The organism is Clostridium phoceensis (assembly GCF_001244495.1).
Taxonomy (GTDB): domain Bacteria; phylum Bacillota; class Clostridia; order Oscillospirales; family Oscillospiraceae; genus Lawsonibacter; species Lawsonibacter asaccharolyticus.
The window spans coordinates 1,761,153-1,818,823 of sequence record NZ_LN866274.1 but is presented as its reverse complement, the minus strand read 5'-3'; the positions used below and the strand labels follow the sequence as shown (position 1 = coordinate 1,818,823).

The 57,671-nt window shown below is 57.5% G+C and carries 44 protein-coding genes, 2 tRNA genes and 2 pseudogenes (1 of these 48 only partly in view); 30 read left to right on the top strand and 18 right to left on the bottom strand.

Going from position 1 to position 57,671, the window contains the following annotated elements:
- Positions 1-265, bottom strand: partial view of an aminopeptidase gene (locus BN1969_RS09545; protein ID WP_050624094.1) — the start only. Its footprint begins 851 nt before the window's first position; 265 of the gene's 1,116 nt are visible here — the first part of the coding sequence; the start codon lies at positions 263-265; the stop codon falls past the left edge of the window.
- Between the two features lie 81 nt (positions 266-346).
- Positions 347-1,759, bottom strand: coding sequence for a sodium:solute symporter family protein (locus BN1969_RS09540; RefSeq protein WP_050624093.1), 1,413 nt, complete (start codon positions 1,757-1,759; stop codon positions 347-349).
- 879 nt (positions 1,760-2,638) lie between these two features.
- Between BN1969_RS09540 and BN1969_RS09535 the strand changes: the two genes are divergently transcribed.
- Positions 2,639-4,645, top strand: coding sequence for a methyl-accepting chemotaxis protein (locus BN1969_RS09535; protein WP_050624092.1), 2,007 nt, complete (start codon positions 2,639-2,641; stop codon positions 4,643-4,645).
- 107 nt (positions 4,646-4,752) lie between these two features.
- Here the strand turns inward: BN1969_RS09535 and BN1969_RS09530 are convergent, their stop codons facing one another.
- From BN1969_RS09530 to BN1969_RS09510, 5 genes are all read right to left on the bottom strand, one after another.
- A complete protein-coding gene (locus BN1969_RS09530) occupies positions 4,753-6,123 on the bottom strand; it encodes an MATE family efflux transporter (protein WP_050624091.1) in 1,371 nt (456 codons plus the stop codon).
- A 349-nt stretch (positions 6,124-6,472) separates the two neighbouring features.
- The gene (locus BN1969_RS18375) at positions 6,473-6,730 is read right to left on the bottom strand and encodes a LysE family translocator (protein WP_050624090.1); all 258 of its coding nucleotides are present in this window, start codon (positions 6,728-6,730) and stop codon (positions 6,473-6,475) included.
- Between the two features lie 324 nt (positions 6,731-7,054).
- On the bottom strand, positions 7,055-10,111 hold the full coding sequence (locus BN1969_RS09520; RefSeq protein ID WP_050624089.1) for an efflux RND transporter permease subunit: 3,057 nt from the start codon (positions 10,109-10,111) through the stop codon (positions 7,055-7,057).
- 6 nt (positions 10,112-10,117) lie between these two features.
- The gene (locus tag BN1969_RS09515; RefSeq protein ID WP_157954837.1) at positions 10,118-11,338 is read right to left on the bottom strand and encodes an efflux RND transporter periplasmic adaptor subunit; all 1,221 of its coding nucleotides are present in this window, start codon (positions 11,336-11,338) and stop codon (positions 10,118-10,120) included.
- A 71-nt stretch (positions 11,339-11,409) separates the two neighbouring features.
- Positions 11,410-12,693 carry a TolC family protein gene (locus tag BN1969_RS09510; protein ID WP_050624087.1) on the bottom strand — a complete coding sequence of 428 codons (1,284 nt, stop codon included), beginning with the start codon at positions 12,691-12,693 and terminating at the stop codon, positions 11,410-11,412.
- Between the two features lie 406 nt (positions 12,694-13,099).
- On the opposite strand from BN1969_RS09510, the gene BN1969_RS09505 reads away from it, so the two are divergent.
- The gene (locus BN1969_RS09505; protein WP_050624086.1) at positions 13,100-13,783 is read left to right on the top strand and encodes a response regulator transcription factor; all 684 of its coding nucleotides are present in this window, start codon (positions 13,100-13,102) and stop codon (positions 13,781-13,783) included.
- The gene (locus BN1969_RS09500; protein ID WP_050624085.1) at positions 13,780-14,820 is read left to right on the top strand and encodes a sensor histidine kinase; all 1,041 of its coding nucleotides are present in this window, start codon (positions 13,780-13,782) and stop codon (positions 14,818-14,820) included. The genes BN1969_RS09505 and BN1969_RS09500 overlap by 4 nt, the downstream gene beginning before the upstream one ends.
- Before the next feature lie 73 nt (positions 14,821-14,893).
- Here BN1969_RS09500 and BN1969_RS09495 read toward each other — a convergent pair.
- Positions 14,894-14,969: transfer RNA gene (locus tag BN1969_RS09495), tRNA-Ala, on the bottom strand.
- Positions 14,970-15,284: 315 nt separating this feature from the next.
- On the opposite strand from BN1969_RS09495, the gene guaA reads away from it, so the two are divergent.
- A complete protein-coding gene (guaA, locus tag BN1969_RS09490) occupies positions 15,285-16,574 on the top strand; it encodes a glutamine-hydrolyzing GMP synthase (RefSeq protein WP_050624084.1) in 1,290 nt (429 codons plus the stop codon).
- Between the two features lie 293 nt (positions 16,575-16,867).
- On the opposite strand, the gene BN1969_RS09485 is transcribed toward guaA, so the two are convergent.
- Positions 16,868-17,356, bottom strand: a complete 489-nt coding sequence (locus tag BN1969_RS09485) for a helix-turn-helix domain-containing protein (RefSeq protein WP_050624083.1) — start codon at positions 17,354-17,356, stop codon at positions 16,868-16,870.
- A gap of 303 nt (positions 17,357-17,659) precedes the next feature.
- Here BN1969_RS09485 and BN1969_RS09480 point away from each other — a divergent pair, with 303 nt between their 5' ends.
- The 5 genes and pseudogenes from BN1969_RS09480 to BN1969_RS09460 all read left to right on the top strand — a co-directional run bounded on the left by BN1969_RS09480 (position 17,660) and on the right by BN1969_RS09460 (position 21,122).
- On the top strand, positions 17,660-17,863 hold the full coding sequence (locus tag BN1969_RS09480) for a MerR family transcriptional regulator (RefSeq protein ID WP_050624082.1): 204 nt from the start codon (positions 17,660-17,662) through the stop codon (positions 17,861-17,863).
- A gap of 2 nt (positions 17,864-17,865) precedes the next feature.
- Positions 17,866-18,949 (top strand): annotated as a pseudogene (locus BN1969_RS09475) (site-specific integrase).
- A gap of 4 nt (positions 18,950-18,953) precedes the next feature.
- Entirely contained in the window at positions 18,954-19,289 is a 336-nt protein-coding gene (locus tag BN1969_RS09470) for a plasmid mobilization protein (RefSeq protein WP_050624081.1), read from the top strand.
- A complete protein-coding gene (locus tag BN1969_RS09465) occupies positions 19,279-20,454 on the top strand; it encodes an AAA family ATPase (RefSeq protein WP_050624080.1) in 1,176 nt (391 codons plus the stop codon). The genes BN1969_RS09470 and BN1969_RS09465 overlap by 11 nt, the downstream gene beginning before the upstream one ends.
- 422 nt (positions 20,455-20,876) lie before the next feature.
- Positions 20,877-21,122: a DUF6061 family protein gene (locus BN1969_RS09460; protein WP_050624079.1), complete on the top strand. Its 246-nt coding sequence runs from the start codon at positions 20,877-20,879 to the stop codon at positions 21,120-21,122.
- A gap of 57 nt (positions 21,123-21,179) precedes the next feature.
- Here BN1969_RS09460 and BN1969_RS09455 read toward each other — a convergent pair whose 3' ends face one another.
- Positions 21,180-21,491, bottom strand: a complete 312-nt coding sequence (locus tag BN1969_RS09455) for a helix-turn-helix domain-containing protein (protein WP_050624078.1) — start codon at positions 21,489-21,491, stop codon at positions 21,180-21,182.
- Positions 21,492-21,601: 110 nt separating this feature from the next.
- On the opposite strand from BN1969_RS09455, the gene BN1969_RS09450 reads away from it, so the two are divergent.
- From BN1969_RS09450 to BN1969_RS09430, 6 genes and pseudogenes are all read left to right on the top strand, one after another.
- The gene (locus BN1969_RS09450; protein WP_050624077.1) at positions 21,602-22,066 is read left to right on the top strand and encodes an LOG family protein; all 465 of its coding nucleotides are present in this window, start codon (positions 21,602-21,604) and stop codon (positions 22,064-22,066) included.
- Between the two features lie 62 nt (positions 22,067-22,128).
- Entirely contained in the window at positions 22,129-22,380 is a 252-nt protein-coding gene (locus BN1969_RS09445) for a helix-turn-helix domain-containing protein (RefSeq protein WP_473206039.1), read from the top strand.
- Positions 22,381-22,413: 33 nt separating this feature from the next.
- Positions 22,414-24,162, top strand: coding sequence for an AIPR family protein (locus tag BN1969_RS09440; RefSeq protein WP_050624075.1), 1,749 nt, complete (start codon positions 22,414-22,416; stop codon positions 24,160-24,162).
- Between the two features lie 125 nt (positions 24,163-24,287).
- Positions 24,288-24,626, top strand: a pseudogene (locus tag BN1969_RS19190) (BsuBI/PstI family type II restriction endonuclease); the annotation flags it as partial.
- A 59-nt stretch (positions 24,627-24,685) separates the two neighbouring features.
- Complete coding sequence (locus tag BN1969_RS09435; RefSeq protein ID WP_050624074.1) at positions 24,686-27,052, top strand: hypothetical protein; 2,367 nt, start codon at positions 24,686-24,688, stop codon at positions 27,050-27,052.
- Positions 27,030-27,749, top strand: a complete 720-nt coding sequence (locus BN1969_RS09430) for a S24 family peptidase (RefSeq protein ID WP_050624073.1) — start codon at positions 27,030-27,032, stop codon at positions 27,747-27,749. The genes BN1969_RS09435 and BN1969_RS09430 overlap by 23 nt, the downstream gene beginning before the upstream one ends.
- 615 nt (positions 27,750-28,364) lie before the next feature.
- Here the strand turns inward: BN1969_RS09430 and BN1969_RS09425 are convergent.
- The gene (locus BN1969_RS09425) at positions 28,365-29,288 is read right to left on the bottom strand and encodes a LysR family transcriptional regulator (RefSeq protein WP_050624072.1); all 924 of its coding nucleotides are present in this window, start codon (positions 29,286-29,288) and stop codon (positions 28,365-28,367) included.
- A gap of 123 nt (positions 29,289-29,411) precedes the next feature.
- On the opposite strand from BN1969_RS09425, the gene ilvD reads away from it, so the two are divergent.
- From ilvD to BN1969_RS09410, 3 genes are all read left to right on the top strand, one after another.
- Complete coding sequence (ilvD, locus tag BN1969_RS09420) at positions 29,412-31,109, top strand: dihydroxy-acid dehydratase (protein ID WP_050624071.1); 1,698 nt, start codon at positions 29,412-29,414, stop codon at positions 31,107-31,109.
- Positions 31,110-31,581: 472 nt separating this feature from the next.
- Positions 31,582-32,058: an RNA polymerase sigma factor gene (locus BN1969_RS09415; protein WP_050624070.1), complete on the top strand. Its 477-nt coding sequence runs from the start codon at positions 31,582-31,584 to the stop codon at positions 32,056-32,058.
- The gene (locus BN1969_RS09410; RefSeq protein ID WP_050624069.1) at positions 32,055-32,645 is read left to right on the top strand and encodes a hypothetical protein; all 591 of its coding nucleotides are present in this window, start codon (positions 32,055-32,057) and stop codon (positions 32,643-32,645) included. The genes BN1969_RS09415 and BN1969_RS09410 overlap by 4 nt, the downstream gene beginning before the upstream one ends.
- 78 nt (positions 32,646-32,723) lie before the next feature.
- On the opposite strand, the gene BN1969_RS09405 is transcribed toward BN1969_RS09410, so the two are convergent.
- A complete protein-coding gene (locus BN1969_RS09405) occupies positions 32,724-33,314 on the bottom strand; it encodes a DNA-3-methyladenine glycosylase I (protein WP_050624068.1) in 591 nt (196 codons plus the stop codon).
- An 11-nt stretch (positions 33,315-33,325) separates the two neighbouring features.
- Positions 33,326-33,865 (bottom strand): methylated-DNA--[protein]-cysteine S-methyltransferase, encoded by a 540-nt coding sequence (locus tag BN1969_RS09400; protein ID WP_050624067.1) that lies wholly within the window; start codon positions 33,863-33,865, stop codon positions 33,326-33,328.
- Positions 33,866-34,445: 580 nt separating this feature from the next.
- On the opposite strand from BN1969_RS09400, the gene BN1969_RS09390 reads away from it, so the two are divergent.
- The 3 genes from BN1969_RS09390 (at position 34,446) to pdaA (ending at position 37,218) form a co-directional block, all read left to right on the top strand.
- Complete coding sequence (locus tag BN1969_RS09390; RefSeq protein ID WP_050624065.1) at positions 34,446-34,880, top strand: MarR family winged helix-turn-helix transcriptional regulator; 435 nt, start codon at positions 34,446-34,448, stop codon at positions 34,878-34,880.
- Positions 34,873-36,237 carry an MATE family efflux transporter gene (locus BN1969_RS09385; protein WP_050624064.1) on the top strand — a complete coding sequence of 455 codons (1,365 nt, stop codon included), beginning with the start codon at positions 34,873-34,875 and terminating at the stop codon, positions 36,235-36,237. The genes BN1969_RS09390 and BN1969_RS09385 overlap by 8 nt, the downstream gene beginning before the upstream one ends.
- A gap of 156 nt (positions 36,238-36,393) precedes the next feature.
- Positions 36,394-37,218 (top strand): delta-lactam-biosynthetic de-N-acetylase, encoded by an 825-nt coding sequence (pdaA, locus tag BN1969_RS09380; RefSeq protein ID WP_050624063.1) that lies wholly within the window; start codon positions 36,394-36,396, stop codon positions 37,216-37,218.
- A gap of 164 nt (positions 37,219-37,382) precedes the next feature.
- On the opposite strand, the gene BN1969_RS09375 is transcribed toward pdaA, so the two are convergent.
- Positions 37,383-38,810, bottom strand: a complete 1,428-nt coding sequence (locus tag BN1969_RS09375; RefSeq protein ID WP_050624062.1) for a sodium:solute symporter family protein — start codon at positions 38,808-38,810, stop codon at positions 37,383-37,385.
- 248 nt (positions 38,811-39,058) lie between these two features.
- On the opposite strand from BN1969_RS09375, the gene cysK reads away from it, so the two are divergent.
- From cysK to BN1969_RS09360, 3 genes are all read left to right on the top strand, one after another.
- Positions 39,059-39,991 carry a cysteine synthase A gene (gene cysK / locus BN1969_RS09370; protein ID WP_050624061.1) on the top strand — a complete coding sequence of 311 codons (933 nt, stop codon included), beginning with the start codon at positions 39,059-39,061 and terminating at the stop codon, positions 39,989-39,991.
- Positions 39,992-40,135: 144 nt separating this feature from the next.
- The gene (locus BN1969_RS09365) at positions 40,136-40,807 is read left to right on the top strand and encodes a response regulator transcription factor (RefSeq protein WP_050624060.1); all 672 of its coding nucleotides are present in this window, start codon (positions 40,136-40,138) and stop codon (positions 40,805-40,807) included.
- A complete protein-coding gene (locus tag BN1969_RS09360; RefSeq protein ID WP_050624059.1) occupies positions 40,785-42,305 on the top strand; it encodes a sensor histidine kinase in 1,521 nt (506 codons plus the stop codon). The genes BN1969_RS09365 and BN1969_RS09360 overlap by 23 nt, the downstream gene beginning before the upstream one ends.
- Before the next feature lie 107 nt (positions 42,306-42,412).
- Here BN1969_RS09360 and BN1969_RS09355 read toward each other — a convergent pair whose 3' ends face one another.
- Positions 42,413-42,880: a hypothetical protein gene (locus BN1969_RS09355; protein ID WP_050624058.1), complete on the bottom strand. Its 468-nt coding sequence runs from the start codon at positions 42,878-42,880 to the stop codon at positions 42,413-42,415.
- Between the two features lie 201 nt (positions 42,881-43,081).
- Here BN1969_RS09355 and BN1969_RS09350 point away from each other — a divergent pair, with 201 nt between their 5' ends.
- The 5 genes from BN1969_RS09350 (at position 43,082) to BN1969_RS09330 (ending at position 48,175) form a co-directional block, all read left to right on the top strand.
- On the top strand, positions 43,082-44,074 hold the full coding sequence (locus BN1969_RS09350) for a S41 family peptidase (protein ID WP_242850318.1): 993 nt from the start codon (positions 43,082-43,084) through the stop codon (positions 44,072-44,074).
- A gap of 147 nt (positions 44,075-44,221) precedes the next feature.
- Entirely contained in the window at positions 44,222-45,082 is an 861-nt protein-coding gene (locus tag BN1969_RS09345) for an ABC transporter ATP-binding protein (protein ID WP_050624057.1), read from the top strand.
- The gene (locus BN1969_RS09340; protein WP_050624056.1) at positions 45,079-47,283 is read left to right on the top strand and encodes a gluzincin family metallopeptidase; all 2,205 of its coding nucleotides are present in this window, start codon (positions 45,079-45,081) and stop codon (positions 47,281-47,283) included. Before BN1969_RS09345 ends, BN1969_RS09340 begins: the two co-directional genes overlap by 4 nt.
- Positions 47,261-47,977, top strand: a complete 717-nt coding sequence (locus BN1969_RS09335; RefSeq protein ID WP_050624055.1) for a hypothetical protein — start codon at positions 47,261-47,263, stop codon at positions 47,975-47,977. The genes BN1969_RS09340 and BN1969_RS09335 overlap by 23 nt, the downstream gene beginning before the upstream one ends.
- A 115-nt stretch (positions 47,978-48,092) precedes the next feature.
- Positions 48,093-48,175, top strand: a tRNA-Leu gene (locus BN1969_RS09330).
- Positions 48,176-48,688: 513 nt separating this feature from the next.
- On the opposite strand, the gene BN1969_RS09325 is transcribed toward BN1969_RS09330, so the two are convergent.
- On the bottom strand, positions 48,689-50,170 hold the full coding sequence (locus tag BN1969_RS09325; protein WP_050624054.1) for a glutamate synthase subunit beta: 1,482 nt from the start codon (positions 50,168-50,170) through the stop codon (positions 48,689-48,691).
- A gap of 15 nt (positions 50,171-50,185) precedes the next feature.
- The gene (gltB, locus tag BN1969_RS09320; RefSeq protein ID WP_050624053.1) at positions 50,186-54,715 is read right to left on the bottom strand and encodes a glutamate synthase large subunit; all 4,530 of its coding nucleotides are present in this window, start codon (positions 54,713-54,715) and stop codon (positions 50,186-50,188) included.
- Positions 54,716-55,382: 667 nt separating this feature from the next.
- On the opposite strand from gltB, the gene BN1969_RS09315 reads away from it, so the two are divergent.
- Complete coding sequence (locus BN1969_RS09315) at positions 55,383-57,050, top strand: ammonium transporter (protein WP_050624052.1); 1,668 nt, start codon at positions 55,383-55,385, stop codon at positions 57,048-57,050.
- Positions 57,051-57,220: 170 nt separating this feature from the next.
- On the opposite strand, the gene BN1969_RS18895 is transcribed toward BN1969_RS09315, so the two are convergent.
- On the bottom strand, positions 57,221-57,671 hold a 451-nt coding region (locus BN1969_RS18895), incomplete at its 5' end, for an ABC transporter ATP-binding protein (protein WP_187120340.1).

Sequence of the window (57,671 nt, the reverse complement as noted above, 5' to 3'; positions counted from 1 at the left end):
CCATATCCTTCATCCGCTCCAGTTCATAGGAGGCGATCTCCTCCATATGCTCCGCGTCGGCCCCCTGGACCAGCGCCCCCTCCACCCCATAGTCAAAAATGTGGATAAAGGGCTTTCCTCCCACCGCATAGGCCTCCTGGACCAGCGCCTTCATCAGTCCAGTCTCGCTGCCGTGGAGCTCAATAAGGATCTTCTCCCCCTTTTGCAGCTCCACCGCGCTCCGGATCAGAAATTGAGCAAACTTGCGAATTCTCGGGTCCTCCATAATGACAGAGCACTTCCTTTCCTGATTTTGATCCTATTGAAAAAAGCGGGGCAGAAGGATCTCTTCTGCCCCGCTTTACGATCACTTCTCCTGATAGAGCGCATCCAGGGAACGGGCGGCTTCCCCTTTCGGTGTCACAGCGGACACGACCAGGATGGCAATGACGGAGGCAGGCACCGCTACGATGGCACACTGTATCCCATAGGGCGTTCCCATCAGCGTCCAGACGATCGTTGCCAGACCGCCCACCAGGATGCCGGCAATACCGGCAGCCGGGGTCACCTTCTTGGAGAACAGCGCGAACAGGATAGCCGGCGTGATGGCCGCGCCGTACATGGTGTAGGCGGTCATCTGCAGAGAGAGCACGGTGGGGAAATAGAGGGTCAGGGCCACCGCGATGACACTGAATACCACGATGGTCCCCCGCAGCACCAGCATCTTCTGCTTGTCCGTAGCGTCCTTGCGGATATATTTGACATAGATGTCATTGGTCAGGTTGGTGGCGGAGGAGAGCAGATAGCTGTCCGCCGTGGTGACGATAAACGCCATGCAGGCACACATGATCAGCGCACCGAAGGCCATCGGCAGATAGTCCACGGATACCTGGAAGATCACGTTGGAGGGCGTGTCCAGCGTGGGATACAGGCGGGCCGCCTGGGTCACCACTGCGATGATGCTGACGATGACCAGGATCTCGCCAATGAACATGCCGATGTTGGACTTTTTGGCCTCTGTGCTGTTTTTGGCAGAGGCAAAGCGCTGCAGCATGTTCTGGTCGCCCAGCATCAGGGCCAGGGAGGGCAGGAAATAGCCCAGCAGTTCCCAACCGGACATGCCGCCGGTGAGAGTGGTCTTCTCCGGGGGCAGCACAGCACCCTGCGCGTTTGCCACACTGATCAGGATGGGGATGGCAATGAAGAATCCGCCGATCATGATCAGCGCACTGATCGCGTCGGAGTATGCCACGGATACCAGTCCTCCGCCCACTGTGATGACCACAATAATCGTGGTGCAGATGACAAGTGCCAGCCCACGGGAGATCTCCACACCGCTGGAGCTGCACAGCAGGACCAGAATGTCGGCCGCCGCCTTCAGCTGAGTGGCCAATACGCCCACATAGGCCAGCATGACGCACACCGCGGAAATGATGCTGGCGCTTTGGCCGTAACGGGCGCCCATGATCTCCGGGACCGTGACCTTATTGGACTTGCGGACCTTGCCCGCGATGAAATACAGCAGGATAATGCCGATAGGGGGCGCGGCAAAGGTGATGGCGCCCACCCACGGGCCGCCGTTGTAAATGATGCTGGCATTTCCGGTGATGCCGCCTCCGCCGCACCAGGTAGCCAGCAGACTTCCCACCAGGATGATGAAGGGTATCCGGTGGCCGCCTGTGACCATGTCGTCTGCAGTTTTCACTTTCTTGTGCGCAATGACCAAGCCATAGATCATCAGCAGAAACAGGTATGCACCGATTGCGATAATATAGCTCATGGTTCTCTCTCCTCTCTGTTCACACACATAATAGAAAATTTTAACTGACTAATGCGCTGATGTCAAGCTTTATTCGCCCCCATCCCGTCTTTTCTGTGTAAGTACATTTCATATAATGCATAAATTATTCGCATGGTCGTAGATTTAATTTAGTCATAGAGTACAGTCTCAAAATGTTTAAAATAGAACATGCTAACCATTTTCTTGGTCAGCATGTTCTTTATCAGGAATCACCTATTTTTTCTTAAATAATATAGAACTTTGCATATTGTTAATATCAGGAAACCAATATACCACCACAATAAACTAATCTGGAAAAGCCAAATAATTGGAAGCAGCAACGCTTCTATAAAGAGTAGTATGACCTCTGGAAGAGATACTTTTGTTCTCTTATATTCATCCAACGCAAGAATAAAACAATATAAAGATCTCACAGATATTACAATTGCAAAAAATTTAAATCCCGACATAGGTAGCACCAGAATGTATTTCTATAATGGCTAAGCCATAGATCATCAGCAGAAACAGGTATGCACCGATCGCGATAATATAGCTCATGGTTCTCTCTCCTCTCTGTTTACACACATAATAGAAAATTTTAACTGACTAATGCGCTGATGTCAAGCTTTATTCGCCCCCCTTGCTTTTTCGGCTAAAAATATATAAATATATAGAATAAATTTTCGTTCTATACAGCCGCAGCTTTCTCTGGGCCCCCAACAAGTAGTTGCCGCAGAAGCACCTGTCCGTAAAATATTATCTCTCGAAGCCTATAGCCATGTGTCTCAGCTATTATCTTATGCCGAATTATGCCGATAACTTAAATGGATACTCACTATTAGGACGTTAATACAGAGAGAACGTGTGGAGGAAGAAACAATGAGGAGCATTAAGGCAAAAATACTGGTGTCCATGGTCCTAACATTGGCAATTTCCCTGATCCTGGTCGGCGGCGCCTCCTGTATCCTGAGCTATAGGGGTACACAGTCGACGCTGGAGGCCAGCATGAAAGAAATGGCTGTTGTGGCTGCTGACCGGGTGTCGTATGAACTCCAGGCATATCGGAACATCGTGGGAGAAACGGGAAGTACTGCACGCCTCTCCAACCCGGAGATCACCCTGGCAGAAAAGCAGGATCTGCTCCAGCAAAAGGTAGATACCTATGGTTTTCAGCGTTATAACCTACTGAATACCCAGGGCCGCAGCCTGATCGACGGGTCAAATTACAGCGACCGGGCCTATTTCAAAGCCGCAATGCAGGGGAACACTTATGTCTCCGAGCCATTGATCTCCTCTGTTACCGGTGAGATGACGATCATTATTTCCGCTCCAGTCTGGCAGGATGGACAAGTGGGGGGCCGGGTAGCTGGCGTGGTCTACTTTGTGCCCCAGGAAACATTCCTTAACGAGATTGTCAGCAACCTCCAGATAAGTGAAGGCGGAACAGCTTATATGCTGGATGCCACCGGCAACACCATTGCCCACCGCAATCTGGAAAGCGTCCGCAATCAGGAAAATACCATTCAAGATGCAAAAGGCGATAAATCTCTGGCCGATTTGGCCGCGATCGAGACGGATATGATTGCTGGAGGCACCGGGTTCAGCCAGTACAGCTATGGCGGAGAGACAAAGTTTACTGCGTATGCTCCCGTCCCTGAGACCAACGGCTGGAGCATTGCTATCAATGCCCCAACCTCCGATTTTACTGGCACAGCCATCCTGGGGATCATTATCACCCTTGTTCTGCTTATCGCGGCTGTCATTGTCGCGTCCTTGGTTGCTCTGCGGTTGGCAGTTGGCATTGGCGGCCCCATCAAGGCCTGTTCGGACCGCCTCCATCTGCTGTCCCAAGGAAATCTGGAGGCTCCCGTACCCGACTTTGACCGCAACGATGAGGTGGGCGAATTGGTATCCTCCACCAAAATTATTGTCACCGCCTTAAGTACCATTTTGAAGGATATTGACTATCTGCTCAGCCAGATGGGAGAGGGGAATTTTGTAGTCGATTCCCGGGTTCCGGAGCTGTATATTGGAGACTTTGCCCCCTTGCTGGTCTCCATGCGCCGCATCAAGAACAAGCTGAGCGATGTGCTCTCCCAAATCCACACAAGTTCCGCCCAGATCGCTGCCGGCTCTTCCCAGGTATCGGACGGCGCCCAGGCACTGGCTCAGGGTGCGACCGAACAGGCCAGTTCTGTACAGGAACTGGCAGCTACCGTACATGACATTTCTCAGAATGTGGACGAAACAGCGGATGTATCGAGACAGTCCCGCTCCCGGGCCGAGGAGGCCGGTGGACAGGTCATGCAGAGCAACGAAATGATGCTCCAAATGACGACTGCCATGGCAGAGATCACAGAGTTCTCTAAAAAAATCGGGAATATCATTACTACCATTGAGGACATTGCTTTCCAGACCAATATTCTGGCCCTCAATGCCGCTGTGGAAGCAGCGAGAGCCGGGACAGCTGGAAAGGGCTTTGCGGTCGTTGCTGACGAAGTACGCAATTTGGCCTTTAAATCCGACCAAGCGGCTAAGGCCACGAAAGAACTGATCGAGAGTTCTGTTGAGTCGGTGCAAAATGGAAACGCCATTGTGACAAATGTAACGGATTCGCTCCAAAAGACAACAGATCTTGCCGGTTTGGCTGTAGACGATATGGTCAGGGTAGCTGAAATGGTGGATACCATTTCAGCGGCAATCGCACAGGTTACTGTGGGATTGGATCAGATTTCCGCGGTCGTTCAGACCAATTCTGCCACCAGTGAGCAGTCCGCTGCCGCCAGTGAGGAGTTGTCCTCCCAGGCGCAGCTCCTTGACGATCTTGTTGGACAGTTCCGGCTCCCAGACAATGTGCATTCTTATAGCGATACTTTGGGAAACTGATCTTCCACAAGCCAAAACCTTCGGCTAAGCCGGATGCTTTGGAACTACAAACACAAAAGCGGACTGCTAGTGCAGTCCGCTTTTGCATTTCCTATGCTCCGATCGTGTCACACGCGCTCCAGGGGCTGGTCCGGCAGGCTGCCCAGCGGGCGGTAGACGGTGAAATACATGGTGAGGATACAGGCTAGGCCGCCGATCAGCTGGGAGACGGCCTCCGCTGTGAAGACGCCGGTCGTCCCCATCCAAATGGGGAGAATGACAGTGAGCGGCGCGTTGATTACCGCTTTGCGCAGCAGGGAGAAGAAGATAGCCTGCTTGGAGCGCCCCAGCCCCACAAAGACGCCCTGACCTGCCATCTGAAGGGACATGGGGATAAACAGGCAGAAATAGATGCGCAGCGCAGGGATACCGGCCTCCACCACCTCTGGTTCATTGTTGAACACCCGGATCAGCATGCCGGGAAACAGCATGGCCACGGCCCAGAAGGCGGCGGCATACGCCACGGTCACCGCCACACTGAAGCGGATGGAGCGGCGGACCCGGCTGTACTGTCCGGCGCCGTAGTTGTACCCCGTCACCGGCTGGGCACCATTGCTCAGGCCCTGCACCGGCATGAAAAACACCTCCCGCAGCGAGTTGATGATGGTCATCACCCCCACGTACAGGTCCCCGCCATAGGCCTGAAGGGTGGCGTTGCACACCACCTGGACCAAGCTGTTGGTCAAGTTCATAAAGAAGCCAGACAGGCCCAGGGTCACGATGGATCTTACCCGTGGGGCACACAGCGCCATATTCCGCACCCTCAGCCGCAGAATAGCCCGCTGCCCGGTAAGGAAGCGCAGCACCCACAGGGCGGAGCACCCCTGGGCGATCACAGTCGCCAGGGCCGCGCCCCGCACCCCCATCCCCATCCCAAAAATAAAAATGGGGTCCAGCACGATGTTTACCAAGGCTCCCAGCCCCACCGTCATCATACCCACCCCGCCAAACCCCTGGGCCGTGATGAAGGGATTCATCCCCAGGCCGATCATCACAAAGATCGTTCCCAGAAGATAGATGGTCATATACGCGTCGGCATAGGGATAGGTGGCGTCGCTTGCGCCGAACAGGTAGAGCAACGGCTGCTTGAACCATAGAAAGACGGCAGTGACCGCAGCCCCAAAGATCAGCAGCAGGGTGAAGGCGTTGCCCAGCACCCGCTCCGCCTCCTCATTGTCTCCCTGTCCCCGTTTGATGGAACACAGCGGCGCGCCTCCAGTTCCGCACAGGTTGGCAAATCCCATGATGATGGATACGATTGGGATCGTCAGTCCCAGCCCGGTCAGGGCCAGATGCCCAGGCAGACGCCCCAGGTAGACCCGGTCCACCACGCTGTACAGTACGTTGATCAGCTGCGCGGCGGTCATGGGCAGAGCCAGGGACATGATATTGCGGGGGATGCTCCCTCTGGAAAAATTATGGACTTCCCCTTTCACCATCTCCCGCCTCCTATGGCCGCGCTTCTCCGCACTCCGCCTGTCCGGCGTCTTGATCCTGCCGTGCAGGACCCCAGCCCCGGCACCCCTGCTTTTTAACAGTTGTATTTTATAATGATTTCTTTGTAAAATCTATATGTAAAACAGCCAAAACCACGTCCGCCTCCATGAACTGCCCCAACAGCCGGGCTGCCCAAAGTGGTCTCCGGTAAAAAAGTAAGTCGTGGGTTTTCAATCATCTCCCGCATCATGAAATATAGGAGACCGAAAGAGCGACCTATGCCGTAATCGCCAAAGAGATGCGCACAGCGCCCGAAAAGGCAAGGCATGTCCATGACGGCTTTTATCACTACTATCTGCAATATTTTACACCAGCCCGCCAGCCCCCCACTCCTGTGTCAAACGACAGCGGCATGGCGCACCACAGCAACACCAGCCCTATAGCAATATTGATGGGGCGGCAATATTTGGTCAGGGACTTTTGGAAAGCGCCGCCCGCCGCAGCCCAGGTAAGGGTCCCCGCCGCACCGATGGCTGTCAGTATGACCACGTGGATCGGCACGGCGTTGAGGTCCTTATCACAGGGCAGGATATAGCCCGTGTAGACCATGATCGCGAAAAGATAATCTTTACATTAACAAATCTCATCAGGGAGTCCTCCCAAAAGGACATCTGCCTGTCCTCCGTCTCTCCCGGCTTGCGCAAGTCCGCATGGATATCGAGGCAGACAATATAAGCCGCGCCTACATATTTAAGCCCCACTGCCGACGGCATATACCTTTCCCGTTCATAGTAAAACATGGTACAGGCTTCCATCACACATGGATCTCCCCCGGAGCTCTCCCCCTCGGAAAAAGGCAAGCTGTCCACAGTGGGAAAGACAAGACAGGAGCGCCCCGCCGGGGCGCTCCTGTCTTGTCTCTATTGGGGGCGGTCAGGACTGGGTGTTTCCGGCCTCCACAGGTTCGGGCTGCTGCTTTTTGCGGCGGCCCTTTTTGGTGCCGTCCAGGTTCTCCCGCCGGATCAGCAGATAGAAGGCGGGCATCAGGAACATGGCCAGGAGGGTGGAGGCGATAAGGCCGCCCACCATGACGTAGGCCATGTCCTTCATCATGCTCATGCCGCTGTCATTGGAAAAAATCATAGGCACCATGGAGATGATGGTGGTCAGGGTGGTCATCAGGATCGGGCGCAGGCGGGTGGTGCCCGCCTCCACCAGTGCATCCCCTAGAGGCATGGTCTGCCGCAGCTGGTTGGTGCCGTCCACCAGATAGATGCCGTTGTTCACCGCGATGCCCACCAGCATCAGGAAGCCCATCAGGCCCACGATGCTCATGGGCCGCCCGTTGAGGAACACCAGGCCGATGGAGCCAATAAGGCTCAGCGGAATACACATCATCACCATGATGGACAGCCGGGGGGAGTCGAACTGGATGGCCATGACCAGGAACACCAGGAAGATGCCCGCGGCGATGGCGGTCGCCATGCTCTCCAGGCCCTCTGCGGTGCTCTCATCCATCATGCCCACGCCGAAGGACACCCCCTGGGGCAGGTCGAGCTGGGCCGTCCGGGCGTCGATCTCTTTTGGGGCGCTGTACTTGGCGGAATCGGTGGTGGTGGCCGTAAGGGTGACGCTGTACTGTCCCTCCTGCCGGGTGATGATGGGCAGAGTAGTGATGTACTCTACGGTGGAGATGTCCCGCAGGGCCACCTGCTGGCCAGTCTGGGTGGTGATGGGGTAGTCCAGCAGGGCGGAGATATCGTCGTACTTGCCCTCGGGGTACTCCAGGACCACATCATACTCCGTGTCGCCGTAGTCCACCGATGTGGCATTCATGCCCTCCAGCAAATAGTAGATCTGCATGGCCACCGCTGACTCAGAGGTGCCCAGGGCCATGGCCTTCTGGGAATTGATGACGATGCGGCCCTTGGACTGGCTGGAGCGGAAGGGGTTCTCGATGCGGATAACGCCGGGGACCTGTGTCATGGCCTCCTCCACCTGCTCCGCTGCGGTCTGAAGGGTATCCAGGTCGCTGCCCAGCAGGACCACGTCCTTGCTGTTGCTGCTCATCAGGGCGCTCATGTCCATGGCGCCGCTGGGGGAGACAGACACATCCATATCCGGCACGCTGCCGAAGCGGGCGGTGTACTCCTCCACCGCCGCCTCGCTGGAGCGGTCACAGTTATCTACGGAGTAGGCGGTGAAGGAGGCGGTATTCCCGGACAGGTCCAGGGTCACGCTCTCGAAGTTCTCGTCGGAGAGGAGGGCGTCCTCCAGGGTCTGAATGCGCTGGTTCATCACCTCCACCTTGGTGCCCGAGCGGAAAGCTACGTCCACAGTGATGCTGCCGTCATAGTTGCTGGCCATCATCACAAATTCCATCTGGGTCATCAGCAGGATGGCGGCCAGGAAGCAGGCGCCGCCCACCAGCACCACCCGCCCGGGGTGGCGCAGCAGCCGGGGCAGGGTCCGGCGGTAGAAGCCCTTGAACCGGCCCAGGATGCGGTTGGTAATAAGCTGATCCTTGGTCCGGGGCTTGAGCCAGAGGAAGGCCAGTGGGACCACCACCACAGCGCACAGGAAGGAGCACAGCAGGGTCAGCAGGATGGTCCAGCTCAGGGGGCCGGTCATCATGCCCACCAGGCCGTCGGCCATGGCCATGGGGATGTACACCACCACGGTGGTGAGGGTGCCCGCCAGGATGGACATGAGCATGGTGGCCGTGCCGGTGGCGGCAGCCTCCCGGAAATCCATTCCCTCTTCCTTGCAGCGCATGCAGCTCTCCAGCACCACAATGGAGTTATCCACGATCATGCCGATGGCGATGATGAGGGCCGAGCCGGTCATCAGGTCGATGTTGAAGCCGGCAAAGTTCAGCAGGATCACTGCCAGCAGGATGGACAGAGGCATGCTGATGCCCACGATCAGGCTGGCCCGCAGGTCGCCGAAGAAGACGAACAGCACGATCATGGTTAGGATGACGCCGGTGATGAGGGTATTGAGCACCTCGCCCAGGGTCTCCAGGATACTGTCGCCCTCGCTGTAAATGGTCTCAAAGCCCACACCGTCCACGCTGTACTGGTCCAGCACGTCCTGGACCGCATTGCACACCTCCATAGTGGCGGCGGAATCCTGCTTGGTGACAGTGAGCATGACGCTCTCCTGGCCGTTGTAGCGGCTGACGGTGTCCGCATCCTCCTTATACAGGTTGAAGAAGGTACAGATATCCTCCAGCATTACCGTGTGGCCGGAAGGGGTCTGGATGGGCAGATCCCGGAAGTTGGGGTTGACCTCCACGTTGCCGTACACGCCCAGGGCGATGTCCTGGGAGCCCAGGGACACGCTGCCCACCGGCATGTCGAAGTCGGCCGCCGCGATGGCAGAGCCCACGGTGGAAATGGACAGTCCATACTGCCGCATGGCCGCCTCGTCCAGCACGATGCGCAGGTACTCATCCCGGGCGCCGGACAGCTCTACCCGGGCCACGCCGCCGATATTCTCCAGGGCGGGGACCACCTCGTTGTCCAGATAGTCCGCCACGTCGATGCCCGCGGGGGCAGTGGCGGAGATCATCATGGTTCCCAGGGCGTCGGCGCTGATCTCCATGATGATGGGGTCGCCGCACTCGTCAGGGAGGGAGGGCATCAGGTTATCGATGGCGCTCTTCAGATCAGAGTAGGCGTCGTCCATGTCCGTGCCGTATTGATAGGTCAGCTGGAGCATGGTGTAGTTTTCCGAGGAGTAGGAGTTGATGGAGTCCAGATCGGACAGGGACTCACACTCGTCCTCCATTGGCTGGGTTAGCAGCCGGTCCACGCTGTCCGCATCTGCCCCCGGCCAGGTGATCATCACCAGCTCCATGGGCATCTCCATGTCCGGCATATACTCCAGGGGCATCCCGGTGAGGGAAGCGGAGCCGAACACCACCACGCCCAGGATGAGGGTGATGATAGACATGGGGCGCCGCAGGACTAATTGAATGAACTTCATGCCACGTTATCCCTCCGCCTCTGGGCCGGATGCCGCCGGATCGGCCTGGGCGCTCTCGCTGTCCTCCGTCTGGGCGGCGGTCTGCACGGAGACCCCGTCCCGCAGGCTGGAGGACCAAGTGGTGATGACCTCGTCCCCCAGGGTCAAGCCGCTGGTTACGGCGATGGTGTCAGCGGTGTACAGGCCGATGGTCACGTCGGAGCGCACCGCTTTGCCGTCCTGGACCACATACACATAGGAGACGCCGCTTTCAAAAAACATAGCGTCGCTGGGGATGAGCACTGCCCCGGTGACCTGGTGGGCGGTGGTGGTCAGCTCCACCGCCAGCCCGTCGGGCAGGTCCTGGGCTCCGTCGATAATAGCCTTTACCCTGAACTGGCCCACTTGGGCGTCCACCACGCCGCCGATCTCGGTGACCGCCCCCTCATAGGACTGGCCGTTATAGGTGACGGTGACCGCCTGGCCAGGAGTAAGGGTCTGGCGCACAGAGTCGGTGACATAGAAGGTGACCGTTTTGTTGTTTCCATTGGAGATGACGAAGGCCACCTGACCGGAGGCGGCGAAGTTGTTCTGGGTGACGTTCACCGCCTCCACCACGCCGTTGATGGGGGCAGTGAGGTTGTAGAGGGAGAGCTGGTACTGGGCGGAATCCACCCCCACCTGGGCGGACTGGATGCCCGCCCGGGCAGAGTTCAGGGATGCCTGGGCCGCCTCCAGGCCAGCCTGGGCAGACAGGAGGGTCTGGTGGGCCTGGTCCACTTCCACCTGGGAGGCAGCGCCGATCTCCAGCAGGGCCAGAGTGTCGTCATAGTTGTCCTGGGCCAGGCGCAGCTGCTCCTGCAGCAGGGGCAGGTCCGTGCCGCCGTAGTTGGACACCGCGCTGTTATAGCTCTCCTGGGCACTGTTGGCCGCGGCCTGGGCATTTTGCAGGCTCAGGCGGGCGCTCTCGTCATCAAAGCGGCACAGCAGGTCCCCGGCAGAGACGGTGTCCCCTACGGCAACGGCCACTTGCTCCACATTGCCGGAGATCATGGATACCACGCTGGCAGTACCCTCTGCGGAGATGGTGCCGATGTATGTGCTCTGGGTGCTCAGGTCCCCGGCCTGGACGGCGGTGGTCTCCACCGTTACGGTGGGGTCCAGCAGGGGCTCCTCCACCGGCGCCTGGCAGCCAGCCAAGGCGAGGGTCAGGGCACCGCACAATAAAACGGAAAGTTTGCGATCCATGGAGTTGTGTTCCATCCTTTCTTCCCTTCAAACTGCGGGCAGCCGGCAGGGGCCGCCCTGAGTGTCTCTGTTTATGCTCCCTGGGCCGGGAGCAGGCCGTACTCCACCGCCCAGCGATAGCTGTTGCAGGCGGAGAACAGGTCCCTCCAGGCGCTGTCCAGGGCAGATTGGGCAGATGCCACTTCGTCCTGGGCATCCAGCACCGCGGAGCAGGTGGTCAGCCCCAGGTCATAGCGGGTCTGGACGGTGTCCAGCTGGGACTGCTGCCAAACCAGAGCGGACTGGGCACTGGCATACAGCTGCTCATAGTTGGCCAGGGAGTCATACAGGCTTTTGAAGCTGGTCTCGAAGTTCTGGACTGTGGACTGGTAGGTGAGCTGAGCGGCGTTCCAGGTATGCTCCGCCTGCTGGAGCAGGTACTGCTTGCGGGAGGAGCGGTAGTCGGAGCGGGCGTCCTTCCAATCCTCCTCCGCATCCTCCAGCGCCTTCTGGGCACTGCGCAGGGTCCAGCTGGCCGCCTTGGCGGCCTCCAGGCCGGCCTCATAGTCGGGGACCTCCCACACTGTCTCCGACCGGGTAGGCAGAGCGCCCAGTTCCAGCTCTCCGGTGGGGGCCTCACCGATGAGATTCTGGAGCTGGACCTTCAGCTCCCGGATGGTGGCGTCCAGGCTGTTCAGCTGGCTGACGGTCTCCACCCGGGTCTGCTCCAGCTGAGCCACCGTCTGCTGGGACACCTGGCCCAGCGTCTGCCGCAGGCGCAGCTCCTCCAAGCTCCGGTCCAGGGCGGCCAGGCCCCGCTGTCCGTCGGCGGCCTGCTGCTCCAGGCCCAGAAGGGTGATGTACAGCGTCTCGCCCCCGGAGACCACCTGGTTCACCGTGTCCTCCAGCTGCCACACCACATCGGCGTTGTCCGCCTGCAGCTCTCCGTCCTTGATCGCGTCAAAGGTCTCCCGCAGAGCGTCATAGGTCTGGTCCAGGGCGTCAGCACCCATGCTGTTGCCCATCAGGACCATCATCCACTGCAGATCGGCGATGTCGTTGATCTGTCGGCGCAAATCATCATACATCAGGTCATAGTCGATGCCCTCGATGCCGCCGATGTTCTCCACCAGGATCAGGGCGCTCAGGCTCCCCTCCCGGATGCGGCTGTCCAGGTTGGCCCAGGTCACTGTCCCCTCCGGGTCGGGCCGGGGATCCTGGGTCTCCTCCGGGTCAGCAGGGACCTGCTGGACTCCCCCATTCTGGGCCCCGGTCTCCCGTGCGTTGTCCTCCCCCGGCTCTGCGGCCAGGGTGGGAAGGCTCAGCGTACCGGCTAGAATCAATACAGCCAGCAGCAGAGAAATTCTTTGTCTCATGGTTGTGCCTCCATCGTCGCTGCGCGTTCGTGCAGATTTTCTAACGGCGGTAGCATAGCACGCTCAGGTAAACTCATTGTAAACTGGGCCGCCCGGGCGGCAGGAAGAAAACGCCGGAAATCCCCCTCTCTGCCCCACATTTTTTAGAAAAACCCACAAAGAGCGACAGGGAGTTTACGTCTAGTTTACCCGAAGGGGCTATGCTGGTCTTCCAGAGGCGGGCTCTCCCTTTGACGGACAGCCCCTGGGACGATATAATGTCTGTGACACCCTATATCCCATGGATGAGATACTAGGCTGTTGTTCTTTCGTTGATTTTTGTTGTGGAACTATCAAAAATAACTCCGGCGCGGGAGAACTGCCCAGAGGGGTCTTCCCAAACCAAGGCCGGGGAAGGGAGACGGCAATGGCGACCATTCTGCTGGTGGAAGACGATACCTCTATGCGCCTGCTCACCACCGCCAAGCTGAAGCACCGGTATGCCATCATCAGCGTCCAGGATGGGGTGGAGGCCCTGGACGTGCTGGAACGGCAGCCAGTGGACTTAATCATTGCTGATGTGATGATGCCTCGAATGGACGGCTATACGCTGGTAAAGACCCTGCGGGAGCGGGGGGACCAGATCCCGGTCCTCCTGCTCACCGCCAAACAGTCTTTCGAGGACAAGCGTGAGGGATTTTCCTCCGGCGTGGACGATTATATGACCAAGCCGGTGAACTACGAGGAGCTGATCTGGCGGCTGGATGCGTTGCTGCGCCGGGCGCACATCGCCAGCGAGCATCGGATCGTGGTGGGGCGGACAGTGCTGGACTCAGGGACATACACCGTCACCCGGGAGGGGGCGGCTATGGAGCTGCCCAAAAAGGAGTTCGAGCTGCTCTATAAGCTTCTGTCTTATCCGGGACAGATCTTCACCCGAAACCAGCTGCTGGACGGGGTCTGGGGCTATGACTCGGAGAGTGGGGAGGATACCGTGAAGACCCACATCAGCCGCCTGCGCAACAAGCTGCGGGACATTCCCGAGTTTCGCATCGTCACTATCAAGGGCCTGGGATATAAGGCGGAGATCACAAAGGAGGGGCAGCCATGAAAAAGCGACGTCCGTGGCGGAACCGCACGCTGGCCTTCTGGCTGTCCATCGAGTCCGTTGTGGTCACACTGGTGACAGTGGCCCCCTTTGCGATGCTCCACATTCTGGACCGGTTCCACTGGCTCCGGGCATCCACGGTCTCGGTGCTCGGAATTCTCGCGGTGATGGGGCTGGTGGTGGGGATCACCGCCACGCTGTTCAGCCGCCAATTCAACCGAATGGTGTCCGGCCTGACCCGGGGCTTAAAGGCAGTGGCAGACGGGGATTTTTCCCAGTATCTGGAGCCGGAGGAGGGCGGCCCCCTCCAGCCTGCCTATGAGGATTTCAACAAGATGTCCAAAGAGCTGCAGAGCATCCAGACCCTGCGCTCCGACTTCATCAACCACTTCTCCCACGAATTCAAGACCCCTATCACCGCTATCAAAGGCTTTGCGGAGCTCCTGCGGGAGCCGGACACCACCCCGGAGGAGCGTGAACAGTATCTCCAGATCATTCTGGATGAGTCCTCCCACCTGGCCGACCTGGCCAACAGCACCCTGCTCCTCACCCGGCTGGAGTCCCAGCAGTTTATTGCTGAGAAGCGCCCCTACCCCCTGGACGAACAGATCAAGCGGTGCGCCATCCTCCTCTCCCCCTCCTGGGAGAAAAAGCAGATCTCCTTTACCGCCAGCCTGGAGCCGGCGGAGTTCGTAGGCAACGAGGAGCTGATGCGCCATGTGTGGATCAACCTGCTCGATAACGCCGTAAAATACACCCCGGAAGGGGGCGAGATCACTGTGACACTCCAGGTCCGCCCGGAAGAGCTGGAGATCTCGGTCGCTGATACGGGCATCGGCATGCCGGAAGAGGTCCGCTCCCATGTCTTTGATAAATACTACCAAGGCAGCCGCTCCAGCGGCAGCGGGAGAGGCCTGGGGCTGGGGCTGTCTATTGTTTACCGGATCTTGGAGCTGTGCGGCGGCCAGGTCCGGGTGGATAGCGTGGTGGATCAGGGCAGCACCTTCACCGTCCGCCTCCCCTGTCCCCCAGCACTATAAGATTCTAGATGCCGTCCTCTTTTTCTCAAAAAATAAAAGACCCACACAGTTAAACTGTGTGGGTCTTTCTCTTTGGTGGAGATAAGCGGGATCGAACCGCTGACCTCTTGAATGCCATTCAAGCGCTCTCCCAGCTGAGCTATACCCCCATATTGTGCCTCACAGGGCAGAAGTTATTTTAGCAGACGCACTTACCTTTGTCAAGGGCTTCCGCCAATTTTATTGCAAAATATTTCTTAGAGCCGGGATACACAGGCCAGATACAACACACGTCACACGTCCGACTGAGTCTCCCCGGTTCTACCCCACCCGTTCTGGCGTCTTTGCTCTCCGGCGCTGAGCCGCCCTTCCCCCGCTTTTCTCCTCTCCCGCAAGATCCGCCTTTTTTCTATTTTTCTATTGATGGCCCGGCGTCTGTTGTGGTAGGATAGAGGCATCATTCAACAAGAAGTGGAGGTACCAAAATGAAACAGGACATGATCCTTATTCTCGATCTTGGCAGCGAGGAAAACCCCCGTCTGGCCCGTGAGATCCGCGCTCTAGGCGTTTACAGCGAAATCCACCCCCACGATATCACACTGGAGGAGGTCAAGGCCCTCCCCAACGTGAAGGGGATCATCCTAAACGGCGGCCCCAACCGGGTGGTGGACGGTGTTGAGATCGACGCCGCCAAGGAGATCTACAACCACGATGTCCCCGTCCTTCTGGCCGACCACAAGGGTGATCAGCCCTGGCCCAGCGATGAGGAGGAACGCAAGCAGGCCCTCTCCAATTTCGTGTTCGGTGTGTGCGGCGCCCAGCCCAATTGGAATATGGAGAACTTCATTGCCGACCAGGTGGAGCTGATCCGGCAGCAAGTCGGAGACCGGAAGGTCCTGCTGGCCCTCTCCGGCGGTGTGGACTCCTCCGTAGTGGCTGCCCTTTTGATTCGCGCCATCGGCAAACAGCTCACCTGTGTTCACGTCAACCACGGGCTGCTGCGCAAGGGCGAGCCAGAGCAGGTGGTGGAGGTGTTCCGCCATCAGATGGACGCCAACCTGATCTATGTGGACGCAGTGGATCGCTTCCTGGATAAACTGGCCGGCGCAGCTGATCCTGAGCAGAAACGCAAGATCATCGGCGCGGAATTCATCCGAGTGTTTGAGGAGGAGGCCCGTAAGCTGGAGGGCATCGAATTCCTGGCCCAGGGCACCATCTACCCCGACATTATCGAGTCCGGCACCAAGACCGTCAAGGCGGTCAAGAGCCACCACAACGTAGGCGGCCTGCCGGAGGATCTGAAATTCGAGCTGGTGGAGCCTCTGAAGATGCTCTTCAAGGATGAGGTCCGGGCCTGTGGCAAGGCTCTGGGCCTGCCCGATTCCATGGTGTACCGCCAGCCCTTCCCCGGACCGGGTCTGGGCGTGCGCTGTCTGGGCGCCATCACCCGTGACCGCCTGGAGGCCGTTCGGGAATCCGACGCCATCCTACGGGAGGAGTTTGCTGCCGCCGGGCTCCAGGGAAGGGTCTGGCAGTACTTCACCGTGGTGCCTGATTTCAAGTCCGTGGGCGTACGGGACGGCGTGCGCACCTTTGACTGGCCTGTGATCCTCCGTGCGGTGAATACCGTGGACGCCATGACTGCCACGGTAGAGGATGTGCCCTTTGCCCTGCTACAAAAGATCACCGCCCGCATCACCTCCGAGGTCAAGGGAGTCAACCGTGTGCTCTATGACCTGACACCGAAGCCCTCTGGAACGATTGAGTGGGAATAAGCAAAAAGTGGATATGAGGGGCCGAAAACCCTTGAAAACACTGACTTTTTGATTTTCAAATTCCCCATTTGATAGCAGATTGATAGCACTCGTCAAATCCTGATTTATCGAGTTTGAAAAGAAAAATCGGGTGGCTTGCGAGTAGCCTAAAAATCCTCATCTTTTTATTCATAAGTAAAAGGTCTAACTGATTTTTGCTGATCAGTTAGACCTTTTTTATTTTGCTCTCATTTATCTGAATTTTCTGATTTTGCGCAACAAATTGCCTCTCCCGTGGCCTACAAGTGAGAGGGTCAGATCAGGCCCTCCTGCGGCACCTTGGCGTGGATCTGGCTGCTGTCGTACTCCGGGTAGTGGTAACGCCAGCGGTCGTACTCCTCCTGGGAGATCTCACCGGCCTCCAGTTTGGCTGCCTGTTCCCACCAGGCCCAGAGCATCTCGTGCAGCCGGGCGGCGTCCTTGTTTTTGCGGAAATCCACCTGCAAGGCAAGCTCACCATCCTGCTCCGTGATCTTCAGACCGTAGTTGTCCTCCAGGGTAAACAGGGTGTGCATGAGCCCCACATAGGAGTCTATGTCCGGGACGGAAAGGGCGTGGGGAGAGACATCCAGTACCTGGGCCAGGGCAGCAGTCAGATCGGCCTTAGGGGTTCTTGATCCTGTTTCGTACTGCGCTAGACGCACATCGGCAGACTTCTCCGGGAAGCCCAGCGCCATACCAAGATATTTCTGTGTCATCCCCCGTAGGAGACGGAAAAAGTGAATCCGTTCGCCAATCGCCATACATCCAGCTCCCATCTATGGTTGTTCTTATATGAAACATAGCATATTTGCTTAGTCTTGTCAAGATAATCTAAGCAAATTTATTTAATAATATTTCTTCTAAAAGGCTTGAACTAAGCTTATATGTATAGTATCATAAGAATACTAAGCGAATAAGCTTAGATAATGTAGCGCATCAAATGGCCCGCCAGATTTTTGGTTGCGAAACGGAGAAAAAGTGGCGGACATAAGTAAGGAGGCATTTATGAAACACAACACTTGCAGGCAGCAGTCACCAATAACAAAGAAAGGAAGGGATTTACCATGGCAAATCAGATTTTTATGCGCGTGGACGAAGTGGCCGAAGAGCTGGGGGTGTCCGTACCCTACGCCTATAAGCTCATCCGGCAGATGAACGAGGAACTGGCGAAAACCGGCTGCATCACGATTTCCGGCCGGATCGACCGCAAGTTCTTCCACGAGAAGTTTTATGGCACGAGAACCGAAACAGCGAGAAAGGGGGAGTAATCATGGCAGCGTTTAAAAACAAGGACAACGGCACCTGGTATGTGCAGTTCCGCTACACCGACTGGAAAGGTGAGCGCCAGCAGAAGCTCAAAAGGGGCTTTGCCACCAAGCGAGAGGCGCTGGAATGGGAACGGGAGTTCCTGATGGAAAAGCAGGCCGATGTGAACATGACCTTCGAGAGCTTCGTTGCCCTCTATGAGAGGGACATTAAGCCCAAGTTGAAGCTCAACACCTGGCTCACCAAGGAGAGCATCATCAAAAAGAAGATCCTGCCCTATTTTGCCAAGCGGAAGCTTTCGGAGATCACAGCCAAGGACATTATGCGCTGGCAGAACGAGATCCGGGAAATGCGGGACTGTCACGGCAAACCGCTGTCCAAAACCTACCTTAAGACGGTTCACAATCAACTTAGCGCCATTTTCAACCACGCTGCCCGGTTTTACGGCCTGAATATCAACCCGGCCCGGCAGGCGGGAAACATGGGGGGCAGAAGAACGGAAAGAAATGCTATTCTGGACCCGGGAGGAGTACACCAAGTTTTCCGAGGCCATGATGGATAAGCCGCTGTCCTTCTACGCCTTTGAAGTTCTGTACTGGTGCGGTGTCCGGGAGGGTGAGCTGCTGGCCCTGACCCCGGCGGACTTCGACTTTGAGAAGCGCACCCTCACCATCAACAAGTCGTACCAGCGGATCAACAAGCAGGATGTCATTACCACGCCCAAAACGCCCAAGAGCAACCGGGTGATCCAGATGCCCCAGTTCCTGTGTGACGAGTTGCAGGACTACCTCAAGCAGCTCTACGGCGTGGAGCCGGACAGCCGGATGTTTCCCATCAGCAAAAGCTATCTCCATCGGGAAATGGACCGTGGCTGCAAGCAAACAGGGGTGAAAAGGATTCGCATACACGATTTGAGACATAGCCACATCAGTTTGTTGATTGACATGGGCTTTACCGCCCTGGCCATCGCAGAGCGCGTGGGGCACGAGAGCATCGACATCACCTACCGCTATGCCCATCTGTTCCCCACTCGTCAGGTGGAAATGGCCGACAAGCTGGATTCACTGAAAAACGAGAAAGAAGTGTAAGAAAATGTCCAAGAAGAACTATGACAACCACAACCGCTGGAGAAACAAGACGGTGGCCTTCCGGGTGTCGGCGGAGGAAGATCTCCAGCTGGAAGCCCTGGTGAAGCTCACCGGCCTGACCAAGCAGGACTACATCATCCGGCGGCTGCTGGAACGGGATGTGGTGGTCCAGGGTAACCCCAGGGTCTATAAGGCCCTGCGGGACCAGCTGGCCGCTGTGCTGGACGAGCTGCGCCGGATCGAAGCCGAGCAGGGCGTGAACGATGAGCTGCTGGACACCATCCAGATGATCGCTACCATTATGAACGGAATGCAGGAGGACTTTGCCTATGACCGATGAGAAAAAGAAAATGACCGCCCATGGCTCATCTGTTGGCGCAGATGATGGGCAGTCAATCTCTACAAATTCCAAGTTCATTATACCAGACCCGGACGAAAAAAGCAATTCCCCGGAAAGAGATTTGGAGGAACTTTACCGGAAAATGCGCCGCATGAGCGACCCGGCTTACCTGCATACTGTGACCCTGGATGAGCTGATGGACGATGTGTTCGAGGGCAAGTCTGCGGTGATTGAGAACCTGCTTTATACAGGAGCGTACATCCTTGCCGGAGCGCCTAAAATTGGCAAGTCCTTCCTGGTGGCGCAGATTGCCCACCATGTCAGTACCGGGCAAGACCTGTGGGGCTACAAAGTCCACCAGGGAACCGTCCTTTATCTTGCTCTGGAAGATGACGAGAGCCGTTTGCAGCGCCGGATGTTCCGAATGTTCGGAGTGGAGGGGACAAGCTCCCTCCACTTCGCCACCAACGCTAAAATGATCGGCAGCGGCCTGGATGAACAGCTGGAAAAGTTCGTTCGGGAACACTGCGATACCAAACTCATTATCGTGGATACCTTGCAAAAAGTCCGGGAGTCGGTGAGCGACAGTTACAGCTACTCCAGCGACTATGAGGTGATCGGCAAGCTGAAACAATTTGCAGACCGATATAGCGTATGCGTCCTGATCGTCCACCACACCAGAAAGCAGCCTGCAGGAGACAGCTTTGAGATGATTTCTGGTACAACCGGCCTGCTGGGCTGTGCGGATGGGGCGCTCCTGATGCAGAAGGAGAAGCGGACAGATAGCAAGGCGACTCTGGAGGTAGTGGGCAGAGATCAGCCGGATCAGCAGCTGTATCTGGGCAAAGACCAAGAGAGCCTGGTGTGGGATCTTGACCACGCAGAGAATGAGCTTTGGAAGCAGCCTCCAGACCCGGTGCTGGAAGCCGTAGCGAAGATCGTGTCTGCTGACAACCGGGAATGGGAAGGCAGTCCCACCGAGCTGGCCCAAGCGATTCACACGGATATGGCGGTGAACCGGCTTACCAAGCATCTGAATGTGAACGCCAGCCGCCTGCTGGAAGAACATCAGGTAAAGTACGAGAACAAAACCAAGCACGCCGGGCGGCGTATCCGGCTGACCTACATGGTGGTGGAAGCACCTGCGTTTGAAGTAATCGGGTAAAGCGCGACGCTCGCAACGGTCGCGACGGTGTTTTGAGGGGTACTCCCAGCACCGTTGCGACCGTCGCCACCGTCGCGGAAAGGAAAAACCGGGGTGGTATTTTGCCACCCCAGCTTCCCAGGGCCACGCTGTTTCACTGTCACCCCAAAAACAATAGGGTGGAACGATTTGTTCCGCCCCTTAAAAGCGTTCGCAGAACGCGTAGCCACAGAATGAAATTCTGTGTTCAAAAGGGGGCTTGGGGGCATTGCCCTCAACAAGCAGACGGCAGGAAATGTGAGTGTGTATTAACACTCGCATTGCTTGCCCGTCGTGTGTGTGGCTATCCACACGCATTGCTTGCGGGTAACTAAAACAACCGAAACGGCCTTTGGGCCGCTACGGAAAACTAATTGAAATTTAAGCATTGGGAGGTAACGAGTATGAAAAAGATTTTGTCCTGTGAGTTTAACCTGGACACCGCCTGCGTGGAGCTGCGTATGGATGACGGAACGCTACTCTCCATCAACTGCACCGCCGTGGAGAACGAGGTGGCAAACAGTATGTACCAGCAGTCAGAACTGGACTGGCTGATCTATAACGATCCGCTGGCCTATGCCGAACTGATTTTGAATGGGGCCCCTGAATTATATCTAAAAGCAGTAACACAGAAAACTCCGTTAGATTGATGGCAAAGAAAATCCGCCAGAAGCAGCACTCTAAAGGGTGCGCCTCTGACGGATTTTTTACATCTTATCAATCAAAGCAAATACAACAGCCTGCTGTTCTTCACTTAGCCTTGACCAGCGTTCCAGAAGCTTTTTCTGCGCCTCAGTTAATGAAACAGGTGCATCTTCTTCGGCAAACAGTTGAGATAGCGTAATACCAAAGGCTGTGCAGATTTTTTCCAGAGATGGAATGGTCGGAACCATGTTCTTGCGATACCATGAGGAGATCGTGGATTGCGGCAAACCGGAGCGTTCTGCAAGCTGATACTCTGTCCAGCCCCGCTCCTCTCGATACGCGGTTATAACCGAGAGAATATCCTTCACCTGCATCACTCCTTTGCTTGTGTTCTTCGTAAATTATACTTTGATAAATCGTTGTAATTTAATCATTTGTATCGTATAATTTTAACGATAAACACAACTAAAAAGGAGGGAGAAATTTGGGAGGAAAAAGCTGTTTCTTTATCGGACACCGAGAGGCATCAGAAGAGATTTATCCGGCATTGTACGCGGCTGTGGAGCAGCACATTGTTGAATATGGCGTCACGGAATTTATCGTCGGTCACTACGGCGGATTTGACCGTCTCGCAGCGTCAGCGGTCAAAGAAGCAAAGCGTTTCTACCCAGAGGTGAAGCTCACTTTGCTATTACCATACCATCCGGCAGAGCGGCCCATCCCAACGCCGGATGGATTTGACAGCACCTTCTATCCACCGGGGATGGAAAGCGTCCCGCGCGAGGTTGCAATCGTAAGAGCAAATCGCTATGTTGTAGATCATGTAGACTATCTTATCGCCTATGCCTGGCACCCTGCCAGCAATGCACGGGCGCTGGTGGAATATGCTCAGAAGAGACAACGGAAAAACGGCATCCAAATAACCGTATTGATACAAGTTGCTATATAATTCAGTATGCCATTTGGCTTGAAGTAGCCTCATGATTTCGTGAGCCAATCTTGAGGTATCGTGTGTTTTATGATATAATTACTTATCCGCACATGAATGGAGAAGTTGCAATGCCGGTATCTTATGATAAACTTTGGAAAATTCTCATCGACAAAAAGATGAAACGCTCGGACTTAAAGGATGCCGCAGGCATTAGTTTTAATGTCTTAGCAAAGATGAGAAAAAATGAATTTGTATCGATGGAGAGCCTATATAAAATTTGTGTAGCTTTGGATTGCGGCATAGATGAAATTATGGAGTTTATCCAGGAATAACATATGGTGTAGAAAAGAGGCGTAATTTCGATAATGTATAATAAAATTTTGACAGAATTAGGCCAAGATTATTATAAAGAAAATTTTCCAAACGATGGTCAGCGCTTTGTAGCTTGGTACCTTCGCAACATCCATAATCTTGATACATTTGAAACAAAAGATTGCATTACGGATGGAGCCGGCGATAAACAAATCGATGCTGTTTATATCGATAACCAGTCATGTACAATTTATATTATCCAAGGTAAGTTTTACGGTGGAGATACTGTAGATGCGGAGCCTTTAAGGGAAGTTCTTTCTTCTTGGATTCAAATTCAAGATTTAGCACATCTCCAGGAAGGTGCAAACCATAATTTGCAAGTTAAAATCAGTGAAATGGCTACCGCGCTGGAAGATGATTATGAGGTTTGTTTTGAGTTAATTACGACATCTGCTCTGACGGATTCTGCCAAACGCGATCTTGAAGTTTTCCAGAAGAAACTGTCAGATAACGAAACTTTGTCCGCTAATCTTGTTGTTGTAGACAATGAAACATTGCGTTTCAAATACAATGAGGCTTTGAATAGAAATCGGCCATATATCAATCACGAGTTTAACCTCGAAGAGGGAAAATATATGGAACTGATGATTGATGGAACAAAAGCCGTGGTTGCTGCGCTTCCACTAAAAGATTGCGTCAAAATTCCTGGAATTAAAGATGGGAGCTTGTTCCGAAAAAATGTGAGGCAATCGTTAGGATCGAGCAACAAAGTCAACAAAGGAATTGCACGGACAATTAAGAACAATGCAGGTGATTTTTTCTTCTTACATAATGGAATTACGGCAATATGTTCTCAGATGTCGGTTCATAATAGGATACTGTCGGTTAAAGAATTGAATGTTGTTAATGGATGTCAGTCTCTAAGTACGATATTTAGTTGTAGCGAGTTAGCTAAAAAAGCTGATAATGCATACATATTGTTCCGATTTTATGAAATCAGTGACGCTGAAAGAGCGGATAGTATTAGTACTTCTACAAATAGCCAAAGCGCAGTTAAAGCCCGTGATTTACGGAGTAATGATAAAGCAGTCTTGGCAATGAAAAAAGCCTATGAGCAGTTCTATCCTGATGGTTACTTTGTGACCAAGCGAGGAGAAAAAGTTGATAGTGTCAAATATAACACAGCCCATGTAGTAAACTTAACCGATCTCGGTAAACAGCTAATAGCTTGGCATTCACAACGGCCGAACCTTTCTTACGGTGAAACAAAAATTTTTGATAAATATTTTGATCAATTGTTCCGCCGCGAGTATGCACCTGAAAATATTCAAGCATTGAATGTGCTGTTCAGTACACTATATGCAAAATGGGATAAGGACAATCCGATGGGGCTAAATGAAACCCTGTTGGCTATGAAATCCTATGCACCATACCACCAGCTGTACGCAATTTCGGTAATCTTTTGTGAAATCAATAAAATGAATGATTCTGTTCCAAGTCCAGCTGTAGTATTGAAGAAATTGAATGCTGGGGGATTACTGGACACAGTTGTTGAAACTGCTGGTAGTTGTTTGAATATGGCATTGGAGACTGCGTCCTCTGAAGCAACGGATAGTGGTAAGATGTTTGTGCCACAGAACTGGATTAAGTCAAAGACATCTTTGAAGGATCTAAGGACTGCTATTAAACAATATCTAGCATCCTTGAAAATGATGCCAGGCGGGAAGCAAGTTTTAAATCAGCTGAATGCTAACTTGGAAATGAATAAGGAAGATTTTGATTCCAGATGGACAGCTGACTAATATTGCGGCAACACCATGGCAACAAAAAAATCAGATAGCCTCTACTATCTGAATAATGGAAAGAATGTCGATACCCCGAGCTAAATCCCATAAGCAAATCTGTTTAGAAAGCTTCTGACAGGAACGAAAAGGATTTGGTAAAGAACGAGGACAAGCTTTGTAAACTGGGATTTACTATTACATTACATGATAAGATGCCAGATGTGGCCCTCTACTCAGAGGAAAAGAACTGGCTGTGCTGTATTTTATAGAGGCAGTAACATCTGTTGGGCCAATGGAACCGAAACGCATCAAAGAGATTGAAGAAATGACCACCGGCGTAATATGTTACAGCTTTTCTGAATTTTAAGACGTTCAAGAAGCTTTCTGAGACGCTCGCTTGGAAAACGGAAGTTTGGATTGCAGATATGCCGGATCACATGATTCGTTTGAATGGTGACAAGTTTTTAGAGTCCAGGAAATAGTTGGTTCCGCAAAAAATTCATAGATATAGATTAGAGTAAAGACGGGTTAGAGAGTTGTTATGGATAAAGTTGTAAAAACAGGGCTAAAAATTGACCTACATATTCATTCTGCTGCATCAGCGCATAAAGATGGAGTGAAAGTCAAGAATAACACTCTGGAAAATATAGGAACATTGATTGAAAAATTAAATGAAAATGAAGTGAATTTATGCTCCATTACAGATCATGATACTTTTTCATACGAAATGTACCAGGGATTAAAAGCAGCAGAATCTATGGATAACTCAATACAAAAGGTGCTTCCAGGTGTTGAGTTATCGGTTTGCTTCGCAAGTGAAGGCAAAGAAAGTGTTATTCATGTTGTAACGATCTTTACTGATGAGGATGAGGTCAAAGTTCAAAAATTAGAGAGTATTTTGAAAAATAATAGGCCAAATTACAATGATGCGTATAGAGAAGAAGAATTCTTGGCGCTTCTTAGAGAAGTTGACATGAATACAATTTTAATTGCTCACCAGAAAAACACATTAACAAGCCGCAATCCCAGAAAGAATGACGCCAATAGCCTGGGGAACCAAAGATTTTTGGAATTTGTTTACACAGACTATTTTGAAGCGTTTGAGTTTAAAAATAGAAGAAACGAGGTTCTGAACAAGACATTTTTGTTCCAGAAAGATATGGAACAAAATATTCGCTTTGTAACAGGGACTGATTGTCATGATTGGTCGTTGTATCCCTCTGAGACTCCTGAAAGTCTGCTAACTGATGCGTTTCCTTATACTTTTGCTAAGTGTCTTCCTACTTTCAAAGGATTGGTTATGGCAATCACTGACCACAACCGATTGAAATGCGTTAATAGTTTTTTTAATGTTGACAAAAAAACACTTGAGGAAATCAAATTTGAGCATGATGGCGAGACATTCGCTATACCATTATCCAAGGGAATAAATGCAATTATTGGAGATAATTCCATTGGTAAGTCGTTGCTGTTGCATGCACTCACAGGCTACAAGAAAAAGGCACAATCATTACCAGCCAAAGTGAAAGACGGCTATAAAAGATATCTGAAAGACAACGGAATATCAATAAAAAAACAGCTTCAACCTGAAGATATTTTTTGCTTTGACATGCAAGGCGAAGTTCGTTCCAAGTTTGAAGAAAACAAATTAAATGCTTCTGAATTTTTGAAAGAATATTTTCCTCCGGATGTAAATCCTCTTCCCTATAGGAGTGTCTTGAATGCGGAAACAGAACGCATGTGTCAATACCTGTCACGCAAGTTCGAAATGGATAAGCGATTAGAAGAGCTTTTATCATTCCCGATTGTCATAGACGATAGTACAGCAGAAAGTATGACCTTCGTGAATAATACAAGAAGTGCTAAACAAACATCTGAGAAAGAAACCGCAATATCCGGAAAATTAGAGGCAATTATTGTAGCTGTAAATGAGATCTCACAGATGGTTACAATTAAAGATGATCAGGATGAATTAGCAATTATTTTAAAACGCTTGCAGAACATGAAGAGCCGATATGATTATCTGGTAGATACAGTTGATAAAGAAAATGCAAGAATAGAAACTGTTCATAAAATCCTGACTTCAATTTCAACTAGACACCGCAAAACGGTTAGTGATCGTCAAAAAAAGCAATCATCTTTTACTGAGCGTACAGCTGATGTAAAAAGCAGAATAGTAGAGCTTATACGTTATGAACGTGCCCTTCAAGTATATAAGCCTAATGTAAAAACTCAAAAAATCTTGCCTCACAGCAATCAAATATTGGATTATGAATTTATTTCAAAACTGAATATAGATGAAATAAGCATTGATTATTTCATCAGTGTTCTATCCAAAACATTAAAAGTAGGGAAAAAAATCGATTGGGAGACAATAACGGAAAATGATTTAAAGGATATGCTGTTGCGCTATGACGACACAGAAGTACTGCAATTTTTTAAATCTGCAATTAATGAGGTATTGGATCAGGATTTCTCTGCGAAGTATTCAATTATCAGCCAAGGAACAGATAAGTATGCGGAGATGTCTTCGGGCTTAGATTCTAAAATATATTTTGACTTGCTTTGTTCGGAAACACACCATGATGGTGTTTATTTGATTGATCAGCCAGAAGATAATATTTCACAAAAGGCAATTAGGGATTATTTGCTGGATCGTTTTAAAAACATGGGAGAAGTAAGACAAGTCATCATGGTGACACATAATCCACAATTTATCGTTAATTTGGATGTGGACAATCTTATCTTCTTATCTAAAGATGAAAGCGGCTTAAAGATTAGATCTGGTACGCTTGAATATGAATGCCCAGAGTACAATATTCTGGATATCGTTGCTCAAAATATTGATGGAGGGCTAGATTCAATTCGAAAGAGGTGGAAACGGTATGAGAAGACGGCTGTACTTTGACTATTCGTCGGCTGAAAATAGCTACATAATACAAGAAGATGGAAGTAGTATCTTTCGTATTAATGGCAATACTTTGAAATTTGTGTCTCTTGAATTTTATAATGGTGTGTATGCCGGCAACAAATCAACTGCAATCGATTTTGAAAACAAAATTGCTGACAATTCTTCTGATCCATTGAAAAAAGGTCGCTATATTTTCGATTGGATCAAAGAAATTTTTAAAGCCATTGAGGAAGAATTACCTGACACTGAAAAAGCTGATGGCCAAGACAACGAACAAAAAGATAACGAAATTGGTGTCATTGATGAAACACAGTCCACCTCCGAAAGCAAGAAAATAATTCCGCTATTTGATTGGCCCGCTTGTGCTGGAGATGGTTTTTATTTTGATCAGGCCAATGTTCCCTTTGAGAAGATTGAAGTAGATAACCTAAATGCCGATTATGCCGTAAAAATTTCCGGTAGAAGTATGGAACCTACCATTGTAGATGGTTCTGTTGTAATGGTAAAACAAGTGGATGTGTTGTCAAACGGTGATATTGGCATTTTTAGCATTAATGGAGAAATCATGTGCAAACGCTATTGTATAGACGATGCAGGTGTTATCCTAAGGCCAGATAATCAGTCAGGCGACTTTTGTGATATTGATGTTTCGAAAGTAGAATGTGCAATTCAGGGCAAAGTGCTTCTTGAATAGTACTAACTTTATAGTGGCTACAAATGTTTGACTGATACAATTGTTTCAGGAGAGCTTCAAGTAGGCTCTGGAAAAATGTCTTTATACATGCTATAATACTTCTAAGCCATCCAACCGCCCATCTCAAGCAATACCCTTGATAGGATGGCCCGGATAGATTTTTGATAGCAAAAGTCCGAATAGACCTTAGGATAAGGATAATCTGCATCAAATAAAACCACGACGAATCAAATCCTCTATACAAAAAAGTTTAGAAACGGATTTAACTCGGCGAGTGGGAATAAATCATGATAACCGCAAGTCTCTTTTGTCGGGACTTGCGGTCCTTTTATGCTCCGCCGACTATGAGCGAGTCAAGCGGGTCTTTAGCCCGGAACATCTGGAAGCGGCGTGGGAGGCCGGCAAGCAACTTAGGCGTTCCGTTAATTGGGAAGGGAACGGTAAAAGAGTATACTTACAAGTAAAGTTGTGATATACTTCATATAATTTTTTCTTTTTCTACTTTTCCCCTTACTATTCATACTTCTAACGCCCAAAGCCGCCCCCTCCGCCCTGTTCGGGCGGAGGGGGCGGCTTTGGAGCCCATTGGCCCATGTCCGGCCTGGAATGGGACGCTCAGCACAATAGGGCGCGCCTGGCCTCCTCCTCCAATATCCCGGCAAAGACGTCCAGATAGCGGGGGTGATACATCCGCCGGTTGGTCACCAGCTTCAGTTCGTTACGCACGTCCAGATCCGGGACATACAGCCGCCGAAGAATGGGCTCCGGACCCTCCAAAAGGTGCCGGACGTCCCGCAGGTGCATAGCCGGGCAGAAGCAGGCCCCCAGGCCCTGGGCCGCCAGCCGGAGCTGGAGGTCATAGTCCCCCGCCGTGATTTGAAATGCGGTGGCGAGCCCGTGCTGCCGGAAAAAGTCTGTGATCCGGGCCTGAGTCTTGCTGATGGTCGGGCTGAAGATCAACGGTAAGCGCGATAGCTGCGTCTCGTCAATGGTATCCCCCGCGCCCCCTTGAGGGAAGCAGCGGTCCAGCAGGGCCCCGGCAATCACGAGATAGACTGTCTCCGAGCCCACCGGCGTGAAGCAGAAGTGGGGACGCTCCTCCGGATCTACACCCAGGAACAGGTGCAGCGTCCCCTGCCCCAGCTTGTCTTCCAGAACGGCCGTGTCCCCGTGGACCACCTCCAGGCGCACGTGGGGGAACTCCCGGCAGAATCTGGCCGCCGCCGGGGGGACCAGGATGCGCGCCCGCGCGATGTGCATCCCCAGGCGGATGGTCCCCTCTATATCCTCCCTCAGGTCCCGGAGCCGGTCTTCCAGGCTCTCCTCCAGCAGCCGCACCTGCCGGTAGGTGGCCAGCACGGCCTCCCCTGCTGGGGTCAGGGCAAATCTGGGCCGCCGCTCAAACAGGAGCCCGTACTGCTTTTCCAGACGCCGGATATGGTTGCTCATATCCTGCTGGCTCACCATGACCCGCTCCGCAGCCCGGCTGATGCTCTCCTCTTCTGCCACGGCCAGAAAGTATTCCAGACTGATATTCACCGCTCTCCCTCCCTAAATACAACTTTTTTGTTTATAAAATAAATATAAAATGTGTTTGCGGTTTTGTCAATCCGCTGGTACACTGCTAGATGAAAACAGCCGCACAGGAAAGGAGCGCTGAACATGCCAGAGGAGAAGATGCACTTTAAGGATTACCGAAGCGGGATGCTGACCAACGGGATTGAGCGGGCGGCTCACCGGGCGCTGCTGTACAGCACCGGTCTGGACCGGGAGGACCTGGGCAAACCCATGATCGCAGTGGTCAACTCTTTCACCGAGATGGTACCAGGCCACTTTCACCTGCGGGAGCTGGCGGACTTCGTTAAGCAGGGGATCATCGAGGCGGGGGGCATCCCCCGGGAGTTCAGCACCATCGCCATCTGCGACGGCATCTGCCAGGGGCACAAAGGGATGAGCTATCCCCTGCCCAGCCGGGAACTCATCGCCGACTCCGCCGAGTACATGATCGAGGCCCATCAGTTCGACGGCATGGTGATGCTCCCCGGCTGCGACAAGATCGTCCCCGGCATGCTGATGGCCGCCATGAGGCTGAACATCCCTGCCATCGTCATCCCGGGCGGGCCCATGCTCCCTGGAAAGTACAAGGACATGGAGGCGATCACTCTCACCGACATGCGGGAGCTGATCGGCCGCACCCAGACCGGCAGGCTCACCGAGGACGAGCTGATGAAGATCGAGGAGGCCGCCCTGCCCGGCGTTGGCACCTGCGCCATGTTGGGCACAGCCAATACCATGAGCTGTCTGGCCGAGGCCCTGGGCATGAGCCTGCCCGGCTGCGGCCTGGCCCACGCGGTGAGCGCGAAAAAACGGCGCATCGCCAAGCAGTCGGGCCGTCGGATCGTGGCCATGGTGAAGGAGGACCTGACGCCCCGTAAGATCATGACCCGGGAGGCCCTGCGCAACGCCATCAGAGTAAGCATGGCCATGGGAGCATCCACCAACAGCACCTTACATCTGCCCGCCATCGCCCATGAGGCGGGCATCCACATCACCCTGGATGACTTTGATGAGCTGAGCCGGGAGATCCCCTATCTCTGCAATATCAAGCCCTCCGGGCAGTACCCCCTCAGTGTACTGGAGGAGCAGGGCGGGGTCCCTGCGGTGATGAAGGCCCTGGAGCGTAAGCTGGACCTGGAGCAGATGACGGTCAGTGGAAAGACGGTGGGCGAAAATCTCGCCGGGGTTGAGCTGGTGGAAAACGATGTCATCTTCTCCCTGGACCACCCCAAGAAGCCAGAGGGCGGCCTGGCTATTCTTCACGGCAATCTGGCCCCCAAGGGCGCAGTGGTGAAACAGGCGGGGGTCAAGCCCAGCATGCACTACTTTGAGGGGCAGGCCCGGGTCTTCACCTCCATGGAGGAGGCCAGCTGGGCGGTGTCCAACGACAAGATCCAAAAGGGGGACGTGCTGGTCATCCGGTACGAGGGGCCCAAGGGTGGTCCTGGGATGCGGGAGATGCACATGACATGCTCCCTTATTGTAGGCCGTGGGATGGACGAGGACTGTGCCCTGGTCACCGACGGGCGCTTCTCCGGCTCCACCCGGGGGCCCTGTATCGGCCACGTGTCCCCGGAGGCTGCCGCCGGCGGCCCCATCGCCGCAGTGGAAGAGGGTGACAGAATCATCATCGATATCCCCAACCGCACCCTGACCCTCTGTGTCCCGGAGGAGGAGATCCAGCGCCGCCTGGAGCGGGTCCGGCACATCCACAAGCCGGCTACCCCGGCGCTGGAGCGCTACGCGGCCCTGGTCACCAGTGCCGATCAGGGCGCGGTGCTCCAGCTGCCCCGGGAGCGGTGACGGCTACAGCTGTTTCGGTGTAAGCATCCGTGTTTGAACATATTCTGCCTGATATGATTTGGAGTGTGATATGGTATGAAGCTGCCTGAGCGCATCACCGTTTGCGAGGTAGGGCTGCGGGACTGCGCGCTGAGGGGCCCATGGGCCACCCGGGAGACAGCTATGTGCTGCGGGCGGGAAAGAACAAGGACATCCTGCTGGACATTCCCACCGGGCAGGGGGGCAATCCCACCCTGAGATAACGAGACGGCGGCCCTCTCCCCTGCGCAGGCCCGCATACAAAAGAATGACCACGAGAGTCGAGACAAGACCTCCCTGCTGGAGCTGCTGTTCCGCAGGGAGGTCTTCTGCTGCTTCCGTCCCGCTTTGCCCGCAGCTTCGGCAGCCGGGACAAAAAATTTTGTTCCAAAGTGAAAGGAATCGGCTTCCTTCTGCACATATAGGGTGTAAGGCCTTTCAAGGAGAGACATATATGTTTTCAAACGAAGCATTTGCCCGAACCGCGGAGCGGTACATGGACACCATCTATCGCGTGGCCTATGGCTGGCTAAAAAATCCGGATGACGCAAATGATGTGACGCAGGATGTACTGATCGAGCTGTACAAGACAGAAAAAGCATTTGAATCGGACGCCCACCTCAAAAACTGGCTCATCCGCGCCACCGTCAATCGCTGTAAGATGCTCTTCCGCTCACCGTGGCGCAGACTGGAGAACATCGATGACTACACCGAGACGCTGGGATTTGAGCATGAGCGGGACCAGGAGCTGTTCAAAAGCGTCATGTCCCTGGACAAGAAATACCGTGTACCGCTGCTGCTCTTTTACTATGAGGGGTACTCCACAGCGGAAGTGGCATCCATGCTCCGTATCCCGGAAAAAACGGTCAGCACCAGGCTGTTCCGGGCAAGGGCAAAACTCAAAACGATTTTGGAGGAGGAATCACCATGACAGAGCAGGAACGGTTTCAGAGGGCATTTGCCCCACTGCATGCCCCCTCCGACACACTGACGGAGGTAATGAAAATGACAGAGCAGAAGCATAGAAAGAGCGGCCGCAGGACCGCAGTCATCGCCCTCGCGGCCGCACTCCTGCTGGCTACGGGAAGTGCGGCTTATGCGGCCGACCTGGGGAGCATCCAGCGCAGGGTGCAGCTTTGGCTCCACGGCGATCAGACAGACGCAGTCATGACAGTAGAGCCGGGGCACTATACGCTGGAGTACACAGATGAAAACGGCGAGACACAGCAGCGCGGCGGAGGCGGTGTGGCCTTTGAGCCGGATGGCACCGAACGGCCGCTCACCCCGGAGGAGCTGATGGAGCATCTCAACGCGCCGGAGGTCTCCTATGAGGATGACGGCTCGGTGTGGATCTACTATTACGGAGAGAAGCTGGACATCACCCATCAGTTCGACGATGACGGCGTTTGTTATGTACAGCTCACCAACGGGGAGGAGACTGTCTACCTGACTGTCAAGTATCAAAACGGCTATGCGATGAGTTCGCAGAAATACCTCTCTCCCCATGAGTTCAACTGACAGGAGCAGCATTGAGCAGCCCCGCATGGCGTGCCATGCGGGGCTGCCTTCTTTCCGCCCTCCTGCCCCGGAGGGCCTCTATTCTATCCCCAAAGGCTGCTCCTTTGCCCTCTGCCGGCCGCAGCAGAAGTCGCACTCCGGCTCGTGGTCGTCGATGATCCCCGCCGCCTGGAGGTAGGAGTAGATGATAACGGAGCCCACGAATCTCATCCCCCTTCCCTTCAGGTCCCGGGAAACTGCGTCGGACAGGGGCGACGATGCCCGGAGGAGCCCGTCCCGGTGGACCACCTGCTCCCCCCGGGTGAAGTGCCAGAGATAGTTGGAAAAGCTGCCGAACTCCTCCTGGATCGTTAAAAAGATCCTGGCGTTGTTCACCGCCGCAGCGATCTTCCGCCGGTTGCGGACGATGGAGGGGTCGGCAGCCAGGGCGTCCATCCTCTCCTGGGTGTAGGCGGCCACTTTGCGGCAGTCGAAACCGTCAAAGGCTGTCCGAAAGCTCTCCCGCTTGTTCAGGATACACTCCCAGGACAGCCCCGCCTGAAAGGATTCCAGCACCAGCAGCTCAAAGAGATAGCCGTCATCATAGTGGGGCCTCCCCCACTCCTCGTCGTGGTAGCGGATATAGCGGGGGTTTTTCAAGTTGACCCACCTGCATCGCCTTCTCTCCATGGGCCCCTCCTTTACGGCGCGGTGCTGTTGTCGGGGACGAAGAAGCGGTCCGTCTCCACCCCCTCGTGGTCCAAAAGCCAGAGCTTCTTGTCGATGCCCCCGGCATATCCGGTAAGGCTGCCGTCCGCCCCCACCACCCGGTGGCAGGGGATGAGGATGGAGATGGGGTTGTGGCCCACCGCGCCCCCGACCGCCTGGGCTGACATGCTGGCCCGGCCCAGTCGGGCAGCCACGGTCCGGGCCAGTGCGCCATAGGTGGTCACGCTCCCATAGGGGATGCGGCACAGCTCCTCCCAGACTGTCCTCCGAAATTCCCCGCCGCCGGGGTCCAGCTTCAGCTCACCGGAATCCGGCCGCTCCCCCGCAAAGTAGCGGGACAGCCAATCCCCGGCCTGGAGCAGCACGGGGTGGCCCTCCATGGGCTCCGCCGGCTCCTTCAGGGAACCCAAAAAGTATTTCTGTCCCTCCAGCCAGAGGCCGGCCAGTGCGTCCCCCCTGGCCGCCAGGAGCAGAGCCCCCAGAGGGGACTGATAGTGGGTGGTATAGACCATCGCTGCACCGCCTTTCCAAGTCTTCCATAGCGATCCCAGGGAGTTCCCCATGATCCGCCCGTTTTTTACAGGTCATCCTATTATACCACAGGATCACAAAAATGACGGCCATTTTCTGCCCTAGGCAGGATTTTTCTCTGCCTGTCCCCGGCAGGCGTCGCCTACGCCCGAAGCATTATCTTCTCCGCCGAGGCGGAGAGCGAGGCTATGGCCCAGCTGCCCAGTAAGGAAATTGCCGCGCTCGCGCGGGTCACTGCGCCGGTTGCCCCGCATATGAAGCAGGGATTTGAGGACATCCCGGTGAGAGAGAAATGGCCATCAACACCGCCAATATCATAGGAGCGCTTTACAGAGGGCTGCGTCCTGACCCGCCCCCTGTTCCCCAGCAGGTTCATCTGCTGTGAGCCGCTCCCGGACAAGGTGGACTGTGTGGTGTTCTGCTCCAAGAACCGCCGGCCCATCCTCCCCTGTCTCCCCCCGGCAGCGCTAAATTTGTGCGCTTTGTGTATAGATTTTGTTAAGAAATTATTGTAAAATACAACTGTTGATAGATACAACAATAAAAAGGGAGGCAGGGACCATGCAGGACCGGAGCGAGATTTTCCGCCGCATCAAGCAGCAGTATTTTCGAGAGCAGCTGGCGCCTCTGGGATTCCAGCCCATGGACGGCATGATACTCTACCTTCTGTGGGGCGGAAACTGCCTGCGTCAGGAGGACATCGCGGCCCAGACCGCCCTGGATAAGGGGGCAGTAGCCCGGAGTGTGGCCCGTCTGGAGGCGCGTGGCTTAGTGGAGCGCTGGGTGAGTGACCAGTGCCGGCGGGAGAAGCAGGTCTCCCTCACCCCGGCTGGGGAGGAGCGCGCCGGGGCCGTCCAGAAGATCCTGGAGAGCTGGAACGACATCTGCTGCCGGGGGTTCTCCTCCGAGGAACGGACACTGTATAACAGCTTTTTGTCCCGGATCATTGAAAATGTCATGCAATACAAAAGAGGAGAGGAAGGGGACGATGGTTAAAAATCTGACAGAGGGCAAGCCTCTCAACCTGCTGTTTTTCTTTGCCCTGCCTATGGTGGCGGGCAATCTGTTCCAGCAGCTGTACAACATGGTGGACACCGCTGTAGTGGGCAAGTTCGTGGGGGAGGACGCGGTGGCAGCGGTAGGCTCCTCCTTCCCCATCGTGTTTTTGTCGGTGGCGGTGGCCTCCGGGCTGTCTATGGGCTGTAACGTGGTGGTCTCCCAGCTGTTCGGGGCCAGGCGCATCCACGAGATGAAGACCACCATCTCCACCGCTATCATCTCCCTGAGCGTGCTGGGCCTCATCATCATGGCCCTGGGGACGGTGTTCGCCGGCCCTCTGCTCCAGCTGCTGGGCACCGACCCGGACATTATGGATGACTCCCGGCTGTACCTGCGGATCTACTTTGGAGGAGCGGTGTTCCTGTTTTTGTACAACACCCTCAACGGCATCTACAACGCCCAGGGGGACAGCAAAACGCCGCTGATCTTTCTCATGATCTCCAGCCTGACCAACATCGTGCTGGACCTGCTCTTCGTCATCCAGTTCAACATGGGGGTGGCGGGGGTGGCCTGGGCCACCCTGATCGCTCAGGGAATGTGTGCCATCGCCTCCCTGGTGGTGATGTTCCAGCGGATGAAGAAGCTGCCCTGTGAGCCGGAGCGGGCCAACATGAAGATCCCCCTGTTCCACATGACGGCGGTAAAGCGCATCGCCCAGATCGGCCTGCCCTCCATGCTCCAGCAGTCCCTGGTCTCCCTGTCCATGATGATGATGCAGGGACTGGTCAACTCCTTCGGCAAGGTGCTGGTCGCCGGCTACACCGCCGCCACCAAGATCGACACCCTGGCCATGCTGCCCAACATGAACTTCTCCAACGCCATGTCCAGCTATACCGCCCAGAACATCGGCGCTGGCAAGTACGACCGGGTGAAGGAGGGCCTGAAGGCCTGCCTGTTCATGGTTGTGGTCTTCTCCCTGGTCATCACGGTGATCATCTTCCTGTTCGGCAGCCAGCTGCTCTCCCTGTTCCTGGACCCGGGAGACACCTCCGGCGCCATGGGCTACGGGCTGGCCTACATGCGCACCGTCTCCGTCTTTTACATCCTTATGGGCGTTCTCTTCGTTCCCAACGGGATGCTCCGGGGGGCCGGAGACATGGGGGCGTTCACCCTCAGCTCTATGGCGAACCTGTTCTCCCGAGTGGCCATCGCCTACGCGCTGGTCTATCTGACCCCCTTCGGCGCCAACGCCATCTGGTGGTCCATTCCCGCCGGCTGGGCCGTGGGTGCGGCGGTCTCCCTGCTCCGGGTGAAGAGTGGAAAGTGGATGCGGACCGCAGTGGCCGACCGGTAAGCACAGATCTGTCAAAAAAGCGGCTTGGCTCCAGGCGGAACGGCGGCCAGAAGGCCGCCGTTCCGCCTTCTTTTCCAGCATAAGCGGTACATATTTTGCCTCTCTCCTGCACATCCTAGCGCTGACCTGACCGAAAACATGCAGGAGGGAACATCTATGGACCACACACGCCGAACCGCGCTGCTGTCCGCAGCTGCGCTCTGCCTGGTACTGGGAGGGCTGTTCTGGCTGGCTGTGCGGGAGGACACTCCCGTCCCCGCTGCCGCCCCGGCGGCAGTGGCCGCCTCCACCGACAACTGGGGCCTGTCCTTCCAGACTGAGGGGGAACCCCCTGTGGGCAACGCCACCGCCCAGTCCCTGGCCCAATACGACGCCTATTATGTGGGGGACACGACCCAGAAGGTCCTCTACCTCACCTTTGACTGCGGATATGAGAACGGCTACACCGCCCAGATCCTGGACGTGCTGAAGGACCATCAGGCCTCGGCCGCCTTCTTTGTAGTGGGACACATGATCCAGTCCTCCCCCGACCTGATCCGCCGTATGGTTCAGGAGGGGCACATCGTGGGCAACCACACCTTCCACCATCCGGACATGTCCGCCATCTCGGACCAGAGCAAATTTCAGCAGGAGCTGGAGGAGCTGGAACAGCTGTACCAGGAGACCACCGGCCAGACCCTCCCCCGGTTCTACCGCCCTCCGCAGGGAAAATACAGCGAGGAGAATCTGCGCCAGGCCCAGGCCCTGGGCTACCGCACCGTGTTCTGGAGCCTGGCCTATGTGGACTGGTACGTGGATGACCAGCCTACGGCGGAGGAGGCCTTCTCCAAACTCATCCCCCGCATCCACAATGGGGCCATCGTGCTGCTCCACTCCACCTCCCGGACCAACGCCGAGATCCTGGACGAGCTGCTCACCCGCTGGGAGGACATGGGCTACACCTTCGCCTCCCTGGAGGACCTGCCTGACCAGACGGCATAAAACGTCCATGCCGCTTTTCCACAGAGCGCCGGCCCCGCCCCCAATAAGGGGCGGGGCCGGCGCTCTGTGGAAAAATCTTTGCAGAGTTCGCGTCCGCAGGCGGACAACCCCTGCCCGTGGCAGACTGCCTCTTTTCGACCGTCTCGCTTCCCCGTCTCGGACGCTTATTTCACTTCCACCATCACAGTGGGGCGCTTCCGGTATGTGGCCAGGCTGACTCCCACCAGCAGGACGCCGCAGGCGATGGCGCCGGGGACGGTGGCACCCAGACCCATGGGCTCGCCCACCAGCTTCCAGACCACGGTGACCACGAAGCCCCCCAGCATCCCGGCCATGATGCCGGCGCTGGTGGCTCTCTTCCAGTACAGAGCCGCCAGGGCGGGCAGTCCGGCCGCCGCTGCGTAGAAGGCCCAGGCGAACATGAGCACGTCGTAGGCACTCTTGATGTACAGGGCGATGACCAGTGCCCCCAGGGCCAGCACCACCGAGGCGATGCGGGAGAAAAGGATCTCTTGTTTCTCCTTCATGGCGGGGTGGAAGGTCTTGCCTAGGTCGCTGACCACCGTCTGAACAGAGACCAGCAGATAGCTGTCCGCCGTGCTCATCATCACGGAGAGGATGCCGGACAGAGCCAGCCCCGTCAGGCCGGGGGGCAGGATCTTGATGGCCAAGGCAGGTATCACGGCATCGGCGGTGCCGAACTCCTCCACCACGTTGGGCAGGATCTGCTGGGCCGCCAGCCCCATCAGGAACAGCAAGGCGATGGTCACGCCATAGACGGCGGTGCCCCAGAACATGCCCCGCTTGGCCGACTTTTTATCCTTGGCCGCGAAGGCCCGCTGCCACATCTCCGCCCCCGCCATGGTGAACACCAGATAGGTGACGATGTCCCCCAGTATCTTGCCGTCAATGGCAGGGGTGATGTAGCTCTTGTCCAGGCTGGCCCAGAAGCTCCCGAAGCCCCCCAGATAGTCCAGACTGGAAAATGGGATCATCAGGTAGACAAAGATAATGAGCATGAAAAACTGCACCACATCGGTGTACACCACGCCGAACAGTCCGGAGGCGGCGGTATAGATGATGAAGATGGCGGTGGCGATAAAAGCCCCCATCTCGTAGCTGATGCCCACCTGTCCCCCCAGCAGCTTAATAATGGTAGCGGTGGCGGTGACCTGGGCGGCCACCGTGCCCACCATGGCGAAAGCCACCATAGCAGCCAGGACGCATTTAGCCGGCTTTCCGAAGCGGTACTCGAACAGGCTGGGGATGGACTCGATGTGGTACTTCTCCCCCACCTGCTGAATACGCCCGGCGTAGCCGGAGAAGATAAACATGCCCAGCATATAGGGCAGGGCGGTGGCAATGGCCATGAAGCCCGTGGTGTAGGCGATGCCCGCCCGCCCCATCATGGCGCTGCCTCCGATAATGGTGGCACACACGGTGGCGGCCAGGACCACCGGCCCCAGTGTGCGTCCCGCTACATAATAGTCATCCGTGTTCTTGATGCGCTTGACGAACCACACGCCCACCAGCAGCATGAAGAGCAGATACAGTCCAATAATGACCAGATCCAGAGTGGTGACTTCTACCATAACAGGCCTCCTTTGTCACTCCTCCGACCCGGGCCGCTCCGGCCCAGCCGGCTCCTTCCCTTCCTTTTTCAGGTATCTTTGTCAAAATTATAACACAGATCCGGCGCCACGGCAACAAAAATCACAAATCCCGTGTGTTGGGTGTGCCCTTGAAGTCTCAGGCCCCGCTTTTTCTTGACACCTGCCGGGGAAAAGCCTATAATCCCCCTAAACTACCTGACAGTTAGAAAGAACGGAGGATAAGCGCTATGGGAAAGATCTATACCTCAGTAGAGCAGCTGATCGGGGGGACGCCCCTGCTGGAGCTGACGCATCTTGAGCGGGAGCTGGGCCTGAGCGCCCGCATCCTGGGGAAGCTGGAGAGCTTCAACCCCGGCGGGTCCGCCAAGGACCGCATCGCCAAATCCATGCTGGACGACGGGGAGGCCCGGGGCATTCTGAAATCCGGCTCTGTCATCATCGAGCCCACCTCGGGCAACACAGGCATCGGTCTGGCACTGGTGGCCGCCGCCAGGGGCTATCGGGCCATCATCGTCATGCCGGACACCATGAGCCAGGAGCGGCGTCAGCTCCTGCTGGCCTATGGGGCCGAGGTGGTGCTGACCGAGGGCCGGCTGGGCATGGCGGGGGCCATCGCCAGGGCGGAGGATCTGGCCCGGGAGATCCCTGGCAGCTTCATCCCCGGCCAATTTGAAAACCCAGCCAATCCCGCCGCCCACCGCACCTCCACCGGCCCGGAGATCTGGGCGGACACCGACGGGACGGTGGACATCTTCGTGGCCGGGGTAGGCTCTGGCGGCACCATCACCGGAGTGGGCGAGTACCTGAGATCCCGCAGGCCGGACGTACAGATCGTGGCAGTGGAACCCGCCTCCTCCCCCGTGCTCAGCGGTGGAACGCCGGGGCCCCACGCCATCCAGGGCATCGGGGCCGGCTTCGTCCCTCAGGCGCTGGACACCGGGATCTATGACGAGATCATCCAGGTGGAGGACCAGGACGCCCTGGCCATGGGCGGCCGGCTGGGCCGGCTGGAAGGGGTGCTGGTTGGCATCTCCTCCGGCGCAGCGGTCTGGGCCGCAGTGCAGCTGGCCCGGCGGCCGGAGAACCGGGGCAAGACCATCGTGGCCCTGCTCCCCGACACCGGAGAGCACTATCTTTCCACCCCCATGTACGGGGACTGACCCTGTCCTGCCCCCGGCCGCCGGAGCCCTCTGCTCCGGCAGCCGGGGCTCTTTTTCCGCCTCTTCCCCTCCCGCTCTGGTTTTTTTGTCCCTCTCCATATAAAATTCATATTTTCCTGTTATCCTGTCATTGGGGTGAACAAAATGAACCGAATCCTGATCGTGGAAGACGAGCCGGACATCCAGGAGCTGCTCTCCGCCTATCTCCAGCAGGCCGGCTACCAGACCAGCCTGGCCGGAGACGGGGTGGAGGCCCTGGAGCTGTTCCGCTCCGCCTCCTTTGACCTGGTCCTGTTGGACATCATGCTGCCCAAAATAGACGGCTTCGGCGTGTGCGAGCTGATCCGCCAGGAATCCCAGGTCCCCATCCTCATGCTCACCGCCCTGGACGGGGAGGCGGAGCAGCTTCGGGGCTTTGACCTGGAGATCGACGACTATGTGACCAAGCCCTTCTCCATGCCGGTGCTGCTGAAAAAGATCGCCGCCATCCTCCGCCGTGCCGGGGGTGTCAGCACCGCGCCCTCCCTTCTCCGCTACGGGGATCTGACCCTGGACCCGGAGGCCATGGAGGTGCGGCTGGCCGGCCGGTCTCTGGAGCTCACCGCCCGGGAGTTCGAGCTGCTCCACACCTTTCTCTCCAGCCCTGGCCGTGTCTTTACCCGTGAGGTGCTGCTGGCCAAGCTGTGGGGCTACGATTTCTTCGGGGACGAGCGGGTGGTGGACAGCCACATTAAGAATCTCCGTCACAAGCTGGGCATCGACTGCATCGAGACAGTGAGGGGGGTGGGCTATCGTGCTGCGAAGGAAGCTCCATGAGAGCCTCACTGTCCGCATCTTCCTCATTACCCTCCTCATCCTGCTTGGGGCGGGGGCCATCACCTTCGCCCTGATCGCCTGGGCCACCCCCATCACCTACACAGCGGCGGCCAGCGACGATCTGCGGGCCCAGACTGACCTGCTGGTGGAACGCCTGTCTGTCACCGCCCTGGAGGACTGCGGCCCCATCCTGGACGAGTTCATCCGCGCCTCCAAATCCTCCGTCATGCTGGTGGACGCCAATGGGCACATCGTTCAGGACACCAACTCCCAGCTCTCCATCCAGTCGGTCTATGAGGACGAGAGCACGATAGTGACTGTCACCTCCGACTCCATGTTCACCGCATCGGAGATCCAGTCCCTGTGGAACGGGGACCCGCCCGCAGCCATCATCCAGGAGGATGGCCGGGAATACGCCCTCTCCATAGCCAGCGACACCCAGGTTACCGAGGTCACCTTTGCCGGCGGGCAGACCTGCGAGCTCTATGTCTCCCCCGGAGTACGCTCGGAAAACCTGGCAGTGGCGGCCCTGGCCCGGATGGCCCCCTGGGTGCTGCTGGTGCTGCTGGCCTTCTCTGCCCTGTGTGCAGTGGTCTATTCCCGCTATATCACCCGCCCCATCGTCCGCCTCAGCGGCATTGCGGGGAAAATGGCAGAGCTGGACTTTGGCTGGATCTGCGGGGAGACCCGCCGGGATGAGATCGGCGCCCTGGGCCGCAGTCTGGATCGTATGTCCCAGCGCCTCTCCGCCGCCCTGACCGACCTGAGAGCGGCCAACGACGCCCTGCTGGGAGAGATGGAGCGGGAACGGGAGCTGGAGCGGCAGCGTAGCGCCTTTTTCGCCGCTGCCTCCCACGAGCTGAAGACCCCCGTCACCATCCTGAAGGGGCAGCTCACCGGGATGCTGGACGAGGTGGGCGTCTATCGGGACCGGGACCGGTATCTGGCCCGCTCCCTTCAGGTCACGTCCCGGATGGAGGCCCTGGTGGGGGAGATCCTCACCATCTCCCGGATGGAATCGGGGACGGGTCTGCGGAAGGAAGAGGTGGACCTCTCCCGGCTTGTGGAGGAACAGCTGGAGCAGGACAGGGAGCTGCTGGATCAGCGGGAGATGGACCTCTCCCTGTCCCTGGCCCCCGGCCTCGTCCTCCGGGGCGATCCCAGCCTGCTGGGACGGGCGGTGGACAATCTGCTGTCCAACGCGGCCCTGTACTCCCCCGCCGGGGCCCGCATCCGGGTGCGCACCCTGCGCCTGGACGGGCGGCCCACCCTGGTGGTGGAGAACACCGGTGTCCAGATTGGGGCGGAGGCCCTCCCCCGCCTGTTTGAGCCCTTCTACCGGGAGGAGCAGTCCCGGAACCGACGCACCGGCGGCAGCGGTCTGGGGCTCTACCTGGTGAAGATGATCCTGGATCGGCACGGGGCCCGGTGCGAGATCGAGAATATCACCGACGGCGTGCGGGCCCGTGTGATTTTTCCGCCGGAAACGGCCAGTTGATCCCCTCCGCTCCGGCGCACCTGCCATATAAACAGCATCCCGCCCGGCTGATAGCCGGGCGGGATGCTGTTTATACGCCGGAGCTTTGGCCCCCGACCTGTGCCATCCTATTTCTTCCTCACAAAACACCTGCAGATCAGCCAGTTGCACAAGCAGAACATGCCCACGGCTGCCATCATCGGAGATATCTCTCCGATCCCCAGCGTTTCCAGCAGTGGAACCAACACCAGGACAGGCGTGTATGCCAGCAGGAGCAGAGCGATCATCCCGCCCTCCGGCACCAGCCTCAGCAGGGCCGCTGCCGCCAGTGCCCCGCAGGCGGAGAGCCAGTACCTGCCCACGAATTTGGACAGCTCCAGCCGTCCGACGCAGATCATGAATCCGTCGGCGGACAACACGACGCACAGATAAGCCGCACTCAGGACATAGGACCATAGTGGGAAGCTGTGTCCATAACCCTTGTCTATCCCGTAAAACAAGTTGGCAATGCTGAGACACAGCTGGAGGGGGATCAACAGCATCAAAAGCACGCACAGCCCCTGGTCCAGCTTCCAAAGCCTCTTCTCCCCCACCATGTCCGCCTCCCTGCACCATTTTTCTTTTAGTATAACATGCCCCGGCAGAAAATCAATGCCCGCCTGTTTGTACTCCCTATTGGGTAAAACATTCAAATGCTGTAAGAGTTCTGTAAGGTTTGTGTCAGAAAGTCGTAAGGCCCCCTTCACACTCCTTTCATAAAGGCACGATATCCTGTTTTCCAGAAAGGAAGTGTTTGTATGAAATTGAGGAAACAGATGGCGGCGGCAGTACTAGCTGCCGCCGCCCTGTCTCTGAGTCTGCCGCTCAGTCAGGCCCAGGACTCCCCTTCTCCAGATCACATGCTGGGTCTGACCGCAGAGCAGCGGATGGAGGACTACAAGTATCTCTTGTCTGTTCTGGCCGACAGCTATCCCTGCTGGGGGATTTTAGATCGGGAAGGGGTGGATGTGGAAGGGATCTACACCAGCTACCGGGACATGGTGGCCGAAAGCGACAGCGATCAGACCTTTTATCAAGCGTTTTACAGCACCCTGTTCCTGCTGGGGAACAACGGGCATCTGTCCATTGTGGAGCCCGCCGAGTACGAGGCGGACCGTGCCATCCTGTCTGACTTCTACCGGCAGTGTGGGGACTGCACCGACCTGATCTTTGATCTGACGGACAACAGCGGCGGGAGCGAGGCTTACTGGGAGGAGCTGTTGGTCGCCCCCCACATTGATGAGCCCCTGTCCAGCGAGCACCTGGCCCTGGTCCGCCACAGCCGCAACAACGCCCCTTATTTGGATCAGGTCTTTCCCGCCGAGTGTCTCCTCCCCCTGAACCAGCTCCCCAGTCTGCCTCATCTTGAGCCGGGGGACCTGGATCTAGCCACCCACTTTGTCCGAGTCTGCCACAGGGTGGAGCCGGCTGATCAGCCCAGCCCCTTCCGGGGCCGCATCTGGGTCCTGGTAGACGAGTCCGTCTACTCCGCCTCCGAATCCTTCGCCCTCTTCTGCCAACAGACCGGTTTTGCCACGCTGGTGGGCAGTGCCACCAGCGGAGACGGCATCGGGACAGACCCGGTCTTTCTCCAGCTGCCCAACAGCGGGATCTTGGTCCAGTACACCCCTGTATTCGGCCTCAATCCCGACGGGAGCAGCAACGAGGAGCTGGGCACCCTCCCAGACCTCCCCTCTCCCCCAGGCGAGCCTCCTCTTATCACCGCTCTCCGGGCCATCTCTCAGGCCTAAGCCATCTGTCCCCGTCCGCCTCCCGGGCGGGGACATGATTGCCCTGGCCTCTCCGCCATCTTCATACAAAACACATCTTTTCTTCAATCGCTCTCCACATTGCACCGGTATCCTGACATGGAACCCAAGACGAAAGGATGTTGACCCATGCAAATCCAAATCCAAGATCTCTCTATGACCTATCCCAGCGGGAAGCAGGCCCTCCAGCGACTGGACCTGGACCTGACCAGCCCCAGCCTGGTGGGGCTTCTGGGCCCCAACGGGGCGGGCAAGTCCACCCTGATGAAGCTGCTGGTGGCCGCCCTCCTGCCCACCCAGGGCTCCATCCTGGTGGACGGGCGCCCGCTGGACCGATCCCAGCGGGCGCTCAAAGCCCGTCTGGGCTATCTCCCCCAGTCCTTCGGCCTGTATGACGAGCTCACCGTCTATCAGTTCCTGGACTACATGGCTGCCCTGAAGGGGCTGAGGAACAGCCGCTCCGCCATCGACCAGGTCATCCGGGCCGTCAATCTGGAGGAGAAGCGCCGGGCCAGAATCCGCACTCTCTCCGGAGGCCAGCGCCAGCGGGTGGGAATCGCCCAGGCTCTGCTGGGAGACCCGGAGTTCCTCATCTTTGACGAGCCCACCGTGGGCCTGGACCCGGAGGAGCGCATCCACTTCCGCAACCTCTTTTCCCAGACAGCCCAGGACCGGCTGGTGCTGCTGTCCACCCATATCATTGAGGATGTGCAGTCGGTCTGCGGCCAGCTGGTCGTTATAGACCAGGGCAGGGTCCTGTTCACCGGCACTCCGGAAGCCCTGATCCAGTCCGCCGCCGGACACGTGGGGGTGTTCTGGGAACGGGAGGCGGCCCAGGAGGCGGGGCTGCATATTACGGCCCGGGTGAACACCAGCCAGGGCATCCGCTGCCGGGCGGTGGCCGATGTCCTCCCCCGCTTCGCTCAGCCCGCAGAACCCACCCTGGAGGACGCCTACCTCTACCTCATCTCCCGGGAGGCGGTCCAATGAAAGCTCTGCATCTGTTTTGTCTGGAGCTGGGACGTCTATTCCAAAGCCGCCTGACCTGGCTGGTCATTTTACTGACTGTGCTCTCCCCACTGGCTGGGCTGGTGCTGTACAAGCCCACCGCCGCCGACACCATGCTGTCCATGTATCTGGCTGATCCCGCCCTGGCCGGGGGCGTGGTGGGGGGCATCCTGTTCGGCCTGCTGACAGTGTACGAGCTGGACCGCACGGAGCGCAGCCGGGTGGGCATGCTGATGGACGCTGCGGTCTCCCCCCTGACCATGGCCCTGGTGCGTCTGCCCGCCCTGGCCGCTGCCGCTGTCCTGGGTCTGGGCCTCACCATGCTGGTTTGGCTCCCCATCAGCCGGGAGCTCATCGGCTCCGTCTTTGGCGGCACGGACTACCTGCTCTCCTATCTGCTGTTCATGGGGCTGGCCCTGTGGCTGGCCATTCTGGCAGCGGCCGCCGCCTATCAGTTCACCCGGCGCTCTGACCTGTCCCTGGTCCTCTTTGCCACCTTCGCCGCCCTGAGTCTGACGGTGTGGGCCGGGAAGTGGCAGCTGTGCTGGCTCAATCCCTGCGTATGGGCCCTGTCCGATGACTTCTCCAACTTCCGGCTCTACCGGTCGGTGGCCTATATGCGCCTGACCTGGCTGGCAGCCCTGGCGGGGGTTTGGACCCTCTCCTGGCTGTGTATCCGGCAGTATGGGAAGGGGCTTCTGGGTTCCCTGGCCCGGAGCGCCCGGCGGGTCTGTCGGCCGTTGATCGCCCTGCTGCTCCTGGCCTGTTCCGGTGCGGCCTATGCAGCTCAGCCCTTCTTTGACAACAGCAATCCGGACCTCACCGCCTCCCGGCTCTTCGAACTGGAGTATGCCGAGGGAGTCACCTGTTCCAGGCGCACCGCCCAGGTATTCCCAGACACCGCCGCTGGCACGGTGGAGGGCCGAGCCGCCTATCAGTTCCAGAACACCTCCGGCCAGGGGTGGACGGTCTGCTTCGGTGTGGACCCGGGGTACGACATCACTTCTGCCCGTGCCAATGGGGCGGAGATCTCCCCCGTCCGCACCGGCTATGAGGAGTCCAACATGGCTCTGTGGGAGATCGCCCTCCCGGCGGACGGCGCGGTGGAGCTGGTGCTGGAGTACGGCGGCTTCCCCAGGGACTGGAACATTGCGGAGACCACCCAGGGCTCCCCCGAGATCAGCGGAGCCTATCTGTGCCTGGAGAATCAGAACCTGATGCCCTATCTGCTCAATGTTCTGCCAGAGGGGCATGGCTATCCCACCACCGTGGAGCTCACCGTGCCCGGCTCCATGACCGTCATCCCCTTCGGTACCAGCGAGGCAGAGGTGGTGGAGACCCACGGCAACGGCACCGCCACCTGGCGCTATGAGGATGACAGCGCTGGCGGCATCGTCTACGCCGGGGACTACATCCGACAGGATATCCAGGCCGGCGGCGCCACCATCCAGCTCTACTATGGCCGGAAGCATCAGGCGGTGATGGAACAGGCCGGGGCGGCGGATGCGGTGCGGGCCGTGGTGGACTACTGCACAGAGCGCTACGGCCCCCTGTCCTTCAGCGCTGGCGGCTCTCTGAAGCTGATCCAGAGCCGGGTGGCCGGCGGGGGCTACGCCGCCGGGGGCGCCAGCCTGCTGGATGAGATGGACTTCACTGCCGCCAATCTCCGCGACGGCGGCAAGGGGGCCGTCCCCGGCGAGGTGATGATCCACGAGCTGGTCCACCAGTGGTGGGGCCTGGGCAACATGTTTGACTCCGAGGACCCCGCAGATCCCTGGTCCGCCGAGGGGCTGACGGTGTACACCACCTACCGCATCGTCAAGGAGCTCTACGGGGCGGATCACGCACAGGAATACTACGTGGACCAGTGGAAGCGGGAGGTGGAGGACTACTACCTGGATTTCTACGTCCGAAACCCAGAGTACCTGGCCATGCTGCCCGAGGAGGAGCAGCTGGCCACCACCAACAGCCTGACCGGCATGCGGCAGTACTGTGAGATGCCCCTGAAAATTTTGAGGGCAGAGAAGCTGGTAGGGGGTGAGGCGGCCATGGATGAGATCCTGCGCGGCCTGTTCAACCGTGAGCTCGATTGGAGCTATCCCTATCTCACCTATCAAGAATTTTTAGACGCCTGCGGGCTGACAGAGGAGGAGCTGGACCTTGGTCAAGATATTTCGATATGAGTGTAAGCGCTTGCTGTGGAACAAGTTCTTTTTCGGCATTCTGGCCGTGACCCTGTTCTACGGCTGGCAGGTACTCACCGGCGCCTCCATTCTGGGGGTGTCCCACACTGCCCCCTTCTCCCCCTGGACCTTCGGGGATTACCTTAGCCGCCTGCTCCCCCTGCTGTGGATCGGTGTGCTGTTCTTTCTCACCTTTTTCACTTCAGGGGCGGAGCGGCGGGCCGCAGTCCTCACCGCCGCCACCCCTGTGCGGCCCTGGCAATACGCCCTGGCCCGGCTGGGGGCAGCACTGACCGGCACCGTCCTCCAGTCCCTCGCCGTCCTGCTGCTGTCCGCTGTCTTTTATGCCCGCATGTTTCGGTGGTACAGCTGGGGCAGTCTGTTCCTTCCCGCCGCCATATCCTTGATACCAGCTCTGGTCTTTGCCCTGGGCAGCGGCTGGCTGCTGGGCCGCCTGCGCCCCTGGCTCGTCTACCTGTGGATGCCCCTGCCCTTCCTGCTCCAGCTCCTCCCCCTTCCCGAGCTGCTCTCCCTGTGGAACGGCCGGTTCTTCTCCCAGTACCCCCTGTCCCTGGGGACACTGGACCCGGCCTTTTCCCTGCCCGGGGGCATGTGCCTGGTCCAATCCGGGCTCCTGGCTGCGGGCGTGGTCCTGCTGACCGCCGCCCTGCACCACCATTTCCCTGGAGAGTGAGCCATCTTCCCCATTCCAAAATCTTCTGCCTGGGGGCGCCCTTTTCCGGGGCGTCCCCTTCTCCGCAATGCCCATTGACTTTTTTCCTACAATCCTTTATGATAGACGTGGTCGCGCGGGTATGGCGGAATTGGCAGACGCGCTGGATTTAGGTTCCAGTGGGCAACCGTGTGGGTTCGACTCCCACTACCCGTACCAAGCTCGTCGCAAGCAACATATCACTTGCGACGAGCTTTTTCATTTCATTGCAAAGCTTATCGTTCGCTCATTCTGCCGCTCCTCTCTTTCAAACCGGACCCGCTGCGCTGGGCTCCGGCTTGGGGCCGCCCTGCGGGCGGCTGTTTTTGCCCTCGTAAAAATATCGGTTTTGACTGTCCTTTCCACGTGGTGGCAAAGTTCGCTTTGTGACCACGTCTTTTTATGCCTGAGGCAAAAAAGACGTCATCCGCCCGCCCCCTTGCTCTTCCTTTTCAAATCGAATCCGCTCCGCTGGGCTTCGATTTGGATTTTGATACAGACCGACAGCCACTGCATCTTTTTCTGATCTGCTGTTGAAAACGAAAGACACGCTGAAAAGCGTGTCTTTCGTTTTTATCCCGCCGTCTCTGGGCGGCTCATCCTTCTGGAATCCAGATGCTCAGGCCGGCAGAGCCGTACCTGCGCCAGGGTCCTCGCCCTGGCACCCAGCTGACCGCGCCTGCGGTCAGGCTTTTAATTGCTGTACCCCATCAGAAAGGTGTCCACCTCGTGGGCGGCGGCGCGCCCTTCCTGGATGGCCCAGACCACCAGGGACTGGCCCCTGCGCATGTCTCCGGCGGCGAACACCTTGGGCACATTGGTGGCGTATCCGCCGGGGGCGGTGCTGACACAGGAGCGAGGGGTGCGCTCCAATCCAAAGGTCTCGGCAACATAGGCCTGGGGGCCCAGGAAGCCGGCGGCGATGAGCAGCAGCTGGCAGGGCAGTTCCTCCTCCGAGCCTGCTACCTCGTGCATCACAGTGCGCCCTGTCTTCTTGTCCGTCCCCGCCTCCAGCCGGACCACCTTCACCGCCCGGAGGTTCCCCTCGCTGTCGGTCAGCAGTTCCTTCACCGTGGTCTGATAGATCCGGGGGTCCCGCCCGAAGACGGCGACGGCCTCCTCCTGGCCGTAGTCGGTCTTACACACCCGGGGCCACTCCGGCCAGCGATTATCGTCGGCCCGCTGGTCGGGCAGCCTGGGCATCATCTCCAGCTGCACCACCGAACGGCAGCCATGACGCAGTGCCGTTCCCACACAGTCGTTGCCCGTGTCGCCGCCGCCTACCACCACCACGTCCTTGCCTGCGGCGCTGAGATAAGTGCCGTCCTTCAGCTTGGAGTTGAGCAGGCTGCGGGTGGTGGCGGCCAGATAGTCCACCGCGAAATGGACCCCGCCGGCCTCCCGGCCGGGCACCGCCAGATCTCGGGGCTCCTTGGCCCCGGTACACAGGATCACCGCATCAAACTCGTCCAGCAGCTCCTGGGCACTCTTGTCCCGGCCCACATCCACGCCGGTGACGAAACACACGCCCTCCTCCCGCATCAGCTCCACCCGGCGCATGACATACTTCTTCTCCAGCTTCATGTTGGGGATGCCGTACATCAACAGTCCGCCCACCCGGTCGTCCCGCTCAAAGACGGTGACGCTGTGGCCCCGGCGGTTGAGCTGGTCCGCCGCCGACAGTCCGGCGGGGCCGGAGCCCACCACCGCCACCCGCTTGCCGCTGCGCACTCTGGGCGGCCGAGGCTGGACCAAGCCCCGCTCGAATGCTGCCTCGATGATGCCCAGCTCGTTCTCCCGGACGGTGACCGGGTCGCCGTGGAGGCCGCAGGTGCAGGCGGCCTCGCACAGGGCGGGACACACCCGCCCTGTAAACTCAGGAAAATTGTTGGTCTTCAGCAGCCGCTCCAGCGCCTGGGGCAGGTTCCCCGTGTAGAGCAGGTCGTTCCACTCCGGCACCAAGTTGTGCAGGGGGCAGCCGGAAGTCATCCCGCCCAGGGTGGCGCCGGACTGGCAGAAGGGCACACCGCACTCCATGCACCGGGCCCCCTGCTGGCGGCGGTCCGCCTCGGACAGGCGGGGGTGGAACTCCTTCCAATGCTCGATGCGGTCCAGTGGCTGCTCCGCCGGATCAGTCTGCCGGTCATATTCCAGAAATCCAGTGATCTTTCCCATAACACTTTCTCCCCCTTATTCCTTGGTGCTGGTACTGAATGCCTCCACCTCAGCCTGTTCGTGGCTCAGGCCCTGGGCCTCAAATTCCGCGATGGTGCGCAGCATTCTGTCGTAGTCCCGAGGCAGAATCTTCTTGAAACAGGCTGCCTTCTCCTCCAGGTGGTCCAAGATCTCCCGGGCCTTAGGGGAGCCGGTGGCCTCCACATGCTCGGTGAGCATGGTCCGGATCTCTTGGATGTCCTGCCGCTCCGTCACCGGGTCCACTGTGACCAGCGCCTTGTTCAGCCGCAGGTACAGGTCCCGGTCCTCATCCCACACATAGGCGATGCCGCCGGACATGCCCGCCGCGAAGTTCTTGCCGGTAGGTCCCAGCACCACCACCCGGCCGCCGGTCATGTATTCACAGCCGTGGTCACCCACGCCCTCCACCACCGCGCAGGCGCCGGAGTTGCGCACGGCGAATCGCTCCCCTGCCATGCCGTTGATGAATGCCTTGCCGCTGGTAGCCCCGTAGAGGGCAACATTGCCAATGATGATGTTCTCTTCCGGTTTGAAGGGGGACCCTTTGGGGGGATAGACGATGATTTTTCCGCCGGAGAGGCCCTTTCCCATATAGTCGTTGCAGTCCCCTTCCAGCTCCAGGGTGAGCCCTTTGGGAATGAAGGCACCGAAGGACTGCCCACCGCCGCCGGTACACTTGACAGTGAAGGTGTCGTCGGGCAGGCTGCTGCCGTGGAGCCTGGTGATATCGGAACCGAAAATGGTCCCCAGGGTCCGGTCGGTACTGGTGACGGGGACGTTCACCGTCCGCTTCTCCCCCTTCTCTAGCGCCCCCTTCATCTTCTTCAGCAGGACCCTCATGTCCACCGTCTTCTCCAGCTGGAAGTCATAGGCGTCCGCGGGGTCGAAATGGCGCTTGACCTGCGCCCCTTCAAACGGGTTATCCAGAATGGCGGACAGGTCCACCGTGGCGGCCCGCTCGTTGACGGCGTGCTCCCGCACCTTCAGCAAGTCGGTGCGGCCCACCAGCTCGTCCACGGTACGCACCCCCAGGCAGGCCATGTGCTCCCGCAGCTCCTGGGCCACGAAGCGCATGAAGTTCATCACATACTCCGGTTTTCCGGTGAAGCGCCGCCGCAGCTCCGGGTCCTGGGTGGCGATCCCTGCCGGGCAGGTGCCCAGGTTGCATACCCGCATCATGCAGCAGCCCATGGTGACCAGGGGGGCGGTGGCAAAGCCGAACTCCTCCGCCCCCAGCATGCAGGCGATGGCCACGTCCCGGCCGCTCATCAGCTTGCCGTCGGTCTCTACGATGACCCGGGAGCGCAGGCCGTTCATGATCAGGGTCTGGTGGGTCTCGGCCACCCCCAGCTCCCAAGGCACACCGGCAGAATGGATGGAACTGCGGGGGGCGGCACCGGTGCCCCCGTCATAGCCGCAGATCAGTACTACCTGAGCCCCGGCCTTGGCCACGCCGGAGGCAATGGTGCCAACTCCCGGCTCGGCGCACAGCTTCACAGAGATGCGGGCTTGCCGGTTGGCATTCTTCAGGTCGTAGATCAGCTGGGCCAGATCCTCGATGGAGTAGATGTCGTGGTGAGGCGGCGGGGATATCAAGGTGACGCCCGGTGTGGAATGGCGGGTCCTGGCCACCTCCGGCGTGATCTTCTTCCCCGGCAGGTGGCCGCCCTCGCCGGGCTTGGCCCCCTGAGCCATCTTGATCTGGATATCTTGGGCTGACACCAGATACTCGCTGGTCACGCCGAAGCGGCCGGAGGCCACCTGCTTGATGGCGGAATTTTTCAGGGTACCGAAGCGGGCGGGGTCTTCGCCGCCCTCCCCGCAGTTGGATTTGCCCCCCAGGGTGTTCATGGCCACCGCCATGCACTCGTGGGCCTCAGCGGAGATGGAGCCGAAGGACATAGCCCCGGTCTTAAACCTCTTAACGATGGAGTCCACGCTCTCCACCTCGTCCAAGGGAATCGGGGTGTCCAGATACTGCATCTCCATCAGGCCGCGGAGGGTGTGGGGCTTGGAGGCGTCGTCCACCAGGGCCGTGTACTCCTTGAAGAGTTTGTAGTCCCCCCTGCGGGTGGCCTCCTGGAGGAGATGGATGACCTGGGGGCTGTACATGTGGTCCTCCTGGCCAGCGCGGGCCTTGTGCTCGCCCCGGCTGTCCAGGGTAGGGTCGCCGCCCAGGCCCAGGGGGTCGAAGGCCCGGCTGTGGTGGTCATCCACCAGTTGAGCGATCTCCTTCAGACCCACACCCCCCACCCGGCTGAGGGTACCAGTGAAATACTCGTCCACCACCACCCGGTCAATGCCCACTGCCTCGAAGATCTGGGCAGACTGGTAGGACTGGATGGTGGAGATACCCATCTTGGAGGCGATCTTCACGATGCCGCTGAGGATGGCCTGGTTATAGTCCTTCACCGCGGTGTGGTAATCCTTGTCCAGCAGACCTTGGTCAATGAGGGAGCCGATGGCCGCATGGGCCAGATAGGGGTTCACCGCCCGGGCACCGTAGCCCAGCAGCGTGGCGAAGTGGTTCACGTCTCGGGGTTCCGCTGACTCCAGTACGATGGACACGGCGGTGCACTTCTTGGTTCGGATCAGGTATCGCTCCACGGCTGAGACAGCCAGCAGGGACGGGATGGCCACATGGTTCTCGTCCACCCCCCGGTCGGAGAGGATGACGATGTTGGCCCCGTTGCGGTAGGCCCGGTCCACCGCAACGAACAGGTGGTCCAGCGCCCGCTTCAGGGGGGTGTTCTTGTAGTATAGGATGGAGACGGTCTCCACCTGGAAGCCGGGCTGCTTCATGTCCCGGATCTTCATCAGGTCTACCGAGGTGAGGATAGGGTTGCCCACCTGAAGGGCGTGAGCGTTGTCCGCCCGCTCCTCCAGCAGGTTGCCGTCGTTGCCCAGATAGACGGTGGTGTCGGTGACCACCTCCTCCCGGATGGCGTCTATGGGGGGATTGGTCACCTGGGCAAAGAGCTGCTTGAAGTAATTGAACAGGGGCTGTTCGTGGTCGGAGAGGACCGCCAGGGGGATGTCCACCCCCATGGCGGCGGTGGGCTCCGCCCCGGTGCGTGCCATAGGGAGGATGGTGTTTTTCACATCCTCATAGGTATAACCGAAGGCCTTCTCCAGCCGGGTCAGCTCCTCCTGGGAGTAGCCGGGCACCTTTTTGTTAGGGACCGGCAGGTCCTTCAGCCGGATGAGGCCCCGGTCCAGCCACTCGCCGTAGGGCTGGCGGGCGGCGTAGGTCTCCTTCAGCTCCGCGTCATCAATGATACGCCCCTGGACTGTATCCACCAGCAGCATCTTCCCCGGCTCCAGCCGGGATTTCTTCACGATCTTCCTGGGGTCCAGGTCCAGGGCACCCACCTCGGAGGAGAGGATCAGCTTACCATCGTCAGTGATATAGTACCGGGAGGGGCGCAGCCCGTTCCGGTCCAGCACCGCTCCCATGGCGTCGCCGTCGGAGAACAGGATGGAGGCCGGACCATCCCAGGGCTCCATCATGATGGCGTAATACTGGTACAGGTCCCGCTTGGCCCGGCTGATACTGCCGTCCTTGGTCCAGGGCTCCGGGATGGTGACCATCACCGCGAGGGGCAGGTCCATGCCGCTCATGACCAGGAACTCCAGGGTGTTGTCCAGCATGGCCGAGTCGGACCCGGCCCCGTTGACCACAGGGTAGATCTTGTCCAGGGCGTCATCGATCACCGGGTTGGACATGGTCTCCTCCCGGGCCAGCATCCGGTCTGCGTTGCCCCGGATGGTGTTGATCTCGCCGTTGTGGAGGATCAGGCGGTTAGGGTGGGCCCGCTCCCAGGAGGGATTGGTGTTGGTGGAGAAGCGGGAGTGAACGCATGCGATGGCGCTGTGGTAGTCCCGACTCTGCAGGTCCAGGTAGAACTTCCGCAGTTCCCCCACCAGGAACATCCCCTTATATACCACTGTCCGGCTGGACAGGGAGGGGACATAGGTGTTGTCGTTGGACTGCTCAAAGACTCGGCGGGCCACATACAGCCTGCGGTCGAACTCCAGTCCCCGGGCCGCATCCCCCGGCCGCTTCACGAAGGCCTGCTGGATGTTGGGCATCTTGGACAGTGCCTTCTGGCCCAGCACCTCTGGGCAGACAGGCACCTTCCGCCAGCCCAGAAATTCCATGCCTTCCTTGGCCACGATGACCTCGAACATCTTCTTAGCCTGATTGCGCCTGAGAGTGTCCTGGGGAAAGAAAAACATACCTACGCCATAGTCTCGCGCCTCCCCCAGCTGGATGCCGCACTCCGTGGCCGCCTTCTGAAAAAACTGGTGGGAGATCTGGAGGAGGATGCCCACGCCGTCACCGGTCTTTCCCTCAGCGTCCTTTCCCGCTCGATGCTCCAGCTTCTCCACGATTTTCAGCGCACTGTCCACCGTCTCATAGCTCTGGCGGCCCTTGATGTCCACCACGGCTCCGATGCCGCAGGCATCGTGCTCAAACGCCGGGTCATACAAGCCGCGCTGCTGATAGCCTTCTCTGTTCATCTCGATTTCCCCTTTCCAGGTCAGCTTACAAAAATACGGCAGTCAAACTCCCGGACTGCCGCCGCGAGACTGCGCTGTCTCTCCCATACGCACATAGCCGTCTTTCACCGCAGGGCTCCCGTCCCAAGCCTAGTCATTTTGCAGGAACTTCACCTCCTTCTTTCAAGTTTAGGCATCTCGAAATTATGTCTCTATCAGAGACATGAGGCCCTCTGTTTTCAGCTATGGGCGAAAGTATAGTACACTACTTCGTGAAAGTCAATATTTTTTGAAATTATATTTTATCTTTATTGCAAATATATGGCCAATTCCAGGAGCGCCCTCCTATTTTACGCAATTTTTATATTCAACTTTTTCTTTTCTATTTTTTGAGAAACGCTTCCCTCTCCTTCTGACTCTGGCACGCAAAAAATTTGTTGAACTTGGAAAAGAGGGTCTGCCCTGTCTCCCTGCATTTTGATTGGGTCCCACAAACTTTCTTCCTGCATCTTGACAGGAGAGAACCGGAGGTATAAACTCACACTCAAGCAAAGGCGCTGTCGGGATCAGACCCGGCGGCGCCTGCTTCTTTTGCTGCAGCAGAGGAACCAAAATCAAACGCACAAGGGCGTGCGGGACGGCGAAGGTGCCGGACCGCACGCCCTTGTGTAAAAAGGAGCGAGAGAAGATGGATTTATCGGTATGGTATCTCATGGGCGCAATCCTGGTCTTTTTCATGCAGTGCGGATTCGCAATGGTTGAAACAGGATTTACCCGGGCAAAAAACGCAGGCAACATCATCATGAAGAACCTAATGGATTTCTGCATCGGAACGGTGGTCTTCATCCTGCTGGGCTACGGCATCATGAACAGTGAGAACTATTTCTTCGGCCTGATCGGCATGCCGGAGTATCAGATGTTTACGAACTTCTATGCCTTCGACTGGTCTAACTTCTTTTTCCAGCTGGTGTTCTGCGCCACAGCGGCCACCATCGTCTCCGGCGCCATGGCGGAGCGCACCAAATTCCTGGCCTACTGCGTGTACTCCGGCGTCATCAGCGCGGTGGTCTACCCCATCGAGGCCGGGTGGGTCTGGAACAGCCAGGGCTGGCTGGTCCAGTTCGGCTATGTGGACTTCGCCGGCTCCTCTGTGATCCACATGGTGGGCGGACTGGCTGCCCTTATCGGCGCGTGGATGCTGGGCCCCCGGATCGGTAAGTACACCCGGGAAAAGGACGGCCGCATCCAGGTCAACGCCATCCCCGGGCACTCCCTGACCATGGGCGCGCTGGGGTGCTTCATCCTCTGGTTCTGCTGGTACGGCTTCAACGGCGCCGCCGCCGCAGATGCCGCCCAGCTAGCCCAGATCCTGGGCAACACCACCCTTGCCCCCGCCGTGGCCACCTTCACCTGCATGGTCTTCACCTGGGTGCGCAGCGGCAAGCCGGACGTCTCCATGTGTCTGAACGCCTCTCTGGCTGGCCTGGTGGGCATCACCGCCCCCTGTGCCACGGTAGACGCCTTGGGCGCGATCCTCATCGGCGCAGTCGATGGCATCCTGGTGGTGCTGGTGGTGGAGCTGCTGGACTTCAAGCTCCATGTGGACGACCCGGTGGGTGCTGTAGCGGTCCACTGTGCCAACGGCATCTGGGGCACCCTGGCGGACGGCCTGTTCAACACCTCCAGCGGGCTGCTCTACGGCGGCGGTCTCTACCACCTGGGGGTGCAGTGCATGGGTGTAGCTGCCATCGCCGCCTATGCCTCTGTATCCATGTTCCTGGTGTTCAAGTTCATCGACAAGACCATCGGTCTGCGGGTATCCGCCGAGGATGAGATCATCGGCCTGGACATCACAGAGCACGCCCTGGCCTCCGCCTACGCCGACTTCCGCCCCGCAGCCCCCAGCGCCCTAGGCGGAGAAGGGGCCGGCGGGCCGGTGGACCTCTCCGGACTTGTGCCGGCCGCGCTGGAATCCCGGCCTGCGCCTGACCCCTCCGGCCGGAAGCTGACCAAGGTGACCATCATCTGTCGGGAGGAGCGCTTCTCCATCCTGAAGGACACCATGGCGGCCATCGGCGTCACCGGCATGACAGTGAGCAACGTGATGGGGTGCGGCACCCAGCTGGGCAAGGTGGGGCAGTACAGGGGCGTCAAAATGAGCATGAACCTGCTTCCTAAGATTCAGGTGGACATCGTGGTGTCCAGGGTGGACCCCGCCCTGGTGGTGGCTGCGGCGGAAAAAGCCCTCCGCACTGGCAATCAGGGGGACGGAAAGATCTTCCTGTACAACGTAGAAAACGTGGTCAAGGTCCGGACCGGTGAGACGGACTACGATGCCCTCCAGGACGACAACTGAACGGCTCCTCCCCGCCGGAGCAGGCACCGCTATTCTCATAGGGCGGCTTCCAGCGGCTCTCTCTCAAGCCGGCTGATCCGCTGATCAGCATAAAAGAGCCGTTCCCCTATCTCAGGGGGACGGCTCTTTTTATCATACAAGAAAACGGGCAGGGTGGCCCCCCTCCGCTCTCACAGCCGGCTGAAGAGGTACTGCCGCTCCCCCTTCGCCGTCTCCACGCTGTGGGCCCGGACCTGGAATACCTTCTCCAGCACGCCGGAGGCGTAGATCTCCTCCGGCGCACCCACCCGCCGCAGCTGTCCCTCCTCCAGCACCGCCACCCGGTGTGCGCAGCTCAGGGCCAGGTTCAGGTCATGGAGGACCATGACCACCGCTTTTCCCTCCTCCGCCAACGTCCGGGCGGTCTCCGCCAGCTCCAGCTGGTGGGCGATATCCAGAAAGGTGGTGGGCTCGTCCAGCAGCAGCACTGGGGTGTCCTGGGCCAGCGCCATGGCCAGATAAACCTTCTGTCTCTGTCCACCGGAGAGGTGGGCCATGGGCACCCCCTCCAGCCCAGCCACACCGGTGCGCTCCATGGCTTGGCGGGCCGCCTCCCGGTCCTCCCTGGAGTAGCGGCGGGGG

What these genes read in the sequence shown, in the direction of transcription:
- BN1969_RS09315 (WP_050624052.1), top strand. Translation starts at nt 55,383, where the DNA reads ATGGATTTATCGGTATGGTATCTCATGGGCGCAATCCTGGTCTTTTTC.
- BN1969_RS09350 (WP_242850318.1), top strand. Translation starts at nt 43,082, where the DNA reads ATGAAATTGAGGAAACAGATGGCGGCGGCAGTACTAGCTGCCGCCGCC.
- BN1969_RS09460 (WP_050624079.1), top strand. Translation starts at nt 20,877, where the DNA reads ATGAAAAAGATTTTGTCCTGTGAGTTTAACCTGGACACCGCCTGCGTG.
- BN1969_RS09510 (WP_050624087.1), bottom strand. Translation starts at nt 12,693, where the DNA reads ATGAGACAAAGAATTTCTCTGCTGCTGGCTGTATTGATTCTAGCCGGT.
- BN1969_RS09430 (WP_050624073.1), top strand. Translation starts at nt 27,030, where the DNA reads ATGAGAAGACGGCTGTACTTTGACTATTCGTCGGCTGAAAATAGCTAC.
- BN1969_RS09390 (WP_050624065.1), top strand. Translation starts at nt 34,446, where the DNA reads ATGCAGGACCGGAGCGAGATTTTCCGCCGCATCAAGCAGCAGTATTTT.
- BN1969_RS09355 (WP_050624058.1), bottom strand. Translation starts at nt 42,880, where the DNA reads ATGGTGGGGGAGAAGAGGCTTTGGAAGCTGGACCAGGGGCTGTGCGTG.
- cysK (WP_050624061.1), top strand. Translation starts at nt 39,059, where the DNA reads ATGGGAAAGATCTATACCTCAGTAGAGCAGCTGATCGGGGGGACGCCC.
- BN1969_RS09480 (WP_050624082.1), top strand. Translation starts at nt 17,660, where the DNA reads ATGGCAAATCAGATTTTTATGCGCGTGGACGAAGTGGCCGAAGAGCTG.
- BN1969_RS09365 (WP_050624060.1), top strand. Translation starts at nt 40,136, where the DNA reads ATGAACCGAATCCTGATCGTGGAAGACGAGCCGGACATCCAGGAGCTG.
- BN1969_RS09440 (WP_050624075.1), top strand. Translation starts at nt 22,414, where the DNA reads ATGTATAATAAAATTTTGACAGAATTAGGCCAAGATTATTATAAAGAA.
- BN1969_RS09340 (WP_050624056.1), top strand. Translation starts at nt 45,079, where the DNA reads ATGAAAGCTCTGCATCTGTTTTGTCTGGAGCTGGGACGTCTATTCCAA.
- BN1969_RS09375 (WP_050624062.1), bottom strand. Translation starts at nt 38,810, where the DNA reads ATGGTAGAAGTCACCACTCTGGATCTGGTCATTATTGGACTGTATCTG.
- BN1969_RS09520 (WP_050624089.1), bottom strand. Translation starts at nt 10,111, where the DNA reads ATGAAGTTCATTCAATTAGTCCTGCGGCGCCCCATGTCTATCATCACC.
- BN1969_RS09455 (WP_050624078.1), bottom strand. Translation starts at nt 21,491, where the DNA reads ATGCAGGTGAAGGATATTCTCTCGGTTATAACCGCGTATCGAGAGGAG.
- BN1969_RS09485 (WP_050624083.1), bottom strand. Translation starts at nt 17,356, where the DNA reads ATGGCGATTGGCGAACGGATTCACTTTTTCCGTCTCCTACGGGGGATG.
- BN1969_RS09405 (WP_050624068.1), bottom strand. Translation starts at nt 33,314, where the DNA reads ATGGAGAGAAGGCGATGCAGGTGGGTCAACTTGAAAAACCCCCGCTAT.
- BN1969_RS09410 (WP_050624069.1), top strand. Translation starts at nt 32,055, where the DNA reads ATGACAGAGCAGGAACGGTTTCAGAGGGCATTTGCCCCACTGCATGCC.
- BN1969_RS09465 (WP_050624080.1), top strand. Translation starts at nt 19,279, where the DNA reads ATGACCGATGAGAAAAAGAAAATGACCGCCCATGGCTCATCTGTTGGC.
- BN1969_RS09530 (WP_050624091.1), bottom strand. Translation starts at nt 6,123, where the DNA reads ATGGTGAAAGGGGAAGTCCATAATTTTTCCAGAGGGAGCATCCCCCGC.
- BN1969_RS09535 (WP_050624092.1), top strand. Translation starts at nt 2,639, where the DNA reads ATGAGGAGCATTAAGGCAAAAATACTGGTGTCCATGGTCCTAACATTG.
- BN1969_RS09505 (WP_050624086.1), top strand. Translation starts at nt 13,100, where the DNA reads ATGGCGACCATTCTGCTGGTGGAAGACGATACCTCTATGCGCCTGCTC.
- gltB (WP_050624053.1), bottom strand. Translation starts at nt 54,715, where the DNA reads ATGAACAGAGAAGGCTATCAGCAGCGCGGCTTGTATGACCCGGCGTTT.
- BN1969_RS09435 (WP_050624074.1), top strand. Translation starts at nt 24,686, where the DNA reads ATGGATAAAGTTGTAAAAACAGGGCTAAAAATTGACCTACATATTCAT.
- BN1969_RS09500 (WP_050624085.1), top strand. Translation starts at nt 13,780, where the DNA reads ATGAAAAAGCGACGTCCGTGGCGGAACCGCACGCTGGCCTTCTGGCTG.
- BN1969_RS09345 (WP_050624057.1), top strand. Translation starts at nt 44,222, where the DNA reads ATGCAAATCCAAATCCAAGATCTCTCTATGACCTATCCCAGCGGGAAG.
- ilvD (WP_050624071.1), top strand. Translation starts at nt 29,412, where the DNA reads ATGCCAGAGGAGAAGATGCACTTTAAGGATTACCGAAGCGGGATGCTG.
- BN1969_RS09470 (WP_050624081.1), top strand. Translation starts at nt 18,954, where the DNA reads ATGTCCAAGAAGAACTATGACAACCACAACCGCTGGAGAAACAAGACG.
- pdaA (WP_050624063.1), top strand. Translation starts at nt 36,394, where the DNA reads ATGGACCACACACGCCGAACCGCGCTGCTGTCCGCAGCTGCGCTCTGC.
- BN1969_RS09325 (WP_050624054.1), bottom strand. Translation starts at nt 50,170, where the DNA reads ATGGGAAAGATCACTGGATTTCTGGAATATGACCGGCAGACTGATCCG.
- BN1969_RS09415 (WP_050624070.1), top strand. Translation starts at nt 31,582, where the DNA reads ATGTTTTCAAACGAAGCATTTGCCCGAACCGCGGAGCGGTACATGGAC.
- guaA (WP_050624084.1), top strand. Translation starts at nt 15,285, where the DNA reads ATGAAACAGGACATGATCCTTATTCTCGATCTTGGCAGCGAGGAAAAC.
- BN1969_RS09515 (WP_157954837.1), bottom strand. Translation starts at nt 11,338, where the DNA reads ATGGATCGCAAACTTTCCGTTTTATTGTGCGGTGCCCTGACCCTCGCC.
- BN1969_RS18375 (WP_050624090.1), bottom strand. Translation starts at nt 6,730, where the DNA reads ATGGTCTACACGGGCTATATCCTGCCCTGTGATAAGGACCTCAACGCC.
- BN1969_RS09540 (WP_050624093.1), bottom strand. Translation starts at nt 1,759, where the DNA reads ATGAGCTATATTATCGCAATCGGTGCATACCTGTTTCTGCTGATGATC.
- BN1969_RS09400 (WP_050624067.1), bottom strand. Translation starts at nt 33,865, where the DNA reads ATGGTCTATACCACCCACTATCAGTCCCCTCTGGGGGCTCTGCTCCTG.
- BN1969_RS09385 (WP_050624064.1), top strand. Translation starts at nt 34,873, where the DNA reads ATGGTTAAAAATCTGACAGAGGGCAAGCCTCTCAACCTGCTGTTTTTC.